The sequence below is a fragment of the Arthrobacter sp. zg-Y1110 genome (assembly GCF_025244865.1).
In the GTDB taxonomy this organism is placed as follows: Bacteria; Actinomycetota; Actinomycetes; order Actinomycetales; family Micrococcaceae; genus Arthrobacter_B.
In genome coordinates, this window is record NZ_CP104273.1 from 214898 (window position 1) to 271284 (window position 56387).

General features: G+C 64.2%; 57 protein-coding genes (2 of these 57 running past the window's edge). 14 read left to right on the plus strand and 43 right to left on the minus strand.

The annotated features are described in order from the left end of the window. The 10 genes from N2K99_RS17905 to N2K99_RS17950 form a co-directional block, all read right to left on the minus strand. On the minus strand, positions 1 to 486 hold the 5' portion of the coding sequence (locus N2K99_RS17905) for a hypothetical protein (RefSeq protein WP_227934266.1). It extends 327 nt beyond the left edge of the window; the window shows 486 of its 813 coding nt (coding positions 1-486); its start codon is at positions 484 to 486; the stop codon falls past the left edge of the window. Between the two features lie 65 nt (positions 487 to 551). Beyond that, the gene (locus N2K99_RS17910) at positions 552 to 2033 is read right to left on the minus strand and encodes an APC family permease (RefSeq protein WP_227934265.1); all 1482 of its coding nucleotides are present in this window, start codon (positions 2031 to 2033) and stop codon (positions 552 to 554) included. Continuing rightward, on the minus strand, positions 2030 to 3202 hold the full coding sequence (locus N2K99_RS17915) for a glutathionylspermidine synthase family protein (RefSeq protein WP_227934264.1): 1173 nt from the start codon (positions 3200 to 3202) through the stop codon (positions 2030 to 2032). Before N2K99_RS17915 ends, N2K99_RS17910 begins: the two co-directional genes overlap by 4 nt. Positions 3203 to 3328: 126 nt before the next feature. Next, entirely contained in the window at positions 3329 to 3835 is a 507-nt protein-coding gene (locus N2K99_RS17920) for a tRNA-dihydrouridine synthase (RefSeq protein WP_227934263.1), read from the minus strand. Between the two features lie 73 nt (positions 3836 to 3908). Further along, entirely contained in the window at positions 3909 to 4262 is a 354-nt protein-coding gene (locus N2K99_RS17925; RefSeq protein WP_227934262.1) for a hypothetical protein, read from the minus strand. A gap of 379 nt (positions 4263 to 4641) precedes the next feature. Next, positions 4642 to 4914 carry a hypothetical protein gene (locus N2K99_RS17930; protein ID WP_227934261.1) on the minus strand — a complete coding sequence of 91 codons (273 nt, stop codon included), beginning with the start codon at positions 4912 to 4914 and terminating at the stop codon, positions 4642 to 4644. Positions 4915 to 4979: 65 nt separating this feature from the next. After that, positions 4980 to 5333 (minus strand): hypothetical protein, encoded by a 354-nt coding sequence (locus N2K99_RS17935; RefSeq protein ID WP_227934260.1) that lies wholly within the window; start codon positions 5331 to 5333, stop codon positions 4980 to 4982. Then, positions 5330 to 5656 carry a hypothetical protein gene (locus N2K99_RS17940; RefSeq protein ID WP_227934259.1) on the minus strand — a complete coding sequence of 109 codons (327 nt, stop codon included), beginning with the start codon at positions 5654 to 5656 and terminating at the stop codon, positions 5330 to 5332. The genes N2K99_RS17935 and N2K99_RS17940 overlap by 4 nt, the downstream gene beginning before the upstream one ends. Positions 5657 to 5763: 107 nt before the next feature. Beyond that, positions 5764 to 6432, minus strand: a complete 669-nt coding sequence (locus N2K99_RS17945; protein WP_227934258.1) for a DUF3592 domain-containing protein — start codon at positions 6430 to 6432, stop codon at positions 5764 to 5766. Between the two features lie 138 nt (positions 6433 to 6570). Next, positions 6571 to 7161: a DUF3592 domain-containing protein gene (locus tag N2K99_RS17950; protein ID WP_227934257.1), complete on the minus strand. Its 591-nt coding sequence runs from the start codon at positions 7159 to 7161 to the stop codon at positions 6571 to 6573. A gap of 152 nt (positions 7162 to 7313) precedes the next feature. Between N2K99_RS17950 and N2K99_RS17955 the strand changes: the two genes are divergently transcribed. Beyond that, positions 7314 to 8063 (plus strand): hypothetical protein, encoded by a 750-nt coding sequence (locus N2K99_RS17955; RefSeq protein ID WP_227934256.1) that lies wholly within the window; start codon positions 7314 to 7316, stop codon positions 8061 to 8063. 57 nt (positions 8064 to 8120) lie between these two features. On the opposite strand, the gene N2K99_RS17960 is transcribed toward N2K99_RS17955, so the two are convergent. The 6 genes from N2K99_RS17960 to N2K99_RS17985 form a co-directional block, all read right to left on the minus strand. Then, positions 8121 to 9305 (minus strand): RtcB family protein, encoded by a 1185-nt coding sequence (locus N2K99_RS17960; RefSeq protein WP_227934255.1) that lies wholly within the window; start codon positions 9303 to 9305, stop codon positions 8121 to 8123. 241 nt (positions 9306 to 9546) lie between these two features. After that, positions 9547 to 9843: a hypothetical protein gene (locus N2K99_RS17965; protein WP_227934254.1), complete on the minus strand. Its 297-nt coding sequence runs from the start codon at positions 9841 to 9843 to the stop codon at positions 9547 to 9549. 33 nt (positions 9844 to 9876) lie between these two features. Then, the gene (locus tag N2K99_RS17970) at positions 9877 to 10170 is read right to left on the minus strand and encodes a hypothetical protein (RefSeq protein WP_227934253.1); all 294 of its coding nucleotides are present in this window, start codon (positions 10168 to 10170) and stop codon (positions 9877 to 9879) included. Between the two features lie 5 nt (positions 10171 to 10175). Continuing rightward, positions 10176 to 10730, minus strand: a complete 555-nt coding sequence (locus N2K99_RS17975; protein WP_227934252.1) for a hypothetical protein — start codon at positions 10728 to 10730, stop codon at positions 10176 to 10178. A 23-nt stretch (positions 10731 to 10753) separates the two neighbouring features. Continuing rightward, complete coding sequence (locus tag N2K99_RS17980) at positions 10754 to 11011, minus strand: hypothetical protein (protein WP_227934251.1); 258 nt, start codon at positions 11009 to 11011, stop codon at positions 10754 to 10756. 147 nt (positions 11012 to 11158) lie between these two features. After that, entirely contained in the window at positions 11159 to 11542 is a 384-nt protein-coding gene (locus N2K99_RS17985; RefSeq protein ID WP_227934250.1) for a hypothetical protein, read from the minus strand. 175 nt (positions 11543 to 11717) lie between these two features. On the opposite strand from N2K99_RS17985, the gene N2K99_RS17990 reads away from it, so the two are divergent. After that, on the plus strand, positions 11718 to 12056 hold the full coding sequence (locus tag N2K99_RS17990; protein ID WP_227934249.1) for a DUF3846 domain-containing protein: 339 nt from the start codon (positions 11718 to 11720) through the stop codon (positions 12054 to 12056). 141 nt (positions 12057 to 12197) lie between these two features. Here the strand turns inward: N2K99_RS17990 and N2K99_RS17995 are convergent, their stop codons facing one another. From N2K99_RS17995 to N2K99_RS18030, 8 genes are all read right to left on the minus strand, one after another. Then, the gene (locus N2K99_RS17995; RefSeq protein ID WP_227934248.1) at positions 12198 to 12575 is read right to left on the minus strand and encodes a TM2 domain-containing protein; all 378 of its coding nucleotides are present in this window, start codon (positions 12573 to 12575) and stop codon (positions 12198 to 12200) included. Positions 12576 to 12665: 90 nt separating this feature from the next. Beyond that, positions 12666 to 13010: a hypothetical protein gene (locus N2K99_RS18000; RefSeq protein WP_227934247.1), complete on the minus strand. Its 345-nt coding sequence runs from the start codon at positions 13008 to 13010 to the stop codon at positions 12666 to 12668. A gap of 45 nt (positions 13011 to 13055) precedes the next feature. Then, entirely contained in the window at positions 13056 to 13700 is a 645-nt protein-coding gene (locus tag N2K99_RS18005) for an SLOG family protein (protein ID WP_227934246.1), read from the minus strand. Then, positions 13691 to 15067 (minus strand): ATP-grasp domain-containing protein, encoded by a 1377-nt coding sequence (locus tag N2K99_RS18010; protein ID WP_227934245.1) that lies wholly within the window; start codon positions 15065 to 15067, stop codon positions 13691 to 13693. Before N2K99_RS18010 ends, N2K99_RS18005 begins: the two co-directional genes overlap by 10 nt. Next, entirely contained in the window at positions 15064 to 15369 is a 306-nt protein-coding gene (locus tag N2K99_RS18015) for a hypothetical protein (protein ID WP_227934244.1), read from the minus strand. The genes N2K99_RS18010 and N2K99_RS18015 overlap by 4 nt, the downstream gene beginning before the upstream one ends. Before the next feature lie 55 nt (positions 15370 to 15424). Next, positions 15425 to 16006, minus strand: coding sequence for a hypothetical protein (locus N2K99_RS18020; protein ID WP_227934243.1), 582 nt, complete (start codon positions 16004 to 16006; stop codon positions 15425 to 15427). A 196-nt stretch (positions 16007 to 16202) separates the two neighbouring features. After that, complete coding sequence (locus tag N2K99_RS18025; RefSeq protein WP_227934242.1) at positions 16203 to 16412, minus strand: hypothetical protein; 210 nt, start codon at positions 16410 to 16412, stop codon at positions 16203 to 16205. Between the two features lie 218 nt (positions 16413 to 16630). Then, entirely contained in the window at positions 16631 to 23056 is a 6426-nt protein-coding gene (locus tag N2K99_RS18030) for a fibronectin type III domain-containing protein (protein WP_260554887.1), read from the minus strand. Between the two features lie 363 nt (positions 23057 to 23419). Between N2K99_RS18030 and N2K99_RS18035 the strand changes: the two genes are divergently transcribed. After that, complete coding sequence (locus N2K99_RS18035; protein ID WP_227934609.1) at positions 23420 to 24769, plus strand: hypothetical protein; 1350 nt, start codon at positions 23420 to 23422, stop codon at positions 24767 to 24769. 106 nt (positions 24770 to 24875) lie between these two features. Here N2K99_RS18035 and N2K99_RS18040 read toward each other — a convergent pair whose 3' ends face one another. From N2K99_RS18040 to N2K99_RS18080, 9 genes are all read right to left on the minus strand, one after another. Beyond that, positions 24876 to 25547 (minus strand): hypothetical protein, encoded by a 672-nt coding sequence (locus N2K99_RS18040; protein ID WP_227934610.1) that lies wholly within the window; start codon positions 25545 to 25547, stop codon positions 24876 to 24878. Between the two features lie 189 nt (positions 25548 to 25736). Then, positions 25737 to 26699 carry a class 1b ribonucleoside-diphosphate reductase subunit beta gene (gene nrdF, locus N2K99_RS18045; protein WP_231711997.1) on the minus strand — a complete coding sequence of 321 codons (963 nt, stop codon included), beginning with the start codon at positions 26697 to 26699 and terminating at the stop codon, positions 25737 to 25739. A 145-nt stretch (positions 26700 to 26844) separates the two neighbouring features. Next, positions 26845 to 27396 carry a hypothetical protein gene (locus N2K99_RS18050; RefSeq protein ID WP_227934612.1) on the minus strand — a complete coding sequence of 184 codons (552 nt, stop codon included), beginning with the start codon at positions 27394 to 27396 and terminating at the stop codon, positions 26845 to 26847. Positions 27397 to 27559: 163 nt separating this feature from the next. Beyond that, entirely contained in the window at positions 27560 to 27949 is a 390-nt protein-coding gene (locus N2K99_RS18055; RefSeq protein ID WP_227934613.1) for a hypothetical protein, read from the minus strand. A 75-nt stretch (positions 27950 to 28024) separates the two neighbouring features. Then, complete coding sequence (locus N2K99_RS18060; RefSeq protein ID WP_227934614.1) at positions 28025 to 28462, minus strand: helix-turn-helix domain-containing protein; 438 nt, start codon at positions 28460 to 28462, stop codon at positions 28025 to 28027. Between the two features lie 150 nt (positions 28463 to 28612). After that, entirely contained in the window at positions 28613 to 30718 is a 2106-nt protein-coding gene (nrdE, locus tag N2K99_RS18065; protein WP_227934805.1) for a class 1b ribonucleoside-diphosphate reductase subunit alpha, read from the minus strand. Positions 30719 to 30753: 35 nt separating this feature from the next. Continuing rightward, positions 30754 to 31200 (minus strand): class Ib ribonucleoside-diphosphate reductase assembly flavoprotein NrdI, encoded by a 447-nt coding sequence (nrdI, locus tag N2K99_RS18070; protein ID WP_227934615.1) that lies wholly within the window; start codon positions 31198 to 31200, stop codon positions 30754 to 30756. Positions 31201 to 31249: 49 nt separating this feature from the next. Then, entirely contained in the window at positions 31250 to 31684 is a 435-nt protein-coding gene (locus tag N2K99_RS18075) for a hypothetical protein (protein WP_227934616.1), read from the minus strand. 91 nt (positions 31685 to 31775) lie between these two features. Further along, a complete protein-coding gene (locus tag N2K99_RS18080) occupies positions 31776 to 32339 on the minus strand; it encodes an exonuclease domain-containing protein (RefSeq protein ID WP_227934617.1) in 564 nt (187 codons plus the stop codon). Between the two features lie 122 nt (positions 32340 to 32461). Between N2K99_RS18080 and N2K99_RS18085 the strand changes: the two genes are divergently transcribed. Beyond that, a complete protein-coding gene (locus N2K99_RS18085) occupies positions 32462 to 33046 on the plus strand; it encodes a hypothetical protein (protein ID WP_227934618.1) in 585 nt (194 codons plus the stop codon). Between the two features lie 135 nt (positions 33047 to 33181). Here N2K99_RS18085 and N2K99_RS18090 read toward each other — a convergent pair whose 3' ends face one another. Continuing rightward, entirely contained in the window at positions 33182 to 33733 is a 552-nt protein-coding gene (locus tag N2K99_RS18090; RefSeq protein ID WP_227934619.1) for a hypothetical protein, read from the minus strand. A gap of 103 nt (positions 33734 to 33836) precedes the next feature. Between N2K99_RS18090 and N2K99_RS18095 the strand changes: the two genes are divergently transcribed. The 10 genes from N2K99_RS18095 to N2K99_RS18140 all read left to right on the plus strand — a co-directional run bounded on the left by N2K99_RS18095 (position 33837) and on the right by N2K99_RS18140 (position 47693). Continuing rightward, entirely contained in the window at positions 33837 to 34733 is an 897-nt protein-coding gene (locus N2K99_RS18095; protein WP_227934620.1) for a hypothetical protein, read from the plus strand. Next, a complete protein-coding gene (locus N2K99_RS18100; RefSeq protein WP_227934621.1) occupies positions 34730 to 35356 on the plus strand; it encodes a hypothetical protein in 627 nt (208 codons plus the stop codon). The genes N2K99_RS18095 and N2K99_RS18100 overlap by 4 nt, the downstream gene beginning before the upstream one ends. A gap of 181 nt (positions 35357 to 35537) precedes the next feature. Beyond that, positions 35538 to 37802, plus strand: coding sequence for a PHP domain-containing protein (locus tag N2K99_RS18105; RefSeq protein ID WP_227934622.1), 2265 nt, complete (start codon positions 35538 to 35540; stop codon positions 37800 to 37802). Between the two features lie 275 nt (positions 37803 to 38077). Further along, a complete protein-coding gene (gene dnaE, locus N2K99_RS18110) occupies positions 38078 to 42571 on the plus strand; it encodes a DNA polymerase III subunit alpha (protein WP_227934623.1) in 4494 nt (1497 codons plus the stop codon). A 145-nt stretch (positions 42572 to 42716) separates the two neighbouring features. After that, the gene (locus N2K99_RS18115; protein WP_227934624.1) at positions 42717 to 43022 is read left to right on the plus strand and encodes a hypothetical protein; all 306 of its coding nucleotides are present in this window, start codon (positions 42717 to 42719) and stop codon (positions 43020 to 43022) included. Positions 43023 to 43239: 217 nt separating this feature from the next. Continuing rightward, the gene (locus N2K99_RS18120; protein ID WP_227934625.1) at positions 43240 to 43740 is read left to right on the plus strand and encodes a single-stranded DNA-binding protein; all 501 of its coding nucleotides are present in this window, start codon (positions 43240 to 43242) and stop codon (positions 43738 to 43740) included. A 106-nt stretch (positions 43741 to 43846) separates the two neighbouring features. Then, on the plus strand, positions 43847 to 44329 hold the full coding sequence (locus tag N2K99_RS18125) for an HNH endonuclease (RefSeq protein ID WP_227934626.1): 483 nt from the start codon (positions 43847 to 43849) through the stop codon (positions 44327 to 44329). Further along, entirely contained in the window at positions 44326 to 44652 is a 327-nt protein-coding gene (locus N2K99_RS18130; RefSeq protein ID WP_227934627.1) for a hypothetical protein, read from the plus strand. The genes N2K99_RS18125 and N2K99_RS18130 overlap by 4 nt, the downstream gene beginning before the upstream one ends. A 20-nt stretch (positions 44653 to 44672) precedes the next feature. Continuing rightward, complete coding sequence (locus N2K99_RS18135; RefSeq protein ID WP_227934628.1) at positions 44673 to 46970, plus strand: CHAP domain-containing protein; 2298 nt, start codon at positions 44673 to 44675, stop codon at positions 46968 to 46970. Between the two features lie 78 nt (positions 46971 to 47048). Continuing rightward, a complete protein-coding gene (locus tag N2K99_RS18140) occupies positions 47049 to 47693 on the plus strand; it encodes a hypothetical protein (RefSeq protein ID WP_227934629.1) in 645 nt (214 codons plus the stop codon). Between the two features lie 82 nt (positions 47694 to 47775). Here N2K99_RS18140 and N2K99_RS18145 read toward each other — a convergent pair whose 3' ends face one another. From N2K99_RS18145 to N2K99_RS18185, 9 genes are all read right to left on the minus strand, one after another. Next, complete coding sequence (locus N2K99_RS18145; RefSeq protein WP_227934630.1) at positions 47776 to 48489, minus strand: hypothetical protein; 714 nt, start codon at positions 48487 to 48489, stop codon at positions 47776 to 47778. Positions 48490 to 48603: 114 nt separating this feature from the next. Continuing rightward, entirely contained in the window at positions 48604 to 51735 is a 3132-nt protein-coding gene (locus tag N2K99_RS18150) for a hypothetical protein (RefSeq protein WP_227934631.1), read from the minus strand. Continuing rightward, positions 51732 to 52181, minus strand: a complete 450-nt coding sequence (locus N2K99_RS18155) for a hypothetical protein (protein ID WP_227934632.1) — start codon at positions 52179 to 52181, stop codon at positions 51732 to 51734. The genes N2K99_RS18150 and N2K99_RS18155 overlap by 4 nt, the downstream gene beginning before the upstream one ends. Before the next feature lie 94 nt (positions 52182 to 52275). Continuing rightward, positions 52276 to 52608, minus strand: coding sequence for a hypothetical protein (locus tag N2K99_RS18160; protein WP_227934633.1), 333 nt, complete (start codon positions 52606 to 52608; stop codon positions 52276 to 52278). A 102-nt stretch (positions 52609 to 52710) separates the two neighbouring features. Continuing rightward, positions 52711 to 53112, minus strand: coding sequence for a hypothetical protein (locus tag N2K99_RS18165; RefSeq protein ID WP_227934634.1), 402 nt, complete (start codon positions 53110 to 53112; stop codon positions 52711 to 52713). 32 nt (positions 53113 to 53144) lie between these two features. Further along, positions 53145 to 54167 (minus strand): hypothetical protein, encoded by a 1023-nt coding sequence (locus tag N2K99_RS18170; protein ID WP_227934635.1) that lies wholly within the window; start codon positions 54165 to 54167, stop codon positions 53145 to 53147. A gap of 149 nt (positions 54168 to 54316) precedes the next feature. After that, on the minus strand, positions 54317 to 55792 hold the full coding sequence (locus tag N2K99_RS18175; RefSeq protein WP_227934636.1) for a flotillin family protein: 1476 nt from the start codon (positions 55790 to 55792) through the stop codon (positions 54317 to 54319). 45 nt (positions 55793 to 55837) lie between these two features. Beyond that, entirely contained in the window at positions 55838 to 56311 is a 474-nt protein-coding gene (locus tag N2K99_RS18180; RefSeq protein WP_227934637.1) for an NfeD family protein, read from the minus strand. Between the two features lie 30 nt (positions 56312 to 56341). Next, a protein-coding gene (locus tag N2K99_RS18185; protein WP_227934638.1) for a hypothetical protein crosses the window boundary here: on the minus strand, positions 56342 to 56387 show its 3' end. 425 nt of this gene lie beyond the right edge of the window; the window shows 46 of its 471 coding nt (coding positions 426-471); the start codon falls outside the window, past its right edge; the stop codon is at positions 56342 to 56344.

Below are 56387 nucleotides of genomic sequence, written 5' to 3' on the forward strand. Positions count from 1 at the left end.
GGACACGGCGAGGGTCTCTGCCGGGACTCCGTCAAGAAGCTGGCCGGTGCTTGCCGCGAGCAGTACGGCGGCACAAACTGCGTTGATCAGGGCCGGTTTCCATCCGCCGGTGTAGTCGCCGTCGGCGGTGCGTTCACGCTTCCGGTTGATTGGACGGCCGGCCTTCTTCCCGGTCCACCAGTGCGCGCCGACGATGGCACCGGCAGTGAATCCCATGAGCACCGGCCCCCTTACGGGCGCCCCCAGGAAGCTCTCCACGTCATGCAACATGATCTCAACGAGCACGAAGCCCCAGGTCATCACCATTGAAGCGCGCCCGGACAGCGAAACCACACGGAACAGCAGGGCCCCGTAGGCCGCACCCAGCGCAAAGAAACCTGCGGTCGTGACAGGTGCCCCGCCGAACAGCCAGACGGTTACGCCGACGGGTACGGCAATCGACAGGATCCGTGTGAACCGCCAGTCATTGACCCATTTCCTGGGCACTTCCGTCTCCCCCGCTGTAAGGCTGCCGCTGCCGGGTTTTCCCGGCAGCGGCTCCGCGCACCTGTCTAGTTTGCCGTGCCGGCCGGTACAGGGTCGGGAAGGACACTGTCCGGCTCTTCAGCACCGCGGTGGCGGTACCAGAGTGTCATCAGCACGGCTCCGAGCATGAGCGCGCCGATACCGATCACAAATGCTCCTCCGACACCGAACATGACGGTGGACCCGTATTCGGGGTTGAGCATGTCCACTGCCGAAATGAGGAACGCTGCGGTCATCGACAAGGCACCGGCCAGCGGGAAGATTCCGCGCATGAACAGGTTCCGGATGCCCGATGTCAGGGTCCGGCGGAAACGCCAGACGCAGGCGTAGGCGGTGATCCCGTAGTAGAAGGCGATGAACAGCCCCAGGGAGGCGATGGAGTCCGCCAGGAAGTTCTCGCTCACCAGGCTCATGCCGAGGTAGTAGGCGGAGGCGACAATCCCCATCAGGACGGTGGAGAAGACCGGTGTCCGGTGCCTGGCGTGCACTGCCGCAAAGCGTGCCGGCAGGGCGCCGTGAACGGCCATGGCCAGGGTCCCGCGGGCAGTAGGCAGGATGGTGGTCTGCGTGGAAGAGACTGCCGAGACAAGCACCGCCACGACGATGACCGGAGCCCATGGGCCCATGACTGCTTCACTGACTGCGTACAGGACGTCGTCGGCGTGCTCGGCGTTGGCCAGGCCCAGCCCGTCTTCCCCGATGCCCGCGAACATCATGACCAGGACGCTGATTCCGACGTAGGTGACCAGCAGGGCCACGGAGGCGAGCAGCGCGGCGCGGCCGGGAGTCCTGGCAGGATCCCGGGTCTCTTCATTCAGGGCGAGGCAGGAATCCCATCCCCAGTAGATGAACAGGGCCAGCAGGACGGCGTACGTCATGGACTGCAGGCCGTCTCCTGCGAAGGGGTTGAACCACTGCAGGTCCACCGCGGTGAAGTCGGCCGCCCGGCCGGCAGCGAGCCGGAAGACGGCCATGCCGGCAAACAGGACCAGGGCGGCGTACTGGATGATGATCATCACGCGCTGCATCCGCTCACCGATGATGATCCCGCGCATGTTCAGCCACGTCATCAGGGCGATGAAACCGACGCCGGTAAGGGTGACGAGCAAGCTATTCCCTGCAAGCCCGGGGTTGATCAGGTGCCAGAGGTATTCACCGGCGACCGCTGCCAGGTTGGCAAGGACCACCACCCCCGATATGGCAAGGGCCCACCCGCCCATCCAGCCGGTGCGGCGACCGAGGGCTTTGGACACCCAGGTGAACGTGGTCCCGCAGTCCGGATCATCCTTGTTCAGCTCGTTGTAGGCGATGGCCGTGAAGAGCATCGGAAGGAAGGCGAGCAGCAGGGCCGCCGGCGCCTGGGCTCCGACTGCAAGGACCAGCAGGCCGAGGGTGGCTGCCAGGGAGTACGCCGGAGCGGCGGATGACAGGCCGATGGTAAAGCTGCCCCACAGGCCGAGACTGCCGTTTTTCAGGCCCTTGGAAGGAACAGCTGCACCTCCGCTCACTGGACCGGCGCCGGGGAGTCGATGACGTTCGGGACGAAACGGCAGTAGTAGTCGGTGACGGGGCCGTCGGATTCGCGGATGCCGACGCCTACGGATTCTCCGTCGACAACCCAGGAACCCAGGACAGGACGGTTGCCGTCGAAGTCAGGCAGCGCGTGGTACTGCTGGAAGCACCATCCTTCGGAGCCGTAGTCACCGGGCTGGCTGATGTCGATGCCATCGGCGTGGATGATGATGTTGTCGCCTTCGCGCCCGTGCAGCGGCTTGGCAACCCATTCGGTCATGTCGCGGGGCGAGTCCATGTAGGCCGGCAGCAGGTTCGGGTGGTCAGGGTACAGGTGCCACAGGGCGGCCAGGAGTGCCTTGGTGGAGAGCAGCATCTTCCATGCCGGCTCGAACCAGTTCACAGCTGAAGGGTTCTTCAGGATGTTGTACCCGAAGTCCTCCTTGATCATCATTTCCCACGGGTAGAGCTTGAAGATGTTGTGGATCTGCTCTCCGTCCAGATCCACGAACGTACTGGTTTCATAGTCCCAGCCGATGTCGGACATGTTGATGCCCTCAACGTTCCAGTCCCCCTGCTTGGCGACGTCGAGCATGTAGGCCGCGGTCATCCAGTCCTCACCGGAGGTTTCCACCTCGGCATGGGCCACATGCAGGAGGGGGTTCACTGCCGTTTCGCGGCGTTTCCTCCAGGCTTCGACGAGTGCCTCGTGGATGCCGTTCCACTGGTCCTTTTCGGGCATGACGTCCTGCAGCCAGTACCACTGTGCGATGGACGCTTCGATCAGCCCGGTGGGGGTGTCTGCGTTGTATTCGAGCATCTTGGGCGGGTTCACGCCGTCGTAGACGAAGTCGAAGCGGCCGTAGATGGCCGGCTCATCCAGCTCAAGGGAACGCGCAGCCAGGGCGAGTGCCTCTTCACCGATGCCGAGGTCCCCCAGCGCACCGGTGGCCAGGTAGCGCGCTGCTTCCAGGCACATGTCGTGCAGCTCTTCGGTGACCTCCTCGAGCATTTCAATCTCAGGCATGTCGAACCGGTAGTAGGCGGCTTCGTGCCAGTATTCGGTCAGGCTGCCGTCTTCGCGGACTGCGGTGGAGAAAATGAGCCCCTGGGACTCGGTCTTCCGGCGCCAGTCCGGCCTGGGTGTGGATGGGATGCGCTTCATGATGTTCCTCGTTCTCATCCGGGCGCAGCTGTACGTCCGGGCAGGTTTAGTCTCATGCACCTATGGGTGCGGACGCCGGCCGGTTCCTCTACGGGATCCGGCCGGCATCACTTGCTGCAGTGACGGCTATCCGCCGTGGCCGCCGCCGCCCTTTGCTCCGCCGCCGAAGCCGCCGCGGGTCACTTTGCTGGATCCCTTGTCGCTGACTCCGGACTTGGAGGTGGCTTTGTCCGGGATGCTTGTGGATCCGCCGGTCAGCTTGGATCCGACGGCCGGGATGGAATGGCTCTTGCCGGAGCTGGAGGAGCCCATCGGGAAGAAGTACCAGCCGGCGTATCCGGAGGAGCGCCCTTCCTCGCTGCACTTGTCGTCTTCGACGCGCTTCTCTGTCGTCTTCTCCTGGCAGACCTTGGCGTAGTCGGCGTCGATGACGTCTCCCGAGGGGCTGCAGCCGGTGAGGACGGCGCTTGCCAGTAGTGCAGTCACGCCCAGGATCACGGCACCGCTCTTGCGGCGGCCGGAATGCTTCCGGGGTGCTTTCAGGGATACGGCCGGCTCTTCGTGGTGCTGACTGGCGAACCTGCCGTTTGATTCCCGCGCGACTTTCATGCCGGCGAAGGCGCTTGCGTCCATGTGGTCCTGCTTTCTGTGATGTCTGGTATCCGAACTAGCTGTGTGCGGCGGGGGCGCCGGGGCGAGCGGGGGCTCAGCTGGTGCTGTTCCTGTCGCAGAAGCCGGCCCAGTCCTTGACGACCGCGTCGGCTTCCTCCTGGGTGGGAGGCTCCTCTGAATACGAGGCGATGATCATTTCTGCAACCCTGGTGCTCTCCGGGTATCCGCTCTCGGAGACACCTGCAAGGATCTCGACCATTTCTTCGACGTTGTCCGGGTTCAACTCATAATCAGCGGTGAGGAACCCGGCCAGAAGGCGGCACTCACCCGTCGCCCGGACCACGTCGATCCCTTCATCCGGGACGGGGGCGGGTTCCGCGGAGCATGCGGTGGCGGCGAGAACCCCGGCAATGGCCAGGGCAGATGCGAACATCCGGGTCGTCTTCATGAGGTTCTTTCGTTGAGGGCATGAAAATACCGACGGCCGGGAAGTTGTCTTATCCCGGCCGCCGGCCTTAAGCACTATGTTGGCCACCACGCAGTAAGGGAGTCGAACCCGAACGCCCCCGAAGGAAACGTACCGCCCTGCGCCCAGCCTCACCGGTCAGCTAACCTCCGGGGCCTTTTCGGCCCTTCGACCCTTTTGCCGGAATTCGAATCCGGGCCCCGTCTTAGGGGGTTCCAATCAAGGTCCAGGCGAACGGATGCCATCCGTCTACCTGTCCGTCCTTCGGGGCGCGCTTTCCCCGCTCTTCGGATGACCCGGACTCCCCGGGCTTACTTCCTATGTGTGCGGACCGGTGAAGAACTCTCACCGGCTGTCCCGCTTACTCCCGGAGCGAGGCAAGTATCTGCCGGCGCTCCTTGTCGACTTCGTTGAGGTCGATCTCGAAGTATTCGGCCAGCAGGTGCTCGAATCCGCGCGATACCGGTTCCAGGCGGGGTTCGGAGTAGCCCGGGTAGCGGACGAATTCGGCGATCTGCATGCCCTTGCTTTCAAGCCAATCCAGGAACTCTCCGATCCTCTGGCTCTCTTCCGCCGCCTGGGCGAGTTTTTCGGACATGGGGTACTGGGGCTGTTCAGGTGCTTCGGTGCTCATTTTTGTTCTCCTGGGTGTCTTGGTATTCACCGGGGCTGCCCCGGGACGTGTTGTTGGCTTGTGGGTTACCAGCGGTTGCCGCGTGATTCCGACCAGTCCTCACGGTCGTATTCGGGTGTGAAGGTGAACCGGCGGATAGTGTCCCGCCAGGCAAGGGCTGCTCCGTCGCTGAGGTAGTTTTCCCCGGCGCCGTTGAACCACCCTTCGACGGTGGAATACTCCTTGGCTTCGAGAACGTCGTGCTCGGCTCGCCAGTATTCGGCGGCCAGCTCACCGGACCGGAACTGACAGCCCATCAGCTCCACTTCGACGCAGATGGAGGCACGGATGCCGTCGGGATGCTCCGGATCGTAGGCATAATGCCTGCCTCCCATCTCGTCTTCCCAGATGGTGTGGATGATCGCTTTCATCTGCTTCACCGGGTCCGCCTCTGAATCTTGGGCAGGGCCATGATGCGGGCCATAATGGCGGCATTCGCCTGCATTACGTGCTGTCCGATGGCCGCTTCGGCCTTGGACTCGGAGACGTATCCGGTCCAGTAGGTGCACGAGCTGCAGGAAGCCTTCCATCGGCCGCGGACACGATGAGGGGAACCGGCGTGGAGCTTCAGGGTCTCGTCCGTCAGGGACTGGACGGCGGTGGCGTCGGCTGAGATGGGCTGTTCGCCGAACCTGCCTGAGGCGAAGTCGGCCGCCTTGAGGTATTTGCTTGCCGCAATGGGCAGCATGCCGGTGCTCTCCATGATTCCCGTCTCCGGTTCCGGGCCCGCTGGTCGGGCCCCGCAAACCCTATGTGTGCGGACCGGCCGCAGTCTGGAAACAGCCTGCGGCCGGGATCACGGGCTGCGGGTTACCAGTTGCCGGTTGAAGCCCGCTCCCGGGCTTGGCGGCGGGACTTGAGTTCGCGGAGGCCGTTCCTTACGCCCAGGCCGGCAACTACGGCGCCGATGACGGGGAAGATCGCTGCGGCAACGTTGAATCCGGTGGATTTTGCGCGGGCATTCTGCGGATGGGCCGGGTCGTAGATCAGCTCGATAGGCTGGCCGACATTCCATTTGCAGGGTCCGGAGTAGATGTTCGAGCTCACCGTGTACTCCTTGCCGTCCAGGATGAACCTGCTGATCGGGGCGCAGGTGACACTGGTGGAACGGCTCCCGGTGGAGGAACGGGATTCGTGATAGCTGACGTCGACTACGGTCCCCTCTATGGTGGGGTCGTCGGAGAAGGCGTCACGGACCGCCAGACCCAGCGGGAGCGATCCGATGCCAATGAAGATCAGGCCGAAGACGATCATGAATACGGCCGCCGACAGGCCCTGCATTTTCCCGGCCCGGTCCCTGCGGAAGTCCGGAGGTGCAACTTCCATGGTGCTGTGGCCGGCGGAGTAATACGGGGACGGCGGTGCCTGTGTCTGCGGCAGGTCGGCTATGGACTTCATGTGGGGTGTCCATTCGATGCCGTCCCAGTACTGCATGTGTCCGGCACGCTCGGGGGACGGATACCATCCGGGAGGATTCAAGGGGAGCCTTTCGAGCGGTCGGCCGGATCTCGGCCATCGAGCGGTCAGCCGATGTGGCCCCGCACACCGTGACATGCGTAGATGTCCGATCCCGCCGGTGCGGCAGCCCGGCGTATTGCAGGCTGCCGCGGGCCCTTCCTAGCTCCTGCGTTTCCGGAGGCCTGAGAGGGTCATGAACAGCCCGCCGATGAAGACGGCAGCTCCGATGCCGGGAGCGATGGTCGTGGCAGGGTTGAACTCTTCAGTGACGATCCTGGCCTCGACGGGGTTCTCCGGGTCGTATGCGACCTTCACTTCCTGCCCGATGCTCCAGTCACAGTCGGTGGAGAAATCGTTGGAGCTTGCGTTGTAGCCCTGGCCGTCAACCTCGAAGGCGGCAACCGGAGAGCACTCAAGCGGTGCATCGTCGGCTGCAGGTTCCTCGGCCTTTGCGGCTTCCGGGGCTTTCGCATTCTCGGCGGCTTCTTCCCGGCCGTCGGCTCCGGGGGTTTCGTACCTGACGTCGACGATGGTTGCCTTGACGCTGGGGCTGTCTGCAATGGCGGTGGAGATCTCTCCTGCCAGGGGGACCGCTCCGGCCCCGGTCAGGACGACGCCGCAGCCAAGGACGATCAGGGCCCGCTTCAGTGAGGGGGAACTCGGACGGCGGCCGCGGCGGCTCTCCGAAGACTCGTTGACGGTCTGCGAGGCATCGGGGGCGGTGGGCTTGTTCGGGTCGGGAGTGGTCATCGGTGGCCTTTCATGGCTGGGCGCGCGGGAATGGCAGGTCCCCCGTTTCATGGAAAGGGGAACGGCCGGTAAGGGACATGCGTAGGCAGCGTGCGCACAGCGGCCGCGGCACCAGTCCGGCACCTCAGGCGGCCGGCCGCACACAGGAGGGCATGACAACCTTCAATGAAGCGGCACACCCGCGAAACCAGGCCGGCGTTGCCGGTGCCGGACAGTTCACGTCCACAGCACATGCCGAATCCGGCGTAACGATCAGCACCGGCACGGCCGCGCCGCTCTCACCGCTGGAGCAGTACCGGCAGGTACAGGAGAACGCCCAGGTGCTCTTTGACCAGGTCCAGACGGTCGACAGGCACCGGGACGACCTTGAGGTCGAGTACGAGAGTGCGACCCTGAAGGGGATTGCGCTCGGCATTAAGGATGCGTTCCCGGACGCGCGCTACCTTCGCATCGAAGAAGATGACAACCGGTACTGGGCTACGGGCCTCACCGACGAAAACGGCGGACTCGTTGCTTCGCGAAACTTCGACGAACTCAGTACGCTCGAGCTTTTCGGCGAGGACGAGCTGGAAAACGAGCTGCATTCCCTCAGCTGCACGGACACCCGGTGGATGGACGGTGTCACCCCCGATGACGGTCTGGCTGCAGGGCTGGGCAGGAGCGACGGCAGCGTCCTCATCGACCTGGACAAGGCAGCGGACCAGGAACTGGCACCGCCGCGTTCCCGGATGGAGGCAGAGGTCGTGTCGGCTGAAGCCCGGGAAACCATCGCAGGAGCGGTGGATGACGCGCTTTATCACCTGGACGACATTCTGACCGAGCGGGCAGCGGACTACACGGAAGACGATCTGGAAGGCATCCGCGAACGCATCGCTGATCTCCAGCGCCTCATCCGAAAATAGGGACAGAAAGGGGGACGTCGGCTCATACCGGCGTCCCCCTTTTTCATGCCCCGGAACCTACCCCTTCACGCAGAGGACGGTCCGCAGGTGCTGGACGACGTCGACAAGGTCCTTCTGCGCGTCGATGACGGAGTGGATGTCCTTGTACGCGCCGGGGATCTCGTCCACGATCGCCTGGTCCTTGCGGGATTCGACACCGGCCGTCTGGGCGATGAGGTCATCGACCGTGTAGGCGCGCTTTGCTGCGCTGCGGCTCATCCGGCGCCCGGCTCCGTGGGAGGCGGACTGGAAGGAAGCATCGTTGCCGAGGCCGCGGACCACGTAGGAGCCGGTGCCCATGGAGCCGGGGATCAGGGCCAGGTCGCCCTTTCCTGCCCGGATGGCACCCTTGCGGGTGACCAGCATCGTCTCGCCGTCGATGGTCTCCTCGGAGACGTAGTTGTGGTGGACGTTGATCTCCTCGCCGAACGTCACGTTGGCCGTGGCGAAGTGCTTGGAGAACGCTTCCTTGAACAGGGCCATCATCACCGAGCGGGAGCGGGCGGCGAAGTCCTGGGCCCACCAGAGGTCGCGGCGGTAGGCGTCCATTTCCGGCGTGCCGGCCAGGAAGACGGCAAGGTCCTTGTCGACGATCCCCTGGTTGTGGGTCAGTGACTTGGCAATGTCGATGTGGCGCTCGGCCAGGGACTTGCCGATGTTGCGCGATCCGCTGTGGAGGGTAAGCCAGACGGCGCCTGATTCGTCCACGCAGACCTCGATGAAGTGGTTTCCGCCTCCGAGGGTGCCCAGCTGTGAATGCGCGCGGGACTCGAGGTTCTGGACGCCCGGGTGCAGGTCCTTGAAGCCGGCCCAGAAGCCCTGTGCGCCCTTCTCCAGGCCCAGGCGCTTCAGGTTGACTTCCCGTTCGTGGCTGTTGAAACCAACCGGGATGGCGGCCTCTACGGCAAGGCGCAGCGCATGCATTCCGTCCAGGTCGGATTCGGTCAGGGACGTCTTCACGGCCGAGACACCGCAGCCGATGTCGACGCCGACGGCGGACGGGGAGACCGCCTGCTTCATGGCGATGACGGAGCCGACCGTAGCCCCCTTGCCGAGGTGCACGTCAGGCATGACACGCACGCCGTGGACCCAGTCCAGGGACGCGATGTTGCGCAGCTGCTGGAGGGCAGCCGGCTCGACTTCGTGCTCGTTTGCCCACATGTGGACCGGGCGCGCGGTGCCGCGCAGTTCGACGGGGAACATGTTTCCTCTTTTCGTTGATGGCCGACCGGCCGCTGCTGGTCCTTACCGGCAAAACCGGCGGAATTGCAGGGATAGCCGGGCCTGGATTTCGTTGATGGCCAATCGGCCGTTAGTACCCATGGCGGGAGTCGAACCCGCCACCGCCATCCCGGCCCGGGCAAGCCCGGCACGGGAGTCGAACCCGCGTCTGCAAAACCCTGCTGGGTGTGTCCTGCCTGCTTTCGGGGCAGGCAGGGAGTGCTTAGGTGTGCTGGCCGGGATTGTGCACGTAGTCGTGGTCCCGGGTTTCCAGCGGCTGGCCGTCATCTGTGCGAACCAGGACGAGCTGCTCCGAGTAACGCAGAATGTAGGCGTTGGCAGGTATTTTCCTGCCGGTCCGCTCCGATTCCGCGAGTCTTTCCAGCGGAACGCACCAGATCTTCTTCGGCGTGAACCCTTCAATCCTGGTCCAGACCTGGGAGGTCTTGCCGGGCATGATGGCCATGACGGTGTCTCCCTCGTGGATCCGTCGTCCGGCTGCGTCAAGGTGTCGTCTCATGACCCTTATGTGTGCGGCACCCCGGCGCCCGCTCTACATGTCATCGGTATCTTCCACGCCCCCGTGGCTGCGGGACTCGATGGAGGACCCGTCGCCGGTTTCGACAAGGACGATCTGCGCGGGGAAGCGGACGAGGCGTTCACCGGTCCGGACAACCCCTCCCCTGCCTGATTTCCCCTGGAGTGTTTTCAGCGGCTCGCACCGGACGGTCTTCGCGTTGAAGCCGATGACGACCATGGGGCTCAGGCCGGAGTATCCTCCGTAGGTGCCCATGACCGTGTCGTTGACGGCCAGGGTCCGGCCTGCTGCATCTGTCTGTGTGCTCATGCTCTCTATGTGTGCGGCAGGAGTCCGGCTGCTGCACCTGACGGAGGGTTGGGTTCGCCCTCCATCGTCCAGGCTGTTCCGGTGGCGGCCTCGACCGTGTTCTTCCATTCGTCGACGGTTCCGGTCCAGGGGAAGGGTAGTCCGGGGTCGAACTGCCGAATGGTGAAATCCACGACGGCGTGGCCCTCACGGTAGCCGGCGAGGATGGCAACGTGCTGGCCGCGGCCGGAGATCATCAGCTCGTCGACCCATTCGGCGTCCAGTTCCGCGGCGCCGAGTTCGATGACCTCCCCGGTGGCGGCCCAGCAGTTCCCGCGGGCGATCTCGGGGTCGGCCATTCTGTAGAGCTCGACTGTGCCGTGCTTGTCGGCCCCGACACTGTGGTCCACGATTTCGAGCAGCTCGTTGTACTCCAGGAACTCCTCGGCAGCACGGCGGGCCCTGTCTGCTGCCGAAGAGGGTGCTGCGGTGAGAGTGACCCCGGCAGCCTCCCTGGCAGACACGGACGAGAAGGTGCCGTCCGGATGACGGGGGTGGGCTGCTGTGTCGAAGCTGTTCATGCCTGCCTGTGTGCGGCCGGCAGTCAGCTGCGCCGGATGATTTCGGTCTCGACGTCGTTGAGCAGTCCTGCTGCCAGGACGTCCCGGGGGTTGTGCTTCAGGTGTCGCTGCAGAGCCGCGGAGCGGTGACGCAGGTTCCTGGCCGTCATGTCGCCGGGCCGGGCGGATCCCAGGGCTGACGCGAGCCTTCGGCCGCCGCCGGCTTCCCGGGTCAGTGCAACTGAGATGAGGAGGACAGCAGCGGTGACGGCTTTCCTGCCGGTATGGGAAACCTTGTTCATCGGACTCTTCCGGGTTGGTGCTTTCTCAATTATGACCGCAGCAATGCCAATGGCAGGCAGCCTGCGGCGGGTGACCGGGGCTGCCTGCCATTGAGGTGCAGTGGCTACCTCTTCAGCGCCTTCAGCTGCGCGCCGACGGCAGGGTTCCTACTCGGAGCCGACGTATTCTCCGATGTTCCGGAACCGTGTCTGGCGGGTGCGGCCGGCACCGTCGCCGGAGAGGACGTCCACGCTGTCGGGGTTGTCTGCGCAGAGGTCGAAGAAGTATGCGGCAGCATCCGGAGTGGGGTCCACGAGGCGGATCTTGGGGACGCCGTACTCGGTGGTGATGAGCCGGTAGAGTGCCTCGGCATATTCCCGTGTCATCAGGTCGTTGCGGAAGCAGCGCACGGTAACGGTGGCGGTGGTGCTGAACTGCTTCGTCGACACGCATTCGGCCAGGTGTTCGAGATGCGTCTTGGCTTCATCGGCTGTCAGGGCGTGCCTGGGCAGCGGCTCCAGGACGACATTGCCATTTCGGTTCTGGGACATCGGGATCCTTGTTTCGTTGGTGGTCTGTGCCCGATCCGCGGAAAGGGCCCTCTATGTTTCTATGCCTGCCGGACGCTGACGGGCGTCGGAGACGGTCCTGCCGGGAAGCTTCCCGCTGCCCGCCGCACACATATGGGTTGAGGCCAAATAGGCCGTACCGACTCAGGAGGAACCCATGCGTGCAGCCATCATTCCGGCAGACCTTTCCAAGCCCGTCCGTATCGAGACGGTCACCTTCACCGAAATCCGGACAATCGTCGGCGGCTACATCCAGGCCCTGTCGATCCGCGAGATGGATGCCTCCCTCTACACCGATGAAGAAGCCAAGCTCAAGGGATCCATCCCTGTGAACCCCCGGGCCTCCGCCATCACTGCGACGCTCCTGAACATGGATGATCCCATCCTTGGGGACGTCGTGCTCGTGGGTGCCGCGGACGGGGAGGGCAACGAGACGGACCTTTCCGACCAGGTTGTCGAGGTTCTCGAATCGGTGTTCAGCGCGGGCCGCATCTAGCTCTTCAGCGCGAAAAGAGAGGGAACCGGCGTTGTGCCGGCTCCCTCTCTTCGTTTCAATGGACGGTCACTGCGGAGCGATACCCCACAGCACCGCCTTCGTCTGACCTCAGGACAGCATTTACAGAGTCAGCGGTGCCGCTCACACATTGAAGGCGTTGGCGATGAGGTACAGGACGATCCACACCGGGGTGACGATAAGCGCAACCTTCCTGTACCTCTCATACTCTTCCAGCGGAAGGCCGCGGCTGTCAGTCTGCCTGCCCGCCACGAGGATGATGAGATCCACGAGAACCCAGATACCGAGGCCACCGAGGGTGATGAGCTTCAGGATGCCGGTTCCCACCTTGCCCAGGTAAAACCGGTCTGCCGCCAGGATCCCCAGCAGCAGGGAAAGGAGCCAGGCTGCGAGGAATGATTTCTGCGGCTGCGGCGGGTGCTGGTCTCCCGGGTACGGCTGCTGTTTGGCGGCCGGGCAGGTCTCCGGCGTAGGGCTGGGCATGGGTGTAGGGCTGGGCATGGGTGTTCCTTCTGTGGGGAGTGCAGGGGGCGTTATTCGCCGCGGTCAGCAGGCAGGATCAGCTGCAGCGGCAGGCGCGCAAGCCGGGAGTTACGCAGCGTTCTCTTCGCCGGACCAGTCGGTTACCAGGACCGCTTCAAGGATGCCGATCGTCGTTTCCCGGTCGGCGCCGGGGCCCGGCCAGCCGGAGGCACTCAGTGCCTTCGCAACATCGCCGGTGGCTTCCCAGACGGATTCGTCGTACTCGTCCAGGAGCCTGACGGTGATGTTGCGGTCAGGCCAGCCTTTCATCTGCCGGCGGGTCACAATGTCGACCAGCGCAGTGGCCGCCCGATGGGATGAGTGATGGAACGTCGGGCACTGCCCGTCGTAAGAGATCTCCCAAAGGCGGGATGGTGCCGGGGCCGGCTCTGTTACTACTGTGATCGCGCTCATGCCGTCTATGTGTGCGGCACTGCGCTTCTTTCGGCACACCAGGCCTCAGTCGGCCTCGACGAGCGTCACCTCGATACCCTTGGAGCGGGCGTACCGGGCACAGTGGCTTGCTCCGCCGGACCCTGCACGGATGAACGCGATGCAGTGGTCCGGGGCAGTATCGACCATGGCCTCGTTCCGGTCGTAGCCGGCGCGGTGGTTGTAGACCCCGCCGGGCCGCCAGACGGCCGGATGCCTTTCGACGGTCAGGCCGTTGTGCTCCCAGATTTCCTCGCAGATCCTGTCGGCACCCTTCGGGCAGGCGCCGGATACCAGGACAGCCTCGGGGTCCTTGCCGGTTGACTCCCACCAAGTACGAAGGGCATCACGGATTGCCTTGCGGTCGTCCCAGGTCCGGGATCCGGTGATGAGCAGACGCGGCGGCTGTTCATGCCCTGCAGGCACTTCCCCGCGGGGATTGGCTCCGGTCTTGGCGTAGAGGATGTCGCTGACTTTCTCGCGGAGGCCCGGACCGGGGATGGTGTGACCGTTGAGGCCGACAAGGATGGCCCGGCCGCGGCCATCATAGGTAACGGCCAGCCGGTCGCCGCCGCGGATGAACACGGTAGCGGCGTCCGGCAGCTCATCCATGGCCCAGGAACCGCTGTTGAAGGCAATGGTGTGATGCTCCCTCCGCGCGGTCATACCCATGAGCTGGTCCTTGGCACGGTCAGCTGGAAAGACGAGGGGTCTTCGAAGTAGTCCAGGGCCCAGTAGGTCAGGCAGGGCGAGTCCCCTTCGCCGCAGACGGCACAGACGACCAGCTCTCCCTTGCCGCCGCAGGGCTCGCAGCCGCCGCAGCATCCCGCGTTGACGCTCTCCTGGTAGTGCAGCGCCGACAGCAGCTCAGCAGCAGTGCAGGGGCCGACCCCGGCAACTTCAGAGGCATGGTTCACGTAGCCGTCCAGACCGGCTTCGCTGCCGCAGGCGCACAGTGTCCTGCCGTTCAGGGCAGACGGGATCAGCGGATGGCCGGCCAGCGCGGCGTTCTTTTCTTCCAGCCACTTCCGGTAGGCGCCAACGGCCAGCGTCGGGTCGGAGGCGAAGAGACCGGAGTTCAGCCACCCGTTGAGTTCGATGACCAGCGGTTCGCCGTCGGCACCAAGTGCGACATCCATGACGTAGTTCTGAAGTTCCGGCTGCTCCCGGGCGAGGTCGGCTGCGGCGCCGCGGGCGAAGTTCACCAGACGTGCCACGGTCTCCGTTGCCTCAACGACGTCGGAAACGCCCCTGCGGTCTTCGCGGATCCTGGTGTCGAAGGCCCCGGTGCGCTCCAGTGGCGTGAATTCCTCGATGGAGGCCCCTCCGGTGACAACTTCCTGGCCGACGATGAACATCCGGTACTCGCAGCGCATGGTTACGGATTCCTGGACGAAGAGCGCGTCGATACCCGTCCCGGTGCGTTCCAGCGCGTAACCGGCACGGTAGACCAGGGCCTCCCAGATGTCGCGGTCGCTGGCATCGGCCGGCAGGCTGAACTCGAAGATGCCGAGCTTGGTTTTGGTGGCCTTCACGAAGAAGTCGGTCACGCCGTCGTCCAGCAGCGTGCGGATGGTGCGGATGAAGTCGACCCCCTCGCTGTCGGGAAGCCAGTGGGTGAGGGCGGTACGGCGTCCGAGGCGGGAGGTGAATGCCTCGTACCGGAAGTAGTCGCTAGCCAGGACCTCGTCCCGCAGGACCTTGGTCGAGTGGCGGTCGTCGAGCTGCGCACCGTAGCAGGGCAGGCCGTCGAGTTCATCCAAGCGCCTACGGGCACCGTGCCCGAGGTGCACGACGTCGGTGCGGTCGGGCACGTGGAGCCAGATGTTCTCCCCGAAGGCGTCGACGGCAGCCTTCAGCCGGGCAGCCTGCTCGTAAAAGTTTTCGTAGTCGGCTTCCTCGCTGACCACCGGCTCGCCCACGTAGCGGGCCCAGAGGGATGTCAACTCCGCAGCCCGGTGTTCGTGGCCGGGACGGACCTCGGGAGGCATGGGGCGTTCAAAGATCGTCAGCAGCAGGCTGATCGGCAGAGCTGTCACAGTTTGTCCTGTTCTGCCAGGTACGCGGCATATTCCTCATTCGACGCGCGCTGGCGCTCAGCCTCTTCGGCATCCTCCGCGGCGGACTGTTCCACCCATGCTGCAAGGCTTGCCGCGGTCGACCAGTCGGGGCCGAATACGTCGTCGTTGGACCGGCGGCGGTACCGGTACAGGGGCGGCAGCGACGGCTCTCCCGGGGCGGTGCCGACCTCGACCGAATCCAGGTACAGGGTCGTCGTGCAGGACTTGCCGCGGCAGCAGTGCCGCTCCAGGGTCTTGGGAAGGTCGGGGGTTTCGCTCATGGTCTCTCCGTTGTCGGTCTCTGAACGGCGGGTGGGTCGATTGGGTTGGATGGTGTCACCGGATGGCGGCCACGAAGTCATTGATGCGACGGGCCGCAGAGGCCGTGTTCACCCCGTGGCCGAGGATGAAGGCGATGGCGTCGGTCTCCCCTGCAGGTGCTCCCCGCTCGGTCAGCAGCCCTGTGCGGAAGTGCTGAGCGTCGGGAACCAGCAGAGACGAAAAGGCGACGTCGGCGTCCCGCAGGACGGCTTCCATGGTGTTGCGCGGTGCCTGTCGGTGCGGGAAGCAGGTTGCCCGGATTAGATCCTGGACCGGCTCCACGTCCATGAAGGCGCCGAGGCATTCCCCGGCAGCTGCAACAGCCCTTTCGATGTTCACCGAGTCATCCGGGTCTCCGGCATAGTCGACGTCATGGAACACCGCAGCGAGGACGGTCTGCAGCGTCTGTGCAGGACTCAGCCCCTCGTCCGCCGCCAGCTCGAGTACGGCCAGTGCCACCACGAGGATGTGCGGTGTGCCGTGATAGGGCAGGTGCGCGGAGGGATTAGCGTCCAAGGCTGCCAGTACGGAATCCGCCCTGGGGCCCAAGGAGCCCCGCAGGTAGTCGGCCAGCTTCCCCCGGCGTTCGGTGTCCACCGGCCGAGGGCGGTAGGAGTTCAGGAGTTCCCCCCGTTCAGGTTCCGGAACAGAAGCTCCCGCACAGCTTCAGGGAGGACCTTACTGTCCGGCCGGGGCCCGGCATCGTGCGCCACAGGACCCGGCGCATGCTCGACCGGGAGCGGTCTGAAGCTGGTCGCCCAGTTATCGTGCGCCGGTTCGTCGCACATGGCCGCTAGAGACCGACAGCCTGGGAGAGCGTGGACGAGCGATCGCCAACATGGACTTCGATCTCATCAGCCAGCTCCTTAGGTACTTCCAGCCCCAGGCTCAGCAGGATGTTCACGTAAGCAATCAGGTTCGCCGTGCGTGCCAGCTTGTTCGCGTTGTGCTGCATCTGAGTAGACCTGGTCAATGCTTCGGTCAGACGAAAATCAACAGCCATGGGAGATACCTTCCGGATCGGAGCCACCTTCCGCAGCTCGCTACCACCTATGTGTGCGGACAGACTCCCCCCTCTACCCAGTCTGTGAACCAACTTGCACGGGAGATGTCAGCACTGGGCCGGTCAATTCGGTGCTGGCACCCTCTAACCGGACGGGCAGAAGCCCCTTCCTGATTTATGCAGGAAGGGGGCTTCTTTACGCCCCACGGCATGCAGGTCTACTCGAACGCGACGTCGTCGATGTACCAGTTGCTGGCCAGGCCCACGGTGACGGTCTTACCGGCGTATGCCGACAGGTCGGCGGAGTACTGGTTGAAGCCGTTCTCAACCGCGGCCGCCGTCAGGACAGCCGGGATCTGGGTGGTGCCGACCCTGACAACAGGAACTGCCGAGCGGCCCCAGAGCGTCAGCACCGGAGCCTCCTCGGGCACGGTCACCGTCTGGGACACCCAGTAGTTGCTGTAGCCCGACTCGAGAGAGGCTGTGCCGGAGTGCTTGTAACCGGTGGTGGCACGGGACGCACTGGTGGAGAGCGACCAGCCCAGAGTGCCGTTCTCGAACCCCGGGTTGGTGAAAGCGCCGGTATTGAAAGCCACCGGACCGAACGCAGCCGAGTCCGGGGACGTGCCGGCCTCGTTGGTGGCCCGGACCTTGAACGAGTAACCGGTGCCCGCTTCCAGGCCCGTGAACACCGCTGCCAGCTGGTCCCCGGCAACCTTCACCGAAGCAACCTGCACCCCGCCTGTCCAGGCCGTGGCTGTGTAGGAACTGATCGGGATCCCGCCGCCGGTGAAGACCGGAGCGGTCCAGGACGCCGTGGCCGTGCCGGACTTGGACAAAGCCGTCACCGACTGCGGAGCCGAGGGCGCCATCGGCTTCTCGAACGCGACGTCGTCGATGTAGTAGTTGCTGGCCAGGCCCACGGTGACGGTCTTGCCGGCGTATGCCGAGAGGTCGGCGGAGTACTGGTTGAAGCCGTTCTCAACCGCGGCCGCCGTCAGGACAGCCGGAACCTGGGTAGTGCCGACCCTGACAACAGGAGCTGACGAACGGCCCCAGAGCGTCAGCACCGGAGTCGCCTCGGGGACGGTCACCGTCTGGGACACCCAGTAGTTGCTGTAGCCCGGCTCGAGAGAGGCTGTGCCGGAGTGCTTGTAACCGGTGGTGGCACGGGACGCACTGGTGGAGAGCGACCAGCCCAGAGTGCCGTTCTCGAACCCCGGGTTGGTGAAAGCGCCGGTATTGAAAGCCACCGGACCGAACGCAGCCGAGTCCGGGGACGTGCCGGCCTCGTTGGTGGCCCGGACCTTGAACGAGTACTCGGTGCCCGCTTCCAGGCCCGTGAACACCGCTGCCAGCTGGTCCCCGGCAACCTTCACCGAAGCAACCTGCACCCCGCCGGTCCAGGCCGTGGCTGTGTAGGAGCTGATCGGGATCCCGCCGCCGGTGAAGACCGGAGCGGTCCAGGACGCCGTGGCCGTGCCGGACTTGGACAAAGCCGTCACCGACTGCGGAGCCGAGGGCGCCATCGGCTTCTCGAACGCGACGTCGTCGATGTAGTAGTTGCTGGCCAGGCCCACGGTGACGGTCTTGCCGGCGTATGCCGAGAGGTCGGCGGAGTACTGGTTGAAGCCGTTCTCAACCGCGGCCTGGGTCAGGACAGCCGGAACCTGGGTAGTGCCGACCCTGACAACAGGAGCTGACGAACGGCCCCAGAGCGTCAGCACCGGAGTCGCCTCGGGGACGGTCACAGTCTGGGACACCCAGTGGTTGGCGTATCCCGGCTCAAGAGAGGCTGTGCCGGAGTGCTTGTAACCGGTGGTGGCACGGGACGAACTGGTGGAGAGCGACCAGCCCAGAGTGCCGTTCTCGAACCCGGGGTTGGTGAAAGCACCGGTGTTGAAGGCTACCGGCCCGAACGCAGCCGAGTCCGGGGACGTGCCGGCCTCGTTGGTGGCCCGGACCTTGAACGAGTACTCGGTGCCCGCTTCCAGGCCCGTGAACACCGCTGCCAGCTGGTCCCCGGCAACCTTCACCGAAGCAACCTGCACCCCGCCTGTCCAGGCCGTGGCTGTGTAGGAACTGACCGGGATCCCGCCGCCGGTGAAGACCGGGGACTTCCAGGACACCGTCGCCGTACCGGACTTCGACAAAGCCGTCACCGACTGCGGGGCAGACGGCGCCATCGGACCTTCGAACGCCACATCATCCAGCTCATTACCGCTGGTGTTGAAAGTGACGGAGACGGTCTTGCCTGCGTAAGCCGACAGATCAGCGGAATACTGGGTGAACCCGTTCTCCGCAGTTGCGGCCGTCCCAGCGGTGGACATGTTCGCGCCATTTACCGAGACACCCGGAGCCGTGACCCGGGACCAGAACGTCAGTACCGGGCTCTCCGCGGGCACCGTCACCACCTGAGACATCCCGTAGTAGGCATATGCGGACTTGGCACCTGAGTGTTTGGAGGTGGAGATGCCCGAAATGGACGTATTTGTGCGGGTCCAGCCCAGCCAATCATTCTCGAACCCGGGGTTGGTAAAAGCACCGGTGTTGAAGGCTACCGGCCCGAACGCAGCCGAGTCCGCGGACGTGCCGGCCTCGTTGGTGGCCCGGACCTTGAACGAGTACTCGGTGCCCGCTTCCAGGCCCGTGAACACCGCTGCCAGCTGGTCCCCGGCAACCTTCACCGAAGCAACCTGCACCCCGCCAGCCATGGCAACGGCAGTGTAGGAACTGACCGGGATCCCGCCGCCGGTGAAGACCGGGGACTTCCAGGACACCGTCGCCGTACCGGACTTCGACAAAGCCGTCACCGACTGCGGGGCAGACGGCGCCATCGGACCTTCGAACGCCACATCATCCAGCTCATTACCGCCGGTGTTGAAAGTGACGGAGACGGTCTTGCCTGCGTAAGCCGACAGATCGGCGGAATACTGGGTGAACCCGTTCTCCGCAGCTGCGGCCGTCCCAGCGGTGGACATGTTCGCGCCATTTACCGAGACACCCGGAGCCGTGACCCGGGACCAGAACGTCAGTACCGGGCTCTCCGCGGGCACCGTCACCACCTGAGACATCCCGTAGTAGGCATATGCGGACTTGGCACCTGAGTGCTTGTACGAGGTGGAGACGCCCGAAATGGACGTATTTGTCCGGGTCCAGCCCAGCCAATCATTCTCGAAACCGGGGTTGGTGAAAGCACCGGTGTTGAAGGCTACCGGCCCGAACGCAGCCGAGTCCGGGGACGTGCCGGCCTCGTTGGTGGCCCGGACCTTGAACGAGTAACCGGTGCCCGCTTCCAGGCCCGTGAACACCGCTGCCAGCTGGTCCCCGGCAACCTTCACCGAAGCAACCTGCACCCCGCCTGTCCAGGCCGTGGCTGTGTAGGAACTGACCGGGATACCGCCGCCGGTGAAGACCGGTGCGGTCCAGGACACCGTCGCCGTACCGGACTTCGACAAAGCCGTCACCGACTGCGGAGCCGAGGGCGCCATCGGACCTTCGAACGCCACATCATCCAGCTGATTAAAGCTGGTGTTGAAAGTGACGGAGACGGTCTTGCCTGCGTAAGCCGACAGATCAGCGGAATACTGGGTGAACCCGTTCTCCGCTGCTGCGGCCGTCACCGCGGTGGGCATATTCGCGCCATTTACCAAGACACCCGGAGCCGTGACCTGGGACCAGAGCGTCAGTACCGGGCTCTCCGCGGGCACCGTCACCTCCTGAGACATCCCGTAGTAGGCATATGCGGACTTGGCACCTGAGTGCTTGTACGAGGTGGAGACGCCCGAATTGGACGTATTTGTCCGGGTCCAGCCCAGCCAATCATTCTCGAAACCGGGGTTGGTGAAAGCACCGGTATTGAAGGCCACCGGCCCGAACACAGCCGAGTCCGGGGACGTGCCGGCCTCATTGGTGGCCCGGACCTTGAACGAGTAACCGGTGCCCGCTTCCAGGCCCGTGAACACCGCAGCATACTGGTCCCCGTCAACCTTCACCGAAGCAACTTCCACCCCGTCAGCCATGGCAACAGCAGTGTAGGAACTGACCGGGATCCCGCCGCCGGTGAAGACCGGAGCGGTCCAGGACACCGTCGCCGTACCGGACTTCGACAAAGCCGTCACCGACTGCGGAGCCGAGGGCGCCATCAGCTTCTCGAACGCGACGTCGTCGAGGTAGTAGCTGCCGGTATCGAAGGACACGGTGACGGTCTTGCCTGCGTAGGCCGAAAGGTCAGCGGAGTACTGGTAGAACCCGTTCTCCGCCGCGGCCTGGGTGCGGGCAGTGCGGGCAGTGACCCCGCCGGCCTTCACTGCAGCCGGGCTTCCGTAGGACCAGAAGGTCAGCACCGGAGCCTCCTCGGGCACCGTCACCACCTGAGAGATGGTGTTGTACGTGTATCCGGACTTTGAACCGGAATGCTTGTAGGAGGTGCTGACGCCAGTGTTGTAAGTGGTCTCGAGGGTCCAGCCCAGGAGATCATTCTCGAAACCGGGGTTGGTGAAAGCATCGGTATTGAAGGCCACCGGCCCGAACACAGCCGAGTCCGGGGACGTGCCGGCCTCATTGGTGGCCCGGACCTTGAACGAGTAACCGGTGCCCGCTTCCAGGCCCGTGAACACCGCAGCATACTGGTCCCCGTCAGCCTTCACCGAAGCAACTTCCACCCCGTCAGCCATGGCAACAGCAGTGTAGGAACTGACCGGGATACCGCCGCCGGTGAAGACCGGAGCGGTCCAGGACACCGTCGCCGTACCGGACTTCGACAAAGCCGTCACCGACTGCGGAGCCGAGGGCGCCATCGGCTTCTCGAACGCGACGTCGTCGAGGTAGTAGCTGCCGGTATCGAAGGACACGGTGACGGTCTTGCCTGCGTAGGCCGAAAGGTCAGCGGAGTACTGGTAGAACCCGTTCTCCGCCGCGGCCTGGGTGCGGGCAGTGCGGGCAGTGACCCCGCCGGCCTTCACTGCAGCCGGGCTTCCGTAGGACCAGAAGGTCAGCACCGGAGCCTCCTCGGGCACCGTCACCACCTGAGAGATGGTGTTGTACGTGTATCCGGACTTTGAACCGGAATGCTTGTAGGAGGTGCTGACGCCAGTGTTGTAAGTGGTCTCGAGGGTCCAGCCCAGGAGATCATTCTCGAAACCGGGGTTGGTGAAAGCATCGGTATTGAAGGCCACCGGCCCGAACACAGCCGAGTCCGGGGACGTGCCGGCCTCATTGGTGGCCCGGACCTTGAACGAGTAACCGGTGCCCGCTTCCAGGCCCGTGAACACCGCAGCATACTGGTCCCCGTCAACCTTCACCGAAGCAACTTCCACCCCGTCAGCCATGGCAACAGCAGTGTAGGAACTGACCGGGATACCGCCGCCGGTGAAGACCGGAGCGGTCCAGGACACCGTCGCCGTACCGGACTTCGACAAAGCCGTCACCGACTGCGGAGCCGAGGGCGCCATCGGCTTCTCGAACGCGACGTCGTCGAGGTAGTAGCTGCCGGTATCGAAGGACACGGTGACGGTCTTGCCTGCGTAGGCCGAAAGGTCAGCGGAGTACTGGTAGAACCCGTTCTCCGCCGCGGCCTGGGTGCGGGCAGTGCGGGCAGTGACCCCGCCGGCCTTCACTGCAGCCGGGCTTCCGTAGGACCAGAAGGTCAGCACCGGAGCCTCCTCGGGCACCGTCACCACCTGAGAGATGGTGTTGTACGTGTATCCGGACTTTGAACCGGAATGCTTGTAGGAGGTGCTGACGCCAGTGTTGTAAGTGGTCTCGAGGGTCCAGCCCAGGAGATCATTCTCGAAACCGGGGTTGGTCAGGACGGAATCGGGAAGCTTGACCGTAGCCGTTGAGGGTCCCGCAATGTCTTCACCCTGCAGGGCGTAGATACGCACAGTGATGGTGTCTTCCGGCAGTGCGTTGATGCTTGTCGAGGTTACGGTAGTGTTTTCAGACTTCGTGGCCCACTCGCCGCCGTTGACCTGGTATTCGACTTTGTAGCCGGTTGCTTTCTTCACCGAATTCCAGGTTGCCTTGGCTTCTATCGCTGAGACTGCCGTGAGCTTCAGGTTTGCCGGGGCACCCATGGGAGCATCGGCCACGGGTGGTGCCGCAGGAGTGGACGGGGAGCCTTCCTCAGTAGGTGTCTCGCCTTCGGCAGGGGTCGCCGGAGTGTCACCTACGGAGGGGGTTTCACTTTCGATGCCGCCGACTTCTTCGATGAGCTCATCGAGTTTTTTGGTCGGCAGGCAGCCGGGATCGGTGCCTGCTTCGAACAGCTCCGGTTCTGTCCGGGTGTCTGTGGAGTAGAAGACCTTCCCTGTGCTGGACTTAGCCAAGGCAACGTAGCAGGTGCCCTTTTCATCCGCGGCAACCTTGGTCTTCTCCGTGCTGGACTCCTGGAGGTATCCGGTGTCCAGCAGTCCGGCGTGGTCCATGAACCGGTTGTCCTTGGCTTTAGCTACACCTTCGGCTGTTCGGATGGAGGAGAGGTCCTGTTTTGCTCCGCGGTCCTGGGCGAAGGGCATGACCCCGAAGATGGCCGCGAGGACGCCGGCTACCAGGATTCCGACCACGATCACCCCGGTGGTGATGGAGGGTAGGTCGAACGCGCCTGAACTCTTCCTGAGGTCCGGCAGGTGAGATTTCGGCATTCAAGCGCTCCTGGGATGAAGGTTTCGGTCCCGGAGGATGCCGGGCACCCCTCTTTGTGTGCGGCTGGCCGCTGAAAGCGCAGAACTTGCCGCTCTTCAGGATGGGGCACGGCCTGCCGGACCCATTGGCGCCGCCCGAAGCCACGTCAGGATGGAGAGCCACGGTTACCGGCTCCGGGGCGTTCCAAGCATTAATGTCAGTGCTGACCGGCAATATGAGGCACATCATCGGCACCCCGGCGCTGGACACCAGCGAGGCCGGGTCTCGGGGGTATGCCTGAGAGTGCCGCACACACGGGGTGGCCCGGGCGGATGCGATAGCTAGGCATCCGGCCTGACTGCCCCATCACTAATGGGGGATAGTTGAAGAAGTACAGGCTGCCGGCACTTGCCGGCACAGCGGCGTTGGCCGCAACAATTCTTGCGGGCTGCGGCTCGCCATCGGCCACCTTCGAAGGAAGGGAGGTCAAGGATCTCGATAAGACCATCGAGTCGCTGGACACGATGTGGGCGCAGAACCGTGCCGACGGCAACAAATCCAGCGTCGACGAAGAGTCGCGCTGCTACGCGCAGGTCACCGAGCTGGCCATGTCCAACTACGCCATCTGCGGTCCTATCCACTACCTCGGTGAGGATGACCAGGCCTGGGAGTCCATCGAGCTTTCATTCGCCCCGGACGGTGACAAGGCGGCCACCGCCAGTGTGACCGGGTCGTTCTCCAGGTCCGAACGTGCGGATAACACCACACTGTTCCGCCCTGACGGCGAAGAGCTCCCCGAGGACCTCGTTGTGCCGGAGCCCGACACCGAAACCGCTGCTCCCGAGCAGGCAATCTGGGACGACGAAGGCATGAGCACCGGCGAAGGCACGGATGTCCACACGCCGGACACCACGCTGCACCTAAGCAACTGGAAGGTCAGCGAGAGGGTCGGCGACGCGGACAACCGTTTGAAGGCCGGAGACGACCGTATGTTCGCTTCTGTGACGTTCACGGACACCTATGAGTCCGAGGTCCCGGTTGAGCTGGCATTTGCCACCGGCGGCGAGAGCTACCCGCTGGGAGAGCCGAAGGATGGAACGGTCTCCATGTCCCTCCCGGGGGACGCCAAGGACGCTGTCCTTGAGGTCACAGCCGACGGCAACACGCAGACTATGTCTCTGGCAACCGGCGAGATTTCCTCGACTGCCACCGCCTACTACGACGGGCTGCAGCTTATCGCTGACGAGACGGAGTTGATCGAGCAGAAGAAGGATAACGGCGCCGGCCAGAGTGCATCTTTCCGGATGGACAACCACGGAGTCCGCCGGGACGCGTATGAGGAGAAGCAGGGGTGGGCGCCCGAGGGTAAGGCGTGGCTGATTGTCGACACCGACTGGTACACCACCTTGAGGCATGACGGAGGCTTTGGCGACCTCTACGAACACGAGACAAAGGTGACCTCGGCGACCGTCGAGGGCATCTCCGGCGAGAAGTACACGGCGGAGGCCGTGCGGATTGACAACACCAAGGATCCCGAGTCGTACCGCAACGCGGACACCAGCAGGATTGTCTTTGAGGTACCTGCCTCGGTTGGGGACTTCAAGGTGACTTTCACGGTCAACTCATCAGGGTCCCAGGATGAGGACGGGTACTTCACCGACGGCGCCCCGCAGAGCATCTCCATCGACGACACCATCGACTATGAGGTTGTCTTCCCGAGGAAGCTCGACTAACCATCGGATAAGCTGGAAACGCCCCTCCGGAGGATTGAACCGGAGGGGCGTTTCTGTGCCCTCAATAGGGCATTCTGCTCGGTGGGGCGGGGTGTTGCAGCGGGATCTACAGGCCGGCGGCAGCGATGACCGGGCGCATTTTGTCGGCAAAGTCCTCTTTGTTGAGCGCAACATGGCCGGCGTGGGGTGCGCGGAAGGCCGGACGGCTGTCGCCGAACGCCTTGGTGAATGCCTGGTAGGTATCGTGACCGAGGCAAATAACGGGGACGTCGGGACCGGCGCCGATAATCTCCATCTCCCGCTCAAAGACAGCCGTCATCAGCTTGTTGATACCGGCTTCGTATTCCGGACCGCCCTCCTTGAGCTTGTCTTTAAGCTCCTTCGAGTTTTTGGTCGGAAGTCCCTTGTAAAAGTCGGTGATGTAGGCACCCTCCAAGGGCGTTCCCACGGTGCCGTAGGCCGTCAGATAGTCACGGCTGCCGCAGTGGAAGTTTGCCCAGGGCTGTCCGGCGCCATCACCGGGTGCGTGCGTCCCGCTGTTGAAGCCAAGCAGGATCACGTTGGCATGGATGATGTCCTTGAGGGCGTCATAGGATTCCACCACCGTCATGTCCTGGGATGCCTTTCCAGGGCCTACGTCCGTGCGCTTGCTCCAGACAGCCCAGCTCGCGTGCTGGCTGAAAGTGCCGCCCGGCTTTGAGACAAGCCAGTCGGGAGCTTCGACTTCACCGAAGACGTCCTCATTCATAAGTTTTTCGAATTGACTTTCCGAAATCATGCTTCCCCCATTGCGTAATTTTTCAGCGTGGGCGCCATCGTAGCGCGTTCGACTGTCTTTACTCAGCTGGCCCTGCTCACCGTCCTTATTACCGGCTCCCTCATTACCGAGGCGGAAGCCGCCTCAGTGGTATTCGGTCGGGCGGCGGCCGGCCGGCCGCCGCCGCCCGCGCGCGCGAGGGTTAGAAGGTTAGAAGTCCCAGTCGTCGTCTTCGGTGTTTTCGGCCTTACCGATGACGTAGCTGGATCCGGACCCGGAGAAGAAGTCGTGGTTTTCGTCGGCGTTCGGGGACAGGGCGGAGAGGATGCCCGGGTTCACGTCCGTAACGGTCGAGGGGAACATGGCCTCGTAGCCCAGGTTCATCAGGGCCTTGTTGGCGTTGTAGTGCAGGAACTTCTTAACGTCCTCGGCCAGGCCGACGCCGTCGTAGAGGTCGTGGGTGTACTGAACTTCGTTTTCGTACAGCTCAAGGAGCAGCTCGTAGGTGTAGTTCTTGAGCTCTTCCTGGCGTTCTGCGCTCTCCTTGGCCAGGCCGATCTGGTATTTGTACCCGATGTAGTAGCCGTGAACGGCCTCGTCGCGGATGATCAGGCGCACCAGGTCCGCGGTGTTGGTCAGCTTCGCGTGGGAGGACCAGTACATCGGCAGGTAGAAGCCGGAGTAGAAGAGGAAGGACTCCAGCAGGGTGGAGGCGATCTTCTTCTTCAGCGGGTCATTGCCGTGGTAGTAATCCATGACGATGGATGCCTTCTTCTGAAGGTTCTCGTTCTCCACGGACCAGCGGAAGGCGTCGTCGATTTCCTTCGTGGATGCCAGCGTCGAGAAGATCGAGGAGTAGCTCTTGGCGTGCACGGACTCCATGAACGCGATGTTCGTGTAGACGGCTTCCTCGTGCGGGGTGACGGCGTCCGGGATGAGGGAGACGGCGCCGACGGTGCCCTGGATGGTGTCCAGCAGGGTCAGGCCGGTGAAGACGCGCATGGTGAGCAGCTTCTCGGCTTCGCTCAGGGAGGCCCAGGACTGGACGTCGTTGGACAGCGGGATCTTCTCCGGGAGCCAGAAGTTGTTGACCAGGCGGTTCCAGACTTCGACGTCCTTTTCATCCTGGATGCGGTTCCAGTTGATGGCCTGGACGTGGTCGATGAGTTTCATTGCTTCCGGCACAGTTGGGGGTCCTTTTCGGAGTGTTGGGGAGAGAAAAGGACGGAGCCGGTGTTGAGCGGCCCCGTCCTTTCGTTTTACTGCCTATATGTCTCTATGCGTTCCGGATCGTGACGGCTGTCCGGAGACGTGCCGGCTACTTGCTGCTGGCCTTGTGGTATTCGTCCGTGATGCGCCGGATGCCCTTGATGACCAGTGCCGGGGCGAGCTTTTTGGACTTCGCGCGGGAGGTGGCCAGGATCGCTACGAGGCGGGCCATCTTGAGCATCAGTTCGCCGTCAGGGGCCTGCAGGAACTCTTCGGAGGCTGCGCCTTCACGCTCGTTGAGGGCTTCGGAGACTGCCTCCACGACCTCGCGGATGTCCCGGGAGTCTTCCGGTGCCGCGGTCAGCGGAACGATGATTGAGCTGATCTCATCCGGGGTGCGGGTCAGCCAGGTGCCGGGGCGGACGCCGAAGCTGTCGGCGGTGGCCACGACGGCGAAGTTCAGGTAATCCCAGAACAGGTCCGCGTGCTCTTCCATGTGCTGCTTCAGGGCCGCGAAGCCTTCATCGCTGGCTCCGGTGCCGGAGCTCATGACGGAGGCCTGCAGGAGGGCGGTCTCGAGCATCGTCTCGGTGTTCGTGAGGGCACGGCGCTTGTCCTGGGCGGCAAGGAGCTTCTGGGCGTACTTGGTGTTTGTGATCATGGTTTTCCTGCGCCCGGGATCGGCGCGCTCCTTAGTTCTTGGATGGGGGTCCCGCTGGGCCGGTGGTGATGGCCCGTCATTGGACATGCGTAGATACCCAGGGTGCGGGCGGAGACGAAAAGGGGCCTGCCCGGTATCGGACAGACCCCGTCGCGGACGGCTGTCAGGCGGCGTCGGTGAGTGCTGCGCGCACTTCCTCTTCGGCGGCCTCCATGAACCGCATCCAGTGCTCCTCGTACCGGCGTGACCGGTCGAAGGTGTCGTCCAGGTGCGTCTCGATGCCGGCTGTGTCCAGGACTGCCTTTACTGCGGCGGCTGCACCTTCGATGTCTGCCTGCGTGAGCTCGCCCTCACGCGCATCGGCGAGGTTGAGCAGGGCGGTGTCCTGCCAGCCGGTCAGCTTCTGTACGGGGTACGGAATGACGCCGTTCAGCAGGGCCTTGCTCAGCAGGGCGCAGATTTCCATGGAGTCGGCGGAGGTGCCGTCGGGGCCGTCGAGGGTGACCAGGATGTTGCCCTGGACAGTGGAGAGGCGTGCGGTGGTCTCAGTCATGGTGATCCTTCGGTCGGTGCCTGCGGGACCAGATCAGATCCCCTTCACCTCTCTTCCATGCGTAGATACCCCCGGTTACCCGTTCAGGGACTCTGCGGCAGCGGCTGTGCACCGTTCGCAGCTGCCGCAGACCCCTCCGGCGCATGCGGCCAGGACAGCGGCAGGCTGCGCCTTCACGGTGCGGACCCCTTCGCCCTCACGCCATTCGCGGGGAATCCGGGGATTGGCCAGCATCTCGGGACTGTGCGCCCAAACCTCCTCATAGGCCTGCATCCACGCTGTTTCCGTCTCCCGGGCCGGCATCGCTTCGGTGCACCCGTGTCCTTCACGCCAGTGCCTGTCGGCGGTGGACTTGGATACACACAGCGCAGCCGCCGCCTCGCGGACGGACATCCCGGCCTGGCGTGCTTCCTGGACCGCAGAATGCAGCAGCCTGGCTTCGAAAGCTACGGCCACACTGGAGCGTTCCCTGGCCTTGCGGTAGGCCTCGGCTGTGCTCGCGAATTCATTCATGACAGATACCCCTCATCCTGTCCCGGCGCCGGGACACATGTGACTGTTCCACCATGGCGCACCCCGTGTCAACGCAGATGCACCTTTACGGGAGACAAAAAAGGACCCCGGCCAGTTACGGTCCGGGGTCCTTAATTCAGCAGTGTCTGCCTACAGCATGCAGGACACGCAGTTTTCCACTTCGGTGCCTTCGAGGGCGACCTGGCGGAGGCGGATGTAGTAAAGGGTCTTGATGCCCTTGCGCCACGCGTAGATCTGCGCCTTGTTGATGTCGCGGGTGGTGGCGGTGTCCTTGAAGAACAGTGTCAGGGACAGGCCCTGGTCTACGTGCTGGGTGGCAGCGGCGTAGGTGTCGATGATCTTCTCGTAGCCGATTTCGTAGGCATCCTGGTAGTACTCCAGGTTGTCGTTGGTCAGGTACGGGGCCGGGAAGTAGACCCGTCCCAGCTTGCCTTCCTTGCGGATCTCGATCTTGGCTGCGATCGGGTGGATCGAGGCCGTGGAGTTGTTGATGTACGAGATCGAGCCGGTCGGCGGGACAGCCTGCAGGTTCTGGTTGTAGATGCCGTGCTCCATGACGGAGGCCTTCAGCTCTTCCCAGTCGGCCTGGGTCGGGATGTGGATGCCGGAGCCTTCGAACAGTTCGCTGACGCGCTCCGTTGCCGGGACCCATTCCTGCCCGGTGTACTTGTCGAAGAACGCCCCGGAGGCGTACTGGGACCGTTCGAAGCCGTCGAAGACGTCGCCGCGCTCGATGGCCAGCCGGTTGGAGGCCCGGAGCGCGTGGAAGAGCACCGTGTAGAAGTAGATGTTGGTGAAGTCGATGCCCTCTTCGGAGCCGTAGAAGATCCGTTCGCGGGCCAGGTAGCCGTGCAGGTTCATCTGGCCCAGGCCGATTGCGTGGGTACGGGCGTTGCCGGCAGCAATGGAGCGCACCGCGGTGATGTTGGACTGCTCGGAGACGGCGGTGAGGCCGCGGATGGCGGTTTCAACGGTCAGGCCGAAGTCGGGCGAGTCCATGGCGTTGGCAATGTTCAGCGAACCCAGGTTGCAGGAGATGTCCTTGCCGATTTCGTCGTACGACAGGTCGTCGTTGTACGTCGTCGGTGAGGAAACCTGCAGGATCTCCGAGCACAGGTTGCTCATGATGATCTTGCCCTCGATGGGGTTGGCCTTGTTCACCGTGTCTTCGAACATGATGTACGGGTAACCGGACTCGAACTGGATTTCTGCCAGGGTCTGGAAGAAGTCGCGGGCACGGATCTTGGTCTTCTTGATGCGCGCATCGTCGACCATCTCGTAGTACTTCTCGCTCACGTTGATGTCCGAGAAGGGGATGCCGTAGACCTTTTCGACGTCGTACGGGGAGAACAGATACATGTCCTCGTTGCGCTTGGCCAGCTCGAAGGTGATGTCCGGGACCACGACGCCGAGCGAGAGGGTCTTGATGCGGATCTTCTCATCCGCGTTTTCCCGCTTGGTGTCCAGGAACCGGTTGATGTCCGGGTGGTGGGCGTGCAGGTAGACGGCGCCTGCACCCTGGCGGGCACCGAGCTGGTTGGCGTAGGAGAAGGAATCCTCGAGGAGCTTCATGATGGGGATGATGCCCGAGGACTGGTTCTCGATCTGCTTGATCGGTGCGCCGACCTCGCGGATGTTGGTCAGTGCGAAGGCAACACCGCCGCCGCGCTTGGACAGCTGCAGGGCAGAGTTGATGGCGCGGGAAATGGACTCCATGTTGTCTTCGATGCGCAGCAGGAAGCAGGAGACGAGCTCGCCGCGCTGCTTCTTGCCCATGTTCAGGAACGTGGGAGTGGCCGGCTGGAAGCGGCCGGTGATGATTTCGTCCAGGGTCTGGGTGGCAACGGTTTCGTCGCCGTCACCGAGGCCGAGGGAGACCATGGCGACGCGGTCTTCGAAACGTTCGAGGTAACGCTTGCCGTCGAACGTCTTCAGCGGGTAGGTCGTGTAGAACTTGAAGGCACCCAGGAAGGTCTCGAAGCGGAACTTATGTGCGTAGGCGCGCTGGTGCAGGCTCTTGACGAACTCGGGGGTGTACTTGGCCAGCAGCTCGGGCTCGTAGTAGCCCTCCTCGACGAGGAATTCGAGCTTCTCCTCCAGGGAGTGGAAGAACCAGGTGTTGCCGTTGATCTCGTACTTGCAGTACTGCTTCGCCGCGGCGCGGTCTGCCTCGAACTGGATCTTGCCGTCCGGACCGTAGAGGTTCAGCATGGCGTTCAGCTCGTGGTAGCCCATGCCTTTCCAGGACTCCGGCTCGGCGTCAGCCTTTGCTACGGGGTTAGCGGGGATGGTGCTTGTTTCCAAAATGTCTCCAGTCCAGTGCGGACAGCCTCGACGTCGTCGGGGGTGCCCATGATTTCAAAGCGGTAAAGAACCTGTGTGCGGCTGGGCGCCGCTGCGCCATCGGCGGCCAGCTTGGCTGCGATGACATCTCCTGCCAGGCAGTAGGAGTCGTGGAAGTTGGTGTTGCCGGCGGCGATGATTCCCCGGATGAGCCGCCTGTTGGACTCAACGTTGAGGAATTTGATGACCTGCTTCGGCACGGCTCCCTTGTCTTCGCCGCCGCCGTAGGTGGGTACGACGAGGACATAGGGTTCAGTGGCGATAACGGTGTCATCCCGGGTTTTGACCGGCAGCCTGACGGCGGGGATTCCGAGCTTGGTGACGAACCGGTGGGTGTTCTCGGACGTCGAGGAAAAATAGATCAGGTTGGACACGGCCGCACCTTTCCTTCGGATACTGCCGCGTTTAGGGGCTTATTGTTCTCTATGCGTTCTCCGCTCCGACGGCAGTTTTCAACGTTGCTGCAGCCTCCAGACGGCGGGCGATAATGCCGGTCAGGAGTGGGTTGAAAGCTATCCGCATCCCGGCTCCTGCCTGCCCGCCCGTCGGGGTGATGGTGAGGCCGGCGGTGCCGGGCCCCTGCAGGTGGCGCAGGACGGCAGCAATCTCGGAGAGGAAGCGGTTGCCTTCCTGGGCCGAATCGAAGTCCAGGGTGGCTGCGTACAGGCTGTTATCCCGCTGGCCGCTGTAGTCGTAGGCCGCAGGGTTGCCGTAGAGCTGCCGGACTCCCTCGTATCCGAGGACGGTGAGGGCAAGGCGGAGCCTGTCCATCTGGAGTTCACTGATTTCCGTCTCTGTCTGCCGGCGGATGCGGCGCAGGGTCCGCATAGACCGGCGGAAGAGGGGAAAGCGGAGCATGGTGCCCTTCAGATAGCGGTGGACCGGATGCCTCCCTGGTGTCTGGAAGCTCCGGCCACCACTATGTGTGCGGCAGGCTCAGGAACTCTCTTCAGGCGATGCCCAGGCCCCGGTAGAGGCCGCGGATGGTGGTCGCGCCTTCCCGGTGCGCGAGAGCGAGCACCACCTGTGCGCAGGCCAGTGCGTCTGCTCCGGAGTCATGCTTTTTGAACTCGGGCAGGCCGAGGGCTTCAGCCACCAGATGCAGGCGTGTTTTGGGCAGGCGCAGCGCCGTGCGGGCAAGGGTCTCGCTGCACCGGAGCTCGTTCTTGGGCATGGGCAGCTTCAGTGCCTGGCAGGCCCGGGCGAGCACTGCGCGTTCGTAGCCCATGTTGTGGGCTAGAACGGGGTCTCCGCCGATGATCTTGAACAGGCGTTCCATGGAATCTTCCAGCGAGTCTCCGGCTGCGGCCATCGCGGGGGTGATGCCGTGGATTTTCACGGCATAGGGGTCGAAGGATCCAAGCCCGGTCTCCGGGTAGATGAACCACGTTCCGGTTCCCGTGACGACGCCGTCGCGCACAGAGGCGTAACCGGCGGAGATGACCGAGAGGCGGTCGGAGTTGGCTGCCTCGAAGTCGATGGCGGTGAAGTTCAGTCCGGGGATCGTTTCCATACCCCTTATGTGTGCGGAGGCAGGGCCGGCTCTCCCCATCGGCAGAAACCTGCTGATGACGTTCCCGGGGCGTTCCGCACACATAGGGGTCAGGTAACACTCCTCAACGAAGGCAGGAAACCATGCCCCTCCCCGTCATCACCCACACCCGTCCGGTTGTACCGGATGAACCCATGAGCACCGCGGCAGCGGCACGCCTGACCGGGATGTCCCGGCACTCCATCGAGAAGATCGTCGGCGGCGGATACATCGACCTCATCCGCTCGGACGTCACCCGCCTGGGCCAGGAGCCTTACATCGGTTCCGGCGGCACCCTTCCCGTCATCCAGACCGACGTCGCAGAGGAAGACGGAACGTGGCGTCCTTATACCGGCGACGCCCTGTGGCTCTCGGATGAGGACTGGCTGCTGGCCCAGTCCGGAGACTGGAGCGGAATCAGTTCCAAGGATGTCGTGGAGGCCGGCTACATGGCGGTGGGACTGGGAGGGATGGTCACCGGTCTGGTCCGCGTGAACGGGCGCGCTGCAGGAGCACCTGCCGGGAAGATCCGGTGGAACCTCAGCCTCGTCGGCCGCCTGGTCGGAACCCTGCGGGACGGTCAGCTGAGCTTCGGCAAAGACGTCACCCCCACAGAGGCCCAGGTCGTGAGGCTGACAGTGGGAATGCGGTACGCCGTCCGCCGCGGCGGGGCCTTCACCTGGATCTAGGACCCCCCCCTCGGAGCCCCTGTTTTCCCCGGTTTTATGCGGCGGGAACAGGGGCTCTCTCCCTGCCTGGAATTGTTACGCGGCAGGTCCGAATTGTTACGACGAAGACCGTCCGGAGGGCCTGCTTCCCAGCATTTATGCGGCCAGGGAAGTGTCTGCCACCCAGCTCAGCCGGTAGGCAGCAGCCCATGCCTCAAGCGGAGCGACCAGCGCCGGGTACCCCGGACCGCCAAGGCGACCGATGCGTTCCAGCCGCGGCCACACCCGGTATCCATGCGGGCCGGCATCGTCCCGGACCCACGCCAGCGCCTTTGAAACGATGGCAAAGTCGGCCACCGGATCGACACCGCCAGGCCAGGCGTCAACAGCCGTACATGCCAGCCACCGCACCTGATGCGCCCTCGTACCAAGGATCGGGACCATGCCCAGCGCGAAGGGCATCTCGCCGTTTGCTGCCTGCTTTACGGAGTCCTCGGCCGAGGAGCGGATCGCCTGCCCCATGTCCTTCTTTGCACGGACCTGGATGGCCACATCGGAGAAGACGGAGAGGTCTCCGACGTCATCCTTGCGGCCGGCTCCGAGCATGCGCATCGGGTTGTTCACCGTGTATTCCGGCAACAGCTCCACGAGGGCCGTCACAGCCTCCCGCTCGAAGCGGTCTCCCTTGTCCTTTGCAGAATTTCCCATACTGCTCTCTATGCCGCTCGAAGGCCGACGGCACTTGTGGTTATGTCTACGCATGTTGGTTGGCAGAGGCCATCACGACTACACATCAGGGGTAAATCCACCAATGGACATCAAACGCCGGCAGCTGCTCACCGAACCCGGTGAAGGACTGCTTCTCGCAAAGTCAGCCCTCGACACGGTTGAGCGCTTCTCCGACTGGCAGACCGCCACGGGCCTGCACCCCACCCGCTTCGTCTTCGGCGAACTCTGCTCCGTTCCGCTTCCCATCTACACAGCCGTAGCTCCGGGCAAGCGCCAGTTCGCAGAAGTAAACCCCGAGGTCATGTGGCACCCGCTTTTCTGGCTGCCGCCGACGATCGCCGGCCGCTACAACCTGCCCACCGGCCCCAACGGTGAACTGGAACCTGAGTCCAACGCCGTCTGGTCCCTGCGCGTCGCCCTGGAGCTGACGGCATCGGGCCTCTACAGCCAGGAAGAGGGATGGGTCGACATCCTGGACACCGTGAATATCGACGTCGACAACGAAGCCGACCTGGCCCGGATCAGCGAATGGCAGGCCGGCGGCATCGACGACCTGCTCGATTCCATCGACCTTGGCCCGTACCTGCTCCTGGACGAGAACCCGAACTGGGCCCTGCAGTCGGCAATGGCCCTCGAAGAGCCGGCGACCCAGGCGCAGTGGGCCATCCTGGCCGACTCCCTCATGGAAATGATCTGGGACGCCCGCGGCGACGACACCAGCATCCTCCCCGAGTACCGTGCAGCCGTGCAGCTCGTTGCCGAACTGGCAGAGGTGCAGCTGGTGGACATCCCCACCGAGGGCAACACCGCCGAAGAATTCTGGGCAACCATCAACGCCGAAATCCGCAACGAAGAGTACGTCACCAAGCAGGCCCTCACCGACGGCCCCGTGGTCATGGCTGAGGAATGGCTGCGCATGACCCGGGATACGTTCTGGGAATCCGTTACCGACCTGCAGACCCTCCCGGTCGCCGGATGACAGCCCCCGCCGTGGGGTACATCCCCTTCGACGCGCGCCTGAATATGGACGGGACGGTGAACATCTTCGCCGACGGCAATCCCCTCCCCGGCGGACAGGGGCTGAGCACCGGTGCGGTCCTGCGCATCCTCTCGCGCTACGCGAAGGAGAACGGCACCGTCCTGATGACGACCGTCCAGCTCAACGGCCGCGTCACCCGCGACCTGATCGACGGCTCCGGCGGCTCGGTACCCTACTACGTGCCTGCCGAAGCAGAAGCCGAGGCGGCAACCGAAGAGGACACAGCCGTCGACAACGAAGATGTGCTGCTTGCAGCCCTGAAGACCCGCGGTGCGGTTCCCGGCGCGGCACCGGCCGGAGAGTACGTTCCGCAGACACCCAAAGCCCGGCGCGTCCGCCCCCTCGATGCCTCCGAAGCCATCCCGGACTACGACGTCGAAGGGGACATCCGCAAAGCAATGGCCACGAACCGGGTACCGGTCAACATGAGGCTGATTACCATCGTCCTCATCGGTATCCTGGCCGCCGCCGTTGCGGCTTACATCTTCAACAGCATCTCCGGATCGCTGTCAGCCGCCGATTTCCCGCTGCCCTCCTGGTACGTCACGGATCCGCCGGCCTGAGAAGGCATTCACTGATTCACCGGACCCGTCCGGCCGCTCACCCGGCCGGGCGGGTTCTTTCTTGCCCCCGTCCGCACACATAGCCGTTGCCGGGTTACCGGCACCAGGGACCGGCCCATCTCAGCCGGTCCGCCTTTCGGGCACATGGGCAACAGGCCCGCCCCACAGCAAAAGGAACGCTATGAGCACATTCATCAACCTGCGCGGCTACGGCGAACACACCAACGGCAGCCTCACGGACGTCGGCGAAGCCATCGGGCAGGCCCTCGAATACGGGCAGAAAGCCCTGGCCATCACCGATGCCCGGACGCTGGCAGGGGTCCCCGGCTTCGTCCGCCGCGCAAAGGCCTCCGGCATCAAGCCGATCATCGGCATGGAAGTCTCCCTGGCCACATCCGGTGACCGCCTCCACGTCCACCGCCCGACCGCAGACTCACCCCTCTTCCATAACCTCACTCTCCTTGCCCGCAACACCAAGGGCTGGGAGAACCTGGTGGCCATCAACAACGCCTCCCAGGATCCTGCCCATATCCGCCCGGTCATCGACGTGGCCCTGCTGGCCCGGCACAGCGAAGGACTGATCCTGCTCACCGGCGGGATGGACGGCCCGCTTGCCGAACCGCTGACCCGCGGCCTGTACCGGATGGCGGCACACACCTTCTCGGACCTCGTCAGCGCCGTCGGCGCCGGCAGCATCTTCGTCGAGATGACCAACCAGGGTGTGAAGGACGAAGGGCTGGTCGCAGACGGACTGCGGCGCATTGCGGCCCTCTTCGAGGTGCCCGTTGTCGCAACCAGCCCCTTCTCCTACGTGGATGAATCCCTCGCCGGCCCCCACGCTGCCATCACCGCCGGATCGGAAGGCCCCTGGCAGGAACCGGAAAAGCTCCCGGCCCTGCACCTCCGCTCGGAAGCGCAGATGCGCGAAGCCAACCCGCTGGATCCCTTCTGGCAGGATGCAGTCGGGATGACCGCCGTCGTGGCCGACAGCATTGACGCCGATGTCCTGCCCTCCCCCGCCCTGCCGCAGATGCCCCGTCACCGCCTGCCCAACGGGCACCGGGATGCCATCGCATGCCTCAGGGACCTCGCCGTGGCCGGACTCAATGAGCGCGACGGCTGCACCACCCCGATGGGCATGTGGCGCCTGGAGGATGAACTCAAGCTGATCTCCGATGCCGGGGCAGCGAAGTATTTCCTCCTGCTGCGTGACCTGACCGCCCACCTGCGCAGCCGGGGCATCACTCTCGGCGCCGGCCGCGGTACCGCCGGATCCAGCTATGTCCTGTACGGCCTGGGCGTCACCGACATCGACCCCCTCGAAACCGGCCTGCACTTTGAGGCATTCCTGAAACCCGGGCAGGGCCTTCCCGCATTCGATCTGGACCTCGAGCCCCGCGGCCGCGAAGTGGCCTTCAAATACCTCACCGGCCGGTACGGGAAGGGCAACATCGCCCGGGTCTCCGCCTACATCCACTACCGGAGCAAGAGGGCACTGAGTACCTCTGAACGCATCCTGGGCCGGAGGACGGGTGAGGCGGTGCCGTCCGAAGCCGAAACCGCCGCCCTGGCCGATGCCCTTGAAGGGCGCATGGTTTCCGTGACATCCCACCCTTCCGCGCTGGTGATCTCTGCAGACCCGATTGCCGCACGCCTGCCGCTGCGCACGGAACGCTCCTACGAATCCTCCGACGTACCGGCCCTGCAGTGGGCCCGCGAAGACATCGAAGGCACAGGCCTGCTGGTCATCAACCTGATGGGGCTGCACTCCCTGACGCCCATGGGGGCAGCATTGAAGGCAGCAGCCGGCGCCCCCAGGGCAGGCGGACAGACCGGCCCCGTACCCCACCCCTCGCGCCGCGACCTGGCATCGGTCCGTAAGGCATGGCGCCTGCTGTACGAGCAGGATCTTCCCGGACTGAAACTGGGCAGCCGCGACCTGAAGAAGATGCTCGATTCGGGCAAGGTCACTGACCTGAGCGAGCTCGCCAACCTGTACGCCGTCGCCCGTTTCGGGACGGGGGTCCGCAACGTATACCTGGCCTCGTCGGCCGGGACCTACCGCGGGACGGCAACGGCGCTGAACATCCTTGCCCGTGTCACCTCCACCAGCCGCGGTGTCCTGCTCTACCAGGAGCAGATCGCCGACCTTGCCGTCATGGCCGCCGGATACACGGTCGCTGAAGGTTTGAGGCTCTGGCAGGTACTGGCCAAGGATGATCCCGAGCTGACCGCAATCGAGCGGGATCGCTTCACTGCCGCCGTCACAGCCCACCTTCCGCGCGAGGCACGCCGTCCCGGTGAAGCCGAGGCACTCTTCGCCGTCATTGCCGCGGCGGCACCGGGGGCACGGTCCAGGGCCCACTCCCGCGGCATGGCTCTGCAGGCGTTCAACCGCGCGTGGCTGATGCACTCCTTCCCGGAGGAGTACGCCGCAGCCTCCTGACCCTCGGCACCACGAAAACAGGCCCGCCCGGCAGCGGTTTCAGCCGGGCGGGTTCTTTTCTGCCCTCTGCCGCACACATAGAAACCATGAAGGTTCCAGCATCACCGGCCGCCGGCCCAAAAGCCCCGGATACCAGGTAATGCACGCGTTGGAACCGGCCAAGGCACAGCCGTCGGCCGTCCGGACGCATAGGAACAACTAGGGCATTCGCCCTCCCCCACTCTTTGAACCGGGGTCAACCGACCCCATTTTCAGGCTAGAAAAGCAGGAGACACGTGACTGATGAACCTCAGCCGGACGGCAGCGGCTTTGTACACCTTCACAACCACACCGAGAACAGCCAGCTCGACGGCCTGACCCGCGTAAAGTCCGTTGCCCGTACCGCTGCCGCACTCGGACAGAAAGCCCTGGCCATCACCGACCACGGCTCCCTCGCTGCTGCCTGGAAGTTCCAGAAGTACTGCCTTGAGGCCGGCATCAAGCCGATCATCGGCAACGAAATGTACATGGCCATCGGCAACCGCTTCGAGCGCAACTTCGAGACCGTCGCCAACGATGACGCCAATGCCTCCGACGCCGATGAAGGCAAGGAAAAGTCCAAGCGGTACATGCACCTGACCGTCCTGGCCCGCAACGAGGCCGGGTGGAAGTCCCTGCTCGCCCTGCACAACAAGGCCGAGGACTCCCACTGGTACAAGCCCCGGATCGACTTCGACCTGCTCGACGAGCACGGCGAAGGGCTCATCATCCTCACCGGCTGCCTCGGCGGACCGGTTGCAGGACCGCTGGCCCGTGCCGGCGCGATCGACAAAGCCTTCGAAGCTGCCTGCCCCGAAATCGCAGCACTGCTGGGCGAAGAGGACTCTGAAGAGCTGGCCGACCGCATCACCGCGGCTGTGGCCGACTACGCCTCCATGAAACAGCGGCTCTCCAACGCCGAAAAGGACACCACCACCCCGGCGGCCCTTATCGTCCAGCTCCGCGAAGCCGTCAAGAACTTCACCCCCGCACTGGCTGAAGATGCCGGTGACGAGCACAAGCAGGACCTGGCCCGGATCATCACGAAGCTTCCCGGCGTCCCCGTCGATGCTGCACGCCTTCGCTCCGATGCCCGCGACAACCTGGACCGCCTCATCGGCGCCGTCGGCCGCGAGCACGTCTTCATCGAGGTCATGCACCACGGCATCAAGGCTGAAACCCATGCCTTCCGCGAGCTGCGCATCCTCTCGGAGGAAACCGGCATCCCGCTGGTGGCCACCAACGACTGCCACTACGAGCACGCCGGCGACGCCAAGGCACACGACGGCTTCCTTGCCGTGGGCGTGAAGCGTTCCCTGGATGATCCCAAGCGCTTCAAGTTCAACGGCACCCCGGACTACTACCTGAAGTCCGAGCAGGAAATGCTCGATGTGCTGGGCAACCTCAAGAACAAGAAGGCCGCCGCCGCATGGCGCCAGGCCGTAGCCAACTCCGTGATGGTCGCTGACCTGTGCGACGACAAGGTCATCCCCGACCCGAAGATGCGCCTGCCCAAGTTCCCCGTGCCCGCCGGGTTCGACTCCGAGCGCGCCTACCTGCACCACCTTGTGAAGGAAGGTGCCGTAGAGCGTTACGGAACCGACCCGGAGACCGGTAAGCGCCGCCCGCTGCCCGCGGAGGTGAAGGAACGCCTGCGGATGGAAGAGGACATCATCTGCGACATGGGCTTCCCCGCCTACTTCCTCATCGTCTGGGACATGATCGCCTGGGCCCGTTCGGATTACACCCCGCAGGACTGGGTCGACCTGCACGCAGGCAAGCCCGTGGACGATGCCACCCGCACCCGGAAGAAGCCCATCGTCGTCGGTGTCGGCCGCGGTTCGGCTGCAGGTGCCGCCACCTCGTACTGCATGAAGATCGTCGGTGTGGATCCGCTGGAGAACCACCTGCTCTTCGAGCGTTTCCTCGAGCCCGGCCGCGCCGGCATGCCCGACATCGACGTCGACTTCGAAGCGGCCCGCCGCAATGAGGTATTCGTCTTCGTCGGTGTGCGCTGGGGCAAGGACCGCGTGGCCCACATCGGCACGTTCGGCATGGCCCTGTCCAAGGCTGCCGTGAAGGACGCTGCCCGTATCCTGAAGCCTTCCGAACCGGCCCCCGAGGTATTCGCCGCAGCCAAGGCTGCCCGTGCCGCCGGGGACTCCAAGAGGGCTGCCTCCATCACTGCTGAGGCGTACGCGAAGATCAACCGCCGCGCTGCGGACATCCAGCGCCTGGGCAACAAGCTCTCGGACCTGATCCCCTCCGCCGGCGGCAAGGCCTACTCCTTCGCCCAGCTCGACGACGCCTCGGACAACTCCTCGGAAGCGTTCCGGAACCTTGTCGCAGAGTCCGGTCAGGACGCTCAGGACATCCTGGATCTGGCGCGCGCCTTCGAAGGCGTCACCAAGACCGAATCCATCCACGCGTGCGGGTTCATCATTTCCCCCGAACCGCTCGATGACATCGTGCCGATGCGCTGGAAGTCCCACGCTGCCACCGCGGACCCCGAAGCTCCGCGCGTGATCTGCTGGGACGGCCCGGACTGTGAAGAGATCGGTCTGCTCAAGATGGACATCCTGGGCCTGACCAACCTCGACATTGCCTCCACCGCGCTGGACTTCACCGCCCGGACGACCGGCAACCGGTTCACCATGGAGGAAATCCCGCACCCGAACACCAAGGGCAATGCGATTGTCCAGGGTGCCTACAACCTGCTGGCGCAGGGCCGCACCGGCGGTGTCTTCCAGATGGAGTCCGGCGGCATGATCCGTACCGCACAGGAAGTGGAGCCGGAAACCCTCGACGACATTTCCGCCATCGTCGCCCTGTTCCGCCCGGGCCCCCTGAAGGCGGGCATGCACACCTCTTACGCCCGCCGTAAGGCAGGACTGGAGCCTGTGTCCTACACCGACTTCACCCACGATCCGGTGGAAACCGAATGGATCGACGGCGTGCTGGGCGGAACGTACGGCATGGCCATCTATCAGGAAACGATCATGCGCCTGTCCACGGTCGTTTCCGGCTTCAACGCTGCCCAGCGTTCCCGCCTGCGCAAGGCCATGGGCAAGAAGAAGCAGTCCGAGATGGATGCCTGCCTCACCATGTGGACCGAAGGCGCCACCCAGGAATTCCGGGACGAGGACGGCAACGTCATTTCCCCGGTGTTCTCCGCCGTGACAGCCCAGAAGCTCTGGGACTTCATCTCCGGTGCCGCCTCCTATCTGTTCAACGCCTCCCACTCGGCTGCCTACGGCATGCTCGCCTACTACACCGCATATCTGAAGGCCGGCTGGCCCGTGGAATACGCTGCGGCGATCCTGGCCGTGGCCGACAAGGACGACAAGCGCCAGACCGCCCTCACGTCACTGCGTGAGGACGGCATCCAGGTCATGGCTCCGGACGTGAACCTTGCCATGGCACGCACCGCCCCCGTCGGCGGCGCCGTGGCCATCGGGCTCAGCGAGGTCAAGGGTGTCGGCGACGCCGGCCAGTACATCGTGGCCGAGCGTGAAGCGAACGGTCCGTTCAAGGACATGGCCGACCTGCTCAAGCGCGTCCGGGTCCCTGCCGACAACGGCACAGGATTCAGCCGCATCCCGGTCAGCGCAGTGCAGGCGCTCATCGAGGCCGGTGCACTGGACGGCTTCGGGCCGCGGCTTGGGCAGATCATGGTGCTGCGTGCGGCCCGCACGGGCGGCCAGGAACCTCTGGATGCTGAATGGTCGGACGTGGAGTGCTCGGCACGCCAGCGTGCACGGATCGGCACCAGCCTGGGTATCCACCCGCTGAACTCCCTCAAGGATGAGCTCAAGGCTTGGAAGGCACCGGGCGGCGGCCGCGTCACCCCGCTGCACCGGATCGCGGACGGCAACGGCGAACCCGTGCTGACCGTCGGCGTCATCTCCTCCTGGGAGGAAAAGGGTTACTCCGGCGGACGCCGGGCCAACTTCTCCCTCGAATCATCCAAGACCACCCTCAACGGGGTCATCTGGGACTTCTCCCTCTCCCGGCTTCGTCGCCAGGGAATCGTCCCGAAGGTCGGCGACGTCGTAGCTGTCTCCGGCAAGGTCAACGTCCGGGTCACCGTCATCGGCGACGAGGAAGCCGAAACCCAGGAAACCATTACCACCAAGGAGCTTTCCATCAACGAAGTATGGCCCATCGACTCGGGCACGGAACCTGAAATCACGCTGCCCGCCCCGGTGATCGACTTCGCTGCCAAGTACCGCCAGCTGCGCTCCGGCCCCGCACCGGAACCGGAACGCCGCCGCAAAGCAGACACGAAGGACGCAGCCCCGGCTGCAGCTCCCTCCCCCTCTGCCGAACGTGCAGCTGAGGCTCCTGTCCTGGCGCCGGTGGTCTCCATCCGTGAGCACCGTGAACGCAAGGGCGGGGACGTCGTGGCGATCCTCTGCGAGGAGTACGAATCCTCAATGGTCGGGGAGGTCCTCTTCGGCAACACTGCAGTGCTCAAGAGCCACGCCACCGAGGGGCTGCCCGGTGACACTTCCACCGAGGCCGGCCAGATCTACCGCTGCCAGCCGGCATCCGGGGAAACGATCTTCATGGTCACCGAGGGCGGGACCGTGGATCCGGCCGAAGCTGCAGAGTATGCCCGCGACGCCGACGAATCCGAGTGGGAGACGATCCGCAGCGAGAAGTCCAAGCTCAAGTACGTCTGGTCCCGCCTGAAGACGGACATCGCGTCCGCCGCGGCGGCCACGGACGAGCAGCGCCTGGCCGGCTGACAGGCCCCTGCGCACAGACCTTCACGTTGCCGCACACATAGGTGAATGAGAGGTCCGGGACAACCCGGACCGCACAGACACAGATGCGAAGGACCCGGACCGGGAACACCGGCCGGGTCCGGCGCCGACACGAAGGAAGACCCCGATGACCTCCGCCGATGGATCCAAGCAGGCACACGCAGACACGCAGCCGCAGGCAGACACCCTCCTTGCTGCACTTGCTGCGATGGAGTGCTTCCAGCAGCGCGACTTCACCGCGATGGACGCAATCGTCGACTGCACCGATCCCCGTGAGCTGGTCATGGGCCTTCTGGACGTCTCCCTCATCCTCACCGACTTCCTGGCCACTGCAACGCAGACATCCAAGGAAGACATCGTGGCCAAGGTCCGTGAGGACATCCTCACCCTCGTGAACAACGGCCGTCTCGGCGCAGGCGTCAGCCGCATCTGATCCCAAAGATTTTCCTGGTGGCGGTGAGAGTTCTCCCTCATGCCGCACACATAGGAAGTAAGGAAGGGAAGCCTCCGTTTTAGGCCCCCGACCAGCAGTACCAGGCGTCGCCTGCGGAACCTGACAGCCGTCAGCTCCCGGCACGCATAGAAACAAACAGACCCGGAACCACCTCCGGTTCTGACACAGCCCCTATGGGCCGACGAAAGGCACCACCTTGTACAACCTCCCCTTCACCGGCAACCTGGTCACCGATCTCAAGCTGATCACCGAAACCAAGTCCGGCACCCCGCGCCTGAACTTCAAGGTCGCCATCAACGAGAACCCGGGCGGCGACCGCGACAAGGAAGTTACCCACTTCATCCCGTTCACCGCTTTCGGCTCCACCGCCGAGAACATGGCCGCTTCCCTGAAGAAGGGCCAGCGCGTGACCGTGATTGCCCGCCTGAAGACCTACGACAAGGAAGTCCAGATCGACGGCGAGGACAAGTCCATCACCATGATCGGCTTCACCGCCCAGGAAGTCGGCCCGGCACTGCGCTGGCAGACTGCCGAGGTCTCCAAGGCCGGTGGCGGCGCACGCAAGACGGTCGATTCCTTCGCTGACGAGGAAGAGTCCGAAACTCCGGCCGCAAAGCCTGCCGCCAAGAAGGCTCCGGCCAAGCCGAAGGCCAAGCCCGTCGCCGAAGACAACGACGATGATGACGACGACTTCTAGTCCGTCATAAAGGAAAGCCCCGCCGGTCCCCCGTGGACTGTGCGGGGCTTTTCTTTGTCTACGCATGTCCCCCGGTGACCCTTCCCCCCTGCCGGAAAAGAACTCGATGCTCCACGTCCCAGCCGTAGCCATGCCCGACCCGGGCAGCTTCACGTTCGACATTCAGGGCGTGCTCCACGGGGTCCTGGACGCCGTCCCCGCCCCTGTCCTTTTCATTGCAGCGATCCTGGTTGCCTTCGGCATCCTCAGCGCGCTCTCGCGCAGGCGTCCCGGCCCGAAGGATCCCACACGGCTCTTCTCCGCCAGCCAGCGCCGCGAAGGTTTTGACCGCGCCGGCGGACAATGCGAGCTGGGCACCATGTTCAGGCGATGCCGGCGGCCGGCCCATCATGGAGATCACTGGTACCCGTGGTCCAAGGGCGGATCCACCTCCATGGCGAACTTCGTTGCGGCCTGCGTGAAGTGCAACCTTTCCAAGGGGGCGAAGGTCCCCGGTGCGTGGGAGACGATGCGCCTGGAATCCCGGCGCCGCAAATACTTCGCCGCAGGCCTGAACACCAAAGCCGGAGAGCGGTTCAGCCAGCGATGACCCGCCTGCCCGCCCACGGCCAGCTGTGGCAGGTGACCGGCCCGTCCGGTTACGGCATCTACCTCGGTGACGGCTACTGGAACGTCCTCGTCCGCTCCGGCGGGGAATACACGCTCACGGACACCCTCTCCCCCTGCCCTGTCCGCCTCGAAGAACTCCAGCCTGCAGGCATGACGTGGGCCGATCAGTTCGACACGCTGGCAGCGGCCGGCGGGCTGGGAATCACCTGGGCTGATGAAGTGCGCCGCTACCGCGCCCAGGGACTGGCCGTAACTGTGCCCCCGCCATGCCCCCGGGCGCCTCTGGAGCCCCGGGACCGGTAAATCTGCGCATGTCCCCTGGCATGAGCACACCTGACCCCCAGCATCCGAATCCTTCCGGAGCACCCACCAACGCCGATCAGGCCAAAGCCGACGGAATGCAGGCTGCCCTCCTTGTCGCCAAGGGCGCAGCTACCGGCGGTGCTGCTGGTGCTGCGAAGGGTGTGGCCGAAGCCGCCCTGAAGACCAAGACGGGCCGCAAGGGCATCATGTTTGCCGCCCTCATCCCTGTCGTGGCCATCCTGATTGTCACCGTGATGATCATTTCGATGCTCAACACCGGGTCCAACGACAACAGTGCGGTGAACGCCGGCCACGCGTCTTCGGCAATCCAGGCAGGCATGAGCGATGTAGCCGACGAAGACAAGTTTGCGACCATCAGTGACTCCGCCGAGAAGTACGCCGTCAGGTGGGAGGTCATGGCAGCCATTGCCACCATGGCCGAGAACCGCACCGCGGGCAAGGGTGTCGGCCCCTACGGCATCGACATGGACAAGGTCGACGGAGGTATCTCCGAAGAGGACGCAGGGGACCTCACCAAGGCAGGCAACTACCTCGCCTCCAAGCTCTCCGATGCCAGCGAGCTGACGGTCGACACCCTGGACAACCCCGCCCTGGACGCAGGTGTGATGGACGTCCGCGGCACCGACACGGACGGGCCCGGACGCAAGCTCTCCGAAGAGGACGAAATGCTGGCGGCCCACGACGCCGTCAAGGAGCAGTACCTCATCGCCCTGAGGACGCTTCCCATCAAGGGCAACCCTGACATCTCGGAGAAGATCTTCGACCTCGCCTACACCTGGGCCACCGGGCAGACCCAGCAGTGCACGACGGAGCCGGTGAAGCTCGGCGGACAGACGAGCGTTGAGCTGAACGAGAAGCAGAAGCTGATCGCCCAGCAGATCATCAACCAGGTCGCAAAGAAGGGCATGTCCGAGCAGGCAGCCGTCATCGCCCTGGCTACCGCCATGCAGGAGAGCACCCTGCGCAACTGGTGGAACATCAGGGTTCCGGGATCCGAAGCCCTGACCGATGACAAGACCGCCAAGGGCCAGGACGGCTACTCGGTAGGCCCGTTCCAGCAGCAGGTGAACGGCAACCAGTACTCCTGGGGCACCGTCGAAGACGCCATGAACATCGGCAAGTCCGCCGACATGTTCCTGGAACGCCTCAAGACCATCCCCGACTGGGAGACCATGCCGGTCAGCAACGCCGCCCAGGCCGTGCAGGTTTCCGCCTTCCCTGATGCCTACGCCAAATGGGAGGACATGGCCCGCCAGCTGGTGAAGGACCTGAAGCCCACCGGCGGTTCCTTCAAGGATCCTCACGAAGACAGCGACGAGGGAGCCGGCACCCCGAACAAGCTGGTGGTCAACCCCGATGCCCACCCCAACACCCGGGCTGTCGAGGCCGCCATCAAGGACAAGTACGCCGACGGGGTCGAAACCTTCTATGACCTCGGCGGAACCCTGGACCACCTCACCGGCCGGGCCGTGGACGTGATGATCAGGGACTACCAGTCCCCTGCCGGCGACAAGGCCGGGGACACCATTGCCGACTTCCTCATCAAGAACGACGAAGCGTTCGGCATCGACTACATCATCTGGCAGGACCGCATCTGGCTCGGCCCGATCGAGGGCTGGAAGCCGTATTCCACCGGCGGCTACGGCGGCATGTACGCGGGCAACTGGAACGACACGACGCTGCATAACGACCACGTGCACGTTTCCGTCACCCAGATGCCCGGCACCGGCGGCGACTACGTCTACGAGCCCGTTGAAGGTGCCGGCCCGGCCTGTGCCACCGGCGGCGCGCACGGCATCGCAGTCGGCGACGGCGGCGAGGGCGATGACTATCCGTACAAGAACCCGGTGGGCGACTGCGCCTGGTGCGAAGGGTCCGCGGATCCCGGCGCCGACCCGTGGAGCCTGTACAAGCGTGAATGCGTATCCTTCGTGGCCTGGCGCATGAACCAGCAGATGGGCTGGGAGAAGGGTCAGGACTACCCGTTCACGCCGTCCAAGATGGGCGTGGCTCTGTTCGGGAACGCAGCGGAGTGGAGCTCGAACCTCGCCGGCGCCGGATACGTCACTGACGACATCCCCAAGGCCGGTGCCATCGCCTGGTGGGGCCCGGGATGGCAGGACACCATCTTCACCGGCTACGCAGGGCATGTGGCAGTTGTGAAGGAAGTGCACGATGACGGTACGGTCACCATCGAGCAGTACAACGCGGCACCCAAGGAGCACGCGTACTCGGTGCAGCGGATCAATGCCACAGCAGTCCAGGGCTACATCCACGTAGCCGACACCGACAAGTAGAACCCGCGGGCTGCAGGCTCGGAGCACCCCTCCCCCTGCAGCCCGCCCTCGAACCATCTGAACTAAGGAAGAAGATCCATGGCTGAAAGCCCGCAGAGCCCCGTTCTCACATTCATCAAGGAGAAGGCCCTGATCATTGCCGTGGTAATCCTGATCGCCGCCGCGGCCGTCTATATCGGCGTCACCCGTACCGGGGACAGTGATGAAACAGCCACGGTCCAGCCGACTGCTGCTCCGACTGCAGTCCTTGGCGGCGGGCCTGAGGGCCCCACAGCCTCACCGACGGGTTCCGGGAGCCCGGAGGCCACGGAAGGCGCTCAGGACGGCACAGGAGGCCCGGATGTCAGCACTCCGCAGCCTTCAGAGACCCCGGAACTGGAGATCCACGTAGGAAACAACCAGCAGGCCATCGAAGAGACGGACTGGCGGGTCAACGCCGATGCCTTCTCCGAGGCCTGGGCCAACCCCGAGGGCGGCAAGGAAGCGTGGCTCAAGCGGCTGCGCCCCTACGTCACCGATGAGCTGTACAAGAGTTTCGGGTACACCGACATCCGCAACATCCCCTCTGACACACTGCGGTCCAACTCCCCCATGGAAGAAGGCGGCGGCACCCTCAGCTTCCAGGCCATCTACGCCGACGGCGGCAACCGCTTCAACGGCCTGATGCAGATCCAGCCCGACGGAACCTGGCTCATGTCCACGATCGGTCCCGGAGAAGGATAAGCAGAGCCGCACCTGCTCAGGCAGCAAAGAAGGGCCCCGCCACATCGGCGGGGCCCTTCCTGTTATCCGGGGAGATGAACGGCTAGTAGGTCATCTCGACACGCTGGTGAACCAGGTTCTCGTTGATCCGCTCGAGGTATTCCAGGGCCTCCTGGACCTCCGGGTTCGGCTTCGGCGGGAAAATGGAATCCATTGCATGGCCTACCTTGGACAGGCGGTACTTATCCTCGATCTGATCGACAGTAAGAGTCTCATCGAAGAGCTCAACCTGGTGCCGGAGAACCTTCTCCATCTCCTCAGGGAACTTGGAGACGTGAGGGCGATGCCGGCGCATCTGTGCTGCCCGTACGAGCTGCCTGACGTCATAAGCTCCGAGCTGGTTCGGGTGTTCTGCGTAGATCTGCGGCTTGATGGCTGTCTGGCGGGCGTCGAACTCTTCCTGGTACCGCGCCTGCAGCCTCTCCAGATCCTTGCCGGGCCGCTTGGGCGGCGCATTTCGCTCGTCAGCCTTCCAAGCCTTCGACCAGGCAGTCATCTCCTCGTCGATACGCTCAACGATTTCGTTGTTCCGGAAGACCGCGTACTCAGAGACCACCTGGTCGATGACGACATCCGGGACGTCAATCCTGGACCAGAAGTCGATGCAATGGTCCGCTGTCGCTGATGGGGAGGGTTTGAGGAAGGTTCCGTCACCCCGGTCAAAGAGCCGGACCGGAGACTCCGAGTGGGTTGTTGAGGCAAACTGCCCGCCGGCGGGGATCCCGGCCGGCTGCCGCGAGGCGAATTCGGTGGTCATGAGGTGTGCGGCTCCTTAGCTGCGTGGTGCTGATGTTGCTGATGGGGTGCTTGGTGTGAGTTTAAGGGGCAGGCGACGCGATTGACGCATCGCCTGCCCCTTACCTGTGTGCGGCTAATCCATCCGCTGGCCGCCGGTGCTGGCCGGCACCGGCTCGACCTCGGCTGCCGGGGGCGGATTTACCGGCTGAGCCACGGGGCCCTGCTGGGTTTCCGCAGGGCGGACCCTGGACTGCCGGCTCTTCTGGTGCCACATGGCCTGGCGGTACTCGGCGGTCATCTGGTCGTTGACCGTCTTGCGGCCGAGCGTCCGGCGGTGGGCTTCCTGGGCTCCCTTCTTCGCCGCCCAGGCACCTGCGGCGACGGCCGGGATGGCCAGGGCCGGCGTGGAGGCAGCGAGCAGGAGTCCGGCTCCGGCGACCTTGGCGGTCGTCTTGAACGGCTTCTGCTTGAACTGGTCCACGGCGTTGGAGTAGCGGACTGCGGTGACAGCCTTGCTGCGCGCCACCTTGGTTACCGCTTCGCCTGTCGCTGATCCTGCCCGACGTGCCAGACCCACGGAGGTCCGGACCGGGTGGGACTGCAGGTTGCCGAGGGTGACTGTTGCGCTGGCTCCGGCCTTCTGGACTGCGGACTTGGCTGCGATAGCAGCTGCGCCTGCAGTAAGACCTGCGGACCGGACACCGTTGCGGCTGGACTGGATCGGGTGCGAAACGATCTTCTTGCCGGCGGTGCCTGCCTTGCCCAGTGCAGACCCGGCAACCATTGCACCGGAGACCGTCTTGGACAGGGCGCCCACAACCTGGCCGCCGGGGGTGACCTCGGGGCTGAGCCCAAGTTCTGCACGCTGGTCTGCGCGGAACTGCTTCGCGGCTGCCCGTTCTTCCTTGGCTGCCTCGGCCATCATCTGGCGGTCGCTGGCGGACATCTTGCCCTTGGCAACCTGCGAGTTGGGCACATTGCTGTTGAGCAGGCGGTTCTGAATCTCATCAGAACCGGCAACCATGTGGTTCTGCTCGCCGCCCTTGCCGCGGCGCTTGTTGCCGGACAGTGCAGCGGGCACTCCGCCGTTGATGGATTCGGAAGATCCTGCTGCCTTCGTACCGTTGGTCCCGGCAGGTGCAGCGGTGCCGCGGCGTGTCGATCCGGCTCCGCCCAGGCGGCCTCCGGATGCCTTGCCGAGCACAGTGCTCATGCCGCGCTTGCCTGCGCCCTTGGCTGCGCCCATGGCCCGGCGTCCTGCGTTGCCGGCCTTGCGGTCGAGCAGTGCGCCTACACCGCCGACGGCGGCGCCGCCGGCAGCTGCCATCGTCCCGCCCCACGCCATGGCGGCGGAGAGCTTGAACGGTGAGGGAACCTTGAGCACCTTGGTGAACATCATGTGCAGCAGGTACACGGCGATCAGCGGCGACAGGCCCGACCAGAAGATAGCCACCAGCGACGTTGCACCGCCCAGGAACGAGTTACCCAGGTTCTGCAGCATCAGAGTGATGATCGAGATCAGCGCGAACAGCAGCTGGATCGCGAAGGTGAAGATGTTGATGCCCACCAGAGTCTTGAGGTAGTTGCCGAACTTGTCGAAACCGGCGTTGGGCATCAGGGCCATGATGACCATGAAGACGCCGGTAATGATCATGACGACCATGGCGACCTTGGCGATGATGATCGAGATGGCCAGGAGGCCGAAAACGGCCAGCATTGCCAGTGCCGAGATGTTGTAGGCGAAGACCGCGGTCATGCCCTGTGCGTTGGAGTTGCCGTGGAGGGTGAGGATGAAGTCACGCACGTCCAGTGCAGCGCCGTCGTTGCCGTATCCGGTACCCGTGGTGCGTTCCTGGACCTTGTCCTGGCTGGAGTCCCAGTTGAAGGCGCCGGCCCCGTCGGAGTCGCTGGTGAACCACGATGCGCAGTTGCCTGCATCGGCCTTCTTGTCCTTGTCACCCTTGGCGAAAGGATCCGCAATCTTCCACGAACTCGCTTCCTCAAGGCTGCCGCCGCCGTCGCTGTTCGCAAACCGGCAGGTGGCCCAGGCAACAAGGGACTTATCCGTATCGGCCTTGGATCCGGGGACGAAGGCGATCTGGCTGTAGTTGAAGTTCTTGATGGCCCGGTCGGCCGGCATGATGCGGTTCATTGTGGCGCGCACCGTGGAGGCCGAGTTGTCGGCACCCCGGTCCATATCTTCGGTGGTGCTCATGACCCGGGATCCTGCGTTCCACTCAAGCAGACGGCACCATGAGTTCTCATCGAGCCGGTTGGCTCCCTGTCCGGCGTTACCGAACTGGGCGGTGCGCCAGGTCTGCAGGCCGGTGGTTTCCCACAGGGAGGACAGGATCAGTGGTACGCCGGAGGCAAGGGACTCGGCAGTGTCGGCGTAGGCGTTCTTGTAGCCCATCTTCAGCGACAGGAGGTAGTTGTCGCAGGAGAGCAGGTTCGCCTGGTTCATCTGCCCTGCATTGGTGGTGGAGAGCACCAGTGCGCCGGCCGGGGCCGAAGCGAGAGAGGAGATTGTCCGGTTCATGGTGGTCACGATCCAGCCCGGCGACATGACGCCCGGGACGTACGGCTGGTTCTGGGCTGCTTCGGAGTAGGGCTGTTCGCTGGATCCGCTCTTGCCGCCGCCGGTCGAAGCCATGGCTCCGGCCGTCATTGCTGCAAGCAGGCCGATGACGACGCCCTTCTGGGCAATGGCTTTCCATGGCATCTGACCGCTCTTGCGGCCCTTGAAGAGCAGAATGACGATCGACAGGACGACCATGCCGGTGAGCAGGGCTGAATCCATGACGGCGTTGCCGATGGTGGCGACTACGGAGTCCGCTGCGCCGCCCATCTTGTCGAGCATGCAGAAGTTGATGGCGAATGCGGACATGCCGGTGCCCAGGGACCACATGAAGTTACCGGAAGACATGCCGGTGGAAATGATCGAGTGGCGCTGCATGAGCTCTGCGGTGTCCGACAGGAAGGTGTTGTCCAGCCGGGAGTGCATGGACGAGGTTGCGTCGGCCCAGCGGTTCACCGGAAGCAGGTCGTTGCTGGCTGCGCTCGAGGTTCCGCCGGCAGTAGTTCCACAGACGGACTTGGCTGAATTTGGTGCGCCCGCTCCGTCGATGACGGCAGGCAGCTGAATGGAGGCAGGAGTTGAGGCCGCGGGGATCGCCGCTGCGTTTGCCGCCGGCGCAAACCCGAAGGTCAGGACGCCGAGCAGCAGGAGCGCGGAGAACACCCTGGCAAGGATGCTTTTGTTCATCGGAGGGATTCCTCGAAATCTTCGAATGTCGTGAATTCGGTCTTGCGGGAGGCTTTCCCCCGGTCGACCGGGGCGGTGATCTGACGGACGGTGCCGAACTCTTCTCCGGCGACGTCAATGCGCTGACCGCACAGGTAGAACTCGTTGACGTTCGATCTCTTTTTGTCGAAGAAGGCCTGGTAGGTCCGCAGCCTCAGACCCTCTTTGGAGCGCCGTTCAATGAGGTAGAAGGCCAGCCCCTCGGTGATTGCGATCCACAGGAAGGAATACCCGTCGATCATCGGGTAGAAGACTGCGGTGAGGATGCCGCCGGGAACCATGGCGAATATGGCGATCCAGAAGGTCCGCCACTTCATTTCCACCGTTCCGATGACCGTGGTTCGGTCGGCGCCGGACGTGCGGCCGGTCATAGGCGTCAGGGAGTACAGGGAATTGACGGCTGACATGGTGCTGGATCCCTTTCATGCCTGAGCCGGGGCGCGATGGCCCCGGCTCAAGGGTTTATTCAGCCTGGGTGACCAGGCCTACGCCGGTCGGCTGCTAGGGAGTCGCTGCGTTGATCAGCGAGATGACCACGTTGATCACGAGGTCCAGGATTCCGAGCAGGATGGGGAAGAGCATGTCCGGGGCTGCCAGGATGGCGCCGGGGATCAGTGCACCCCAGAGCGGCTGCGCGCCCTGGCCCATGCCGCCGCCGCGGCGACGGTCCCACGCCCACTTCAGGAGCGCGAAGACAACGAGGATGACGCCGATGATCGTCATCATGTTGGTGATGGTGGGGAAGCCGGCCGTGATGGCGTCCCAGAAGGTCTCCCAGCCGCCCTTTAGGTTGACCGTGGACGCCATCGGGGCGGCCGTGGTGATGGGGATCATTTCCTGCCTTTCTTAGAGGAAGCTCCTCTTGTTCTCCGGCCGCGGGCCCGTGGTCGGTAGTTCTGCTAATTCACATGCGTAGACGGCGGGCGGTCAGCCGGTTTACGCAGCGATCAGGTTCATGAACCGCTGGACTTCGCTGTCTCCGGCCAGACGGCGCCGCCCGGTTTCGGACAGGTCCCAGCTGGAGAAGGCGGAAGCGCGGACGATGGGGTTCGGGTCCTCGGCGGCACGGTCGGCAGTTCCCGCGTAGCCGGTGTTGACCACTGCCAGGCGTACTGCTGCCGGCTGGTCGCGGGCGGACAGTTCTTCCAGGACGTCGTCGGGGACGACGGGACTTGAGGTGACCTCTGCCCGGACAAGCGGGTCGGAGCTGCGTGCAAGCACGCGGACCTCGGCCAGGCCGGCCTCCCGCAGATCGGGGAAGCCGGCGGCCGGGGCGATACGGACAAGGGGTTCACCGTGGGTTGATGCGGCGAACTGGCCGCCAGTCGGGACCCCCACGGGGACGCGATTCGGGTTCACCGCAGGGGCCCTTACTTCTCGGCGTGCTTGTTGTTCGCGTACGAGATGGCCGATTCCCACATGGGCTGTGCCTTCTCGGCGCCGAGGCGTTCGAGCATGTCGACGACCTTTTCCTGCTGCTCGACGTCGAGGTCTTCGCCGAACGGTGCGAACAGGGCTTCGGTGGCAGCGTTGTCGTTGCCCTGTGCCCAGTCGTTGCAGGCAGCCATGATGCCGCCCTCGTGCTTGCTCATCACCGAGCGGTGGCGGGTGACGTGGCGCTGGGACAGGGATGCCTCACGCGACAGCGGTACTCCGGTGCCTTCGGCCAGGGCGTTCCATGCCAGACGGCGGGCCTTTGCCTTGCTGGCCACGCCCTTTTCGTCCAGTGCATCGAAGGCGCGGTCCATGTAGGAGTCCACGGGGACATTGGCCATCTGTTCGACGGCGACGAGGCTGGCGCCCATGGAGCCGGACATTTCGTCCTCGGAAGTGTTGGCGTCAAGGGAGCGCTCGACGGTGGTTGCGATTCGGAAGGCCTTGGACGGCTTGTGGCGGGGGTCGTGCCAGGTGTCGAAGATTTCCTGCTCGATGGCTTTTTCCTCAGCAACGGTGGGCATGCGCTGCTCGCGGTTGATGATTTCCTGGCACTTCTCTTCGAACAGCCGGTAGGCAACGCGGTCTTCAGCGCGGAAGACGGTCTGGGTGCTCTGGGAGGTGAAGTTCCGGGCAGTGCGGTTCACCCAGCCCCGGAGGTTTTCGATGTTCTTGCGTTCCTGGATGGCCTTGAGGGTGATCAGGACCGTCTCCTGGGTGATGTCGTCCGCGTCCACGGTGTTGGACTTGGCCTTCTGGCCCATGCGGGCCTGCCAGTAGCGGGCGGAGTCCGAAGCCTGCTTCAGGATGGCTTCGGCCGACAACCCGTAAGACTCGAGGGAGAGGGTGAGCGAAGGCTCTGCGTGTGTGGTGGCGGCGAACTGGCCGCCTGCGGGTACGCCCTCGGGGACCCGTGCGAAGTTGGTCTTACCGGCTGCCGTTGCTGTATCAATGCTCATGCCCGTTCTGTGTGCGGCTGTTTTCAAAAACGCGCAGCAAAAAGGCTATTTGTGATGCAGATCACATAATCGGTGATTTTTGGGTACTGCCCCGGGCATGGAAAAGCCCCCGCCGCAGATCTCGTGACGGGGGCCCGGCCTCAATGAAGCTAGGCGGCCTTGGCCTGCTCCGGGGTATCCGCTGCGGACACTGCCGCGTTTCCTGCAATGGCCCCACCGGCAAGGTTGCCAAGGAGTGCAGAGAGGTCAATTCCGGTCATGGCCTTGATGGAAGCCAGACCTTCGGTGCCCATGCGGGTGACCTGCTTGGTGGCATCCGAGGCGCCGTCCGTGGAGATCACCGTGTAGTTGTCGATACCGGCAACGGCGCGGGCGTTGGCAGCCATAATCGAAGGCATGTGGTCAGCCAGGATGTAGGCGATGGCCTCTTCCGTGTAGCCGGCGAGGGCGTCTGCCTTGGCCTTTTCAGCCTCAGCGTTTGCAGTACCGATCGCCTTGATGGACTTGCCTTCGGCTTCACCCTTCAGCTCAACGGCCTTGGCTTCGGCAGTTGCCTCGAGCTCCAGGGATTCGGCACGGGCGGAAGCTTCCAGTACGGTCGCAGCCTTTTCGGCCTCGGCCATGGTCCTCTTCTCGAAGGCGCGGCCTTCAGTGTCAGCCTTGGCAGCATCACGCAGGCCCTCGGCATGGACGCGTGCAGCGTACGCCGCGGCGTCGGCCGGCTTCTTCTCGCTGATGTCCAGCTTCTGCTCCTGGACAAGGGCTTCCTCGACGAGGGCAGCGCGCTGCAGACGGGCGATTTCCACGTCCTGCTGGGCCTTGGCCAGGTCCTTTGCAGCGTCGGCTATGGCCTGCTGGGTGTCCTCTTCGGCCTTGAACGCGGCCTGCTTGACGGCAAGATCCTTATCCAGGCGGGCGGTCTGCTCCTCCTGGGCTACGCGGGCAGCCTCACGGATCTGCTTGGCTTCGGATGCTGCAACTGCGGCGACCTGGGCGGCACGCTCGGTTTCAGGCTTGGAGAGGTTGTCCCAGTAGTCCTTATCGTTGGTCTTGATGTCCTTGATGTTCAGGATGTCGACCTGGATGCCCTGCTCGGCCAGTTCGGCCTTGGCAGTGTTCAGGACGGCGTCCATGAACTTGGCCCGGTCCGAGTTGATTTCCTGCACGGTCATCGAGCCGATGATCGAGCGCAGGGAGCCTTCCAGCGAGTTCTGGATGGAGGTCTCCAGCTGTGCGTCCGTGTGGGTCAGGAAGCGCTGGGCGGACTTGCGGATGTCCGCTTCGGAGTCGGCCAGCTTGAAGTTCAGCGAGGCCAGGACGGAGACGTTGATGAAGTTCTTGTCCGGGCCGGTGACGGTCAGTTCGACCTGGCGCTGCTTCAGGGACAGGCGGAAGTCCTGCTGGACGACGGGCAGGACGAGCACCTTGCCGGCGAAGGCAATGGTGTCGTTGGAGGAGTCGCGTACTCCGCCGGTGCCTGACTTGGTGGATCCCATCCTCACAATGACCAGGACCTCATCCGGTGCAACGGTGCGCAGGCGGGATGCCGCATAGCCAAGGATGGCGAGGAATACGACGATGATGGCAACGACCGCGAGGACGGAGCCGGTATTTTCGAAGCCCATGGGGGCCTTTCTGTTGGGGTGGTGTGTTCTTCTGGCCGGGATCGGTCAGGCGGCGGTCTTTTCGACCTTCACGCGGGAGCCGTGCACTTCGGTCACAGTGACTGAGGCGCCGGAGGGAATGATCTCTTCGCAGAAGGCCATGCGCTTGTTGATTTCGCGCGGGTGGCTCAGCTGGACTTCACCCATGGCGCCGGTGATGCGCGATACCGTGACGCCGGTCAGTCCGACGACCTCGTAGGGCACCTGCACGGATGCGGCCTGCAGCTTCCGGGTCATGGTTCCGACGATTGCTACGGCACCTGCGCCGAGTACGGCAGCGAGGGTGTAGGCAAGCCAGGCCGGTCCGTTGTTGCTGAGCACCAGGACGCCGGAGGCGCCGAAGAGGGTGAGGCCGGATCCGACCGCGGTGCCCGAGAGAGCGCCGTCGAGGATGTGGAGGAAGTCGAAAATGGAACCGAGCAGCATGGAAAGCAGCAGCAGTGCCAGCCCGACGCCGCCCACGATAAGGAACGGGGTCATGGTTGTTTCTTTCTGGAGTGGAGTTGCCGGTTAGGCGAACGGGTCGTCGAAGTCGAAATCGTCGGCGTCATCGGCC

Excerpts from the sequence above, each read along its gene's own strand:
- N2K99_RS17965 (WP_227934254.1), bottom strand. The coding sequence starts at position 9,843 with ATGAGACGACACCTTGACGCAGCCGGACGACGGATCCACGAGGGAGAC.
- nrdF (WP_231711997.1), bottom strand. The coding sequence starts at position 26,699 with ATGAAACTCATCGACCACGTCCAGGCCATCAACTGGAACCGCATCCAG.
- N2K99_RS18170 (WP_227934635.1), bottom strand. The coding sequence starts at position 54,167 with ATGAGCATTGATACAGCAACGGCAGCCGGTAAGACCAACTTCGCACGG.
- N2K99_RS17995 (WP_227934248.1), bottom strand. The coding sequence starts at position 12,575 with ATGCCCAGCCCTACACCCATGCCCAGCCCTACGCCGGAGACCTGCCCG.
- N2K99_RS17915 (WP_227934264.1), bottom strand. The coding sequence starts at position 3,202 with ATGAAGCGCATCCCATCCACACCCAGGCCGGACTGGCGCCGGAAGACC.
- N2K99_RS18125 (WP_227934626.1), top strand. The coding sequence starts at position 43,847 with ATGCTCCACGTCCCAGCCGTAGCCATGCCCGACCCGGGCAGCTTCACG.
- N2K99_RS18140 (WP_227934629.1), top strand. The coding sequence starts at position 47,049 with ATGGCTGAAAGCCCGCAGAGCCCCGTTCTCACATTCATCAAGGAGAAG.
- N2K99_RS17930 (WP_227934261.1), bottom strand. The coding sequence starts at position 4,914 with ATGAGCACCGAAGCACCTGAACAGCCCCAGTACCCCATGTCCGAAAAA.
- N2K99_RS18160 (WP_227934633.1), bottom strand. The coding sequence starts at position 52,608 with ATGATCCCCATCACCACGGCCGCCCCGATGGCGTCCACGGTCAACCTA.
- N2K99_RS18015 (WP_227934244.1), bottom strand. The coding sequence starts at position 15,369 with ATGAGCGAAACCCCCGACCTTCCCAAGACCCTGGAGCGGCACTGCTGC.
- N2K99_RS18000 (WP_227934247.1), bottom strand. The coding sequence starts at position 13,010 with ATGAGCGCGATCACAGTAGTAACAGAGCCGGCCCCGGCACCATCCCGC.
- N2K99_RS17985 (WP_227934250.1), bottom strand. The coding sequence starts at position 11,542 with ATGTCCCAGAACCGAAATGGCAATGTCGTCCTGGAGCCGCTGCCCAGG.
- N2K99_RS18155 (WP_227934632.1), bottom strand. The coding sequence starts at position 52,181 with ATGTCAGCCGTCAATTCCCTGTACTCCCTGACGCCTATGACCGGCCGC.
- N2K99_RS17990 (WP_227934249.1), top strand. The coding sequence starts at position 11,718 with ATGCGTGCAGCCATCATTCCGGCAGACCTTTCCAAGCCCGTCCGTATC.
- N2K99_RS18050 (WP_227934612.1), bottom strand. The coding sequence starts at position 27,396 with ATGATCACAAACACCAAGTACGCCCAGAAGCTCCTTGCCGCCCAGGAC.
- N2K99_RS17925 (WP_227934262.1), bottom strand. The coding sequence starts at position 4,262 with ATGAAGACGACCCGGATGTTCGCATCTGCCCTGGCCATTGCCGGGGTT.
- N2K99_RS18060 (WP_227934614.1), bottom strand. The coding sequence starts at position 28,462 with ATGAATGAATTCGCGAGCACAGCCGAGGCCTACCGCAAGGCCAGGGAA.
- N2K99_RS18145 (WP_227934630.1), bottom strand. The coding sequence starts at position 48,489 with ATGACCACCGAATTCGCCTCGCGGCAGCCGGCCGGGATCCCCGCCGGC.
- N2K99_RS17920 (WP_227934263.1), bottom strand. The coding sequence starts at position 3,835 with ATGGACGCAAGCGCCTTCGCCGGCATGAAAGTCGCGCGGGAATCAAAC.
- nrdE (WP_227934805.1), bottom strand. The coding sequence starts at position 30,718 with ATGGGCTACCACGAGCTGAACGCCATGCTGAACCTCTACGGTCCGGAC.
- N2K99_RS18095 (WP_227934620.1), top strand. The coding sequence starts at position 33,837 with ATGGACATCAAACGCCGGCAGCTGCTCACCGAACCCGGTGAAGGACTG.
- N2K99_RS18115 (WP_227934624.1), top strand. The coding sequence starts at position 42,717 with ATGACCTCCGCCGATGGATCCAAGCAGGCACACGCAGACACGCAGCCG.
- N2K99_RS18055 (WP_227934613.1), bottom strand. The coding sequence starts at position 27,949 with ATGACTGAGACCACCGCACGCCTCTCCACTGTCCAGGGCAACATCCTG.
- N2K99_RS18175 (WP_227934636.1), bottom strand. The coding sequence starts at position 55,792 with ATGGGCTTCGAAAATACCGGCTCCGTCCTCGCGGTCGTTGCCATCATC.
- N2K99_RS18105 (WP_227934622.1), top strand. The coding sequence starts at position 35,538 with ATGAGCACATTCATCAACCTGCGCGGCTACGGCGAACACACCAACGGC.
- N2K99_RS18090 (WP_227934619.1), bottom strand. The coding sequence starts at position 33,733 with ATGGGAAATTCTGCAAAGGACAAGGGAGACCGCTTCGAGCGGGAGGCT.
- N2K99_RS18150 (WP_227934631.1), bottom strand. The coding sequence starts at position 51,735 with ATGAACAAAAGCATCCTTGCCAGGGTGTTCTCCGCGCTCCTGCTGCTC.
- N2K99_RS18085 (WP_227934618.1), top strand. The coding sequence starts at position 32,462 with ATGCCCCTCCCCGTCATCACCCACACCCGTCCGGTTGTACCGGATGAA.
- N2K99_RS17970 (WP_227934253.1), bottom strand. The coding sequence starts at position 10,170 with ATGAGCACACAGACAGATGCAGCAGGCCGGACCCTGGCCGTCAACGAC.
- N2K99_RS17980 (WP_227934251.1), bottom strand. The coding sequence starts at position 11,011 with ATGAACAAGGTTTCCCATACCGGCAGGAAAGCCGTCACCGCTGCTGTC.
- N2K99_RS17940 (WP_227934259.1), bottom strand. The coding sequence starts at position 5,656 with ATGGAGAGCACCGGCATGCTGCCCATTGCGGCAAGCAAATACCTCAAG.
- N2K99_RS18130 (WP_227934627.1), top strand. The coding sequence starts at position 44,326 with ATGACCCGCCTGCCCGCCCACGGCCAGCTGTGGCAGGTGACCGGCCCG.
- N2K99_RS18075 (WP_227934616.1), bottom strand. The coding sequence starts at position 31,684 with ATGCTCCGCTTTCCCCTCTTCCGCCGGTCTATGCGGACCCTGCGCCGC.
- N2K99_RS18040 (WP_227934610.1), bottom strand. The coding sequence starts at position 25,547 with ATGATTTCGGAAAGTCAATTCGAAAAACTTATGAATGAGGACGTCTTC.
- N2K99_RS18180 (WP_227934637.1), bottom strand. The coding sequence starts at position 56,311 with ATGACCCCGTTCCTTATCGTGGGCGGCGTCGGGCTGGCACTGCTGCTG.
- N2K99_RS18025 (WP_227934242.1), bottom strand. The coding sequence starts at position 16,412 with ATGGCTGTTGATTTTCGTCTGACCGAAGCATTGACCAGGTCTACTCAG.
- N2K99_RS18135 (WP_227934628.1), top strand. The coding sequence starts at position 44,673 with ATGAGCACACCTGACCCCCAGCATCCGAATCCTTCCGGAGCACCCACC.
- N2K99_RS17975 (WP_227934252.1), bottom strand. The coding sequence starts at position 10,730 with ATGAACAGCTTCGACACAGCAGCCCACCCCCGTCATCCGGACGGCACC.
- N2K99_RS18100 (WP_227934621.1), top strand. The coding sequence starts at position 34,730 with ATGACAGCCCCCGCCGTGGGGTACATCCCCTTCGACGCGCGCCTGAAT.
- N2K99_RS17955 (WP_227934256.1), top strand. The coding sequence starts at position 7,314 with ATGACAACCTTCAATGAAGCGGCACACCCGCGAAACCAGGCCGGCGTT.
- N2K99_RS17950 (WP_227934257.1), bottom strand. The coding sequence starts at position 7,161 with ATGACCACTCCCGACCCGAACAAGCCCACCGCCCCCGATGCCTCGCAG.
- N2K99_RS18030 (WP_260554887.1), bottom strand. The coding sequence starts at position 23,056 with ATGCCGAAATCTCACCTGCCGGACCTCAGGAAGAGTTCAGGCGCGTTC.
- N2K99_RS18080 (WP_227934617.1), bottom strand. The coding sequence starts at position 32,339 with ATGGAAACGATCCCCGGACTGAACTTCACCGCCATCGACTTCGAGGCA.
- N2K99_RS18005 (WP_227934246.1), bottom strand. The coding sequence starts at position 13,700 with ATGGGTATGACCGCGCGGAGGGAGCATCACACCATTGCCTTCAACAGC.
- N2K99_RS17960 (WP_227934255.1), bottom strand. The coding sequence starts at position 9,305 with ATGTTCCCCGTCGAACTGCGCGGCACCGCGCGCCCGGTCCACATGTGG.